This window comes from Streptomyces sp. NPDC029014 (assembly GCF_055564695.1).
The window spans coordinates 57296-109528 of sequence record NZ_JBVHVT010000001.1 but is presented as its reverse complement, the minus strand read 5'-3'; the positions used below and the strand labels follow the sequence as shown (position 1 = coordinate 109528).

At 68.4% G+C, this 52233-nt stretch carries 64 protein-coding genes, 7 tRNA genes and 1 pseudogene (1 of these 72 running past the window's edge); 3 read left to right on the top strand and 69 right to left on the bottom strand.

Annotated features, from left to right (window positions below; genetic code table 11):
• The 52 genes from ACZ4VL_RS00585 to ACZ4VL_RS00330 all read right to left on the bottom strand — a co-directional run.
• On the bottom strand, positions 1-218 hold the 5' portion of the coding sequence (locus ACZ4VL_RS00585; RefSeq protein ID WP_468193794.1) for a phiSA1p31-related protein. Its footprint begins 496 nt before the window's first position; the window shows 218 of its 714 coding nt (coding positions 1-218); its start codon is at positions 216-218; its stop codon lies beyond the left edge, outside the window.
• Positions 215-487 carry a hypothetical protein gene (locus ACZ4VL_RS00580; protein WP_468193792.1) on the bottom strand — a complete coding sequence of 91 codons (273 nt, stop codon included), beginning with the start codon at positions 485-487 and terminating at the stop codon, positions 215-217. Before ACZ4VL_RS00580 ends, ACZ4VL_RS00585 begins: the two co-directional genes overlap by 4 nt.
• Positions 488-572: 85 nt before the next feature.
• Positions 573-1286, bottom strand: coding sequence for a recombination directionality factor (locus ACZ4VL_RS00575; RefSeq protein ID WP_468193789.1), 714 nt, complete (start codon positions 1284-1286; stop codon positions 573-575).
• Between the two features lie 105 nt (positions 1287-1391).
• A complete protein-coding gene (locus ACZ4VL_RS00570; protein WP_468193786.1) occupies positions 1392-1619 on the bottom strand; it encodes a hypothetical protein in 228 nt (75 codons plus the stop codon).
• Complete coding sequence (locus ACZ4VL_RS00565) at positions 1616-2197, bottom strand: hypothetical protein (RefSeq protein WP_468193783.1); 582 nt, start codon at positions 2195-2197, stop codon at positions 1616-1618. Before ACZ4VL_RS00565 ends, ACZ4VL_RS00570 begins: the two co-directional genes overlap by 4 nt.
• Entirely contained in the window at positions 2190-2618 is a 429-nt protein-coding gene (locus ACZ4VL_RS00560) for a hypothetical protein (RefSeq protein WP_468193780.1), read from the bottom strand. Before ACZ4VL_RS00560 ends, ACZ4VL_RS00565 begins: the two co-directional genes overlap by 8 nt.
• A complete protein-coding gene (locus ACZ4VL_RS00555) occupies positions 2615-2842 on the bottom strand; it encodes a hypothetical protein (protein WP_468193777.1) in 228 nt (75 codons plus the stop codon). Before ACZ4VL_RS00555 ends, ACZ4VL_RS00560 begins: the two co-directional genes overlap by 4 nt.
• Positions 2842-3147 (bottom strand): hypothetical protein, encoded by a 306-nt coding sequence (locus tag ACZ4VL_RS00550; RefSeq protein WP_468193775.1) that lies wholly within the window; start codon positions 3145-3147, stop codon positions 2842-2844. Before ACZ4VL_RS00550 ends, ACZ4VL_RS00555 begins: the two co-directional genes overlap by 1 nt.
• Positions 3147-3305 carry a hypothetical protein gene (locus tag ACZ4VL_RS00545; protein WP_468193772.1) on the bottom strand — a complete coding sequence of 53 codons (159 nt, stop codon included), beginning with the start codon at positions 3303-3305 and terminating at the stop codon, positions 3147-3149. The genes ACZ4VL_RS00550 and ACZ4VL_RS00545 overlap by 1 nt, the downstream gene beginning before the upstream one ends.
• On the bottom strand, positions 3305-3511 hold the full coding sequence (locus ACZ4VL_RS00540) for a hypothetical protein (protein WP_468193770.1): 207 nt from the start codon (positions 3509-3511) through the stop codon (positions 3305-3307). Before ACZ4VL_RS00540 ends, ACZ4VL_RS00545 begins: the two co-directional genes overlap by 1 nt.
• Positions 3508-3687, bottom strand: coding sequence for a hypothetical protein (locus tag ACZ4VL_RS00535; RefSeq protein ID WP_468193768.1), 180 nt, complete (start codon positions 3685-3687; stop codon positions 3508-3510). Before ACZ4VL_RS00535 ends, ACZ4VL_RS00540 begins: the two co-directional genes overlap by 4 nt.
• On the bottom strand, positions 3687-3902 hold the full coding sequence (locus ACZ4VL_RS00530; RefSeq protein ID WP_468193766.1) for a hypothetical protein: 216 nt from the start codon (positions 3900-3902) through the stop codon (positions 3687-3689). Before ACZ4VL_RS00530 ends, ACZ4VL_RS00535 begins: the two co-directional genes overlap by 1 nt.
• Positions 3899-4039 carry a hypothetical protein gene (locus ACZ4VL_RS00525; protein ID WP_468193764.1) on the bottom strand — a complete coding sequence of 47 codons (141 nt, stop codon included), beginning with the start codon at positions 4037-4039 and terminating at the stop codon, positions 3899-3901. Before ACZ4VL_RS00525 ends, ACZ4VL_RS00530 begins: the two co-directional genes overlap by 4 nt.
• On the bottom strand, positions 4036-4260 hold the full coding sequence (locus ACZ4VL_RS00520; RefSeq protein ID WP_468193762.1) for a hypothetical protein: 225 nt from the start codon (positions 4258-4260) through the stop codon (positions 4036-4038). Before ACZ4VL_RS00520 ends, ACZ4VL_RS00525 begins: the two co-directional genes overlap by 4 nt.
• Positions 4261-4351: 91 nt before the next feature.
• A complete protein-coding gene (locus tag ACZ4VL_RS00515; RefSeq protein WP_468193760.1) occupies positions 4352-4531 on the bottom strand; it encodes a hypothetical protein in 180 nt (59 codons plus the stop codon).
• The gene (locus ACZ4VL_RS00510) at positions 4531-4743 is read right to left on the bottom strand and encodes a hypothetical protein (RefSeq protein ID WP_468193758.1); all 213 of its coding nucleotides are present in this window, start codon (positions 4741-4743) and stop codon (positions 4531-4533) included. Before ACZ4VL_RS00510 ends, ACZ4VL_RS00515 begins: the two co-directional genes overlap by 1 nt.
• 151 nt (positions 4744-4894) lie before the next feature.
• Positions 4895-5140 carry a hypothetical protein gene (locus ACZ4VL_RS00505; RefSeq protein ID WP_468193756.1) on the bottom strand — a complete coding sequence of 82 codons (246 nt, stop codon included), beginning with the start codon at positions 5138-5140 and terminating at the stop codon, positions 4895-4897.
• Positions 5137-5478, bottom strand: a complete 342-nt coding sequence (locus tag ACZ4VL_RS00500; RefSeq protein WP_468193754.1) for a DUF7574 domain-containing protein — start codon at positions 5476-5478, stop codon at positions 5137-5139. The genes ACZ4VL_RS00505 and ACZ4VL_RS00500 overlap by 4 nt, the downstream gene beginning before the upstream one ends.
• 70 nt (positions 5479-5548) lie before the next feature.
• Positions 5549-5791: a hypothetical protein gene (locus ACZ4VL_RS00495; protein ID WP_468193751.1), complete on the bottom strand. Its 243-nt coding sequence runs from the start codon at positions 5789-5791 to the stop codon at positions 5549-5551.
• Positions 5788-6075: a hypothetical protein gene (locus tag ACZ4VL_RS00490; RefSeq protein WP_468193748.1), complete on the bottom strand. Its 288-nt coding sequence runs from the start codon at positions 6073-6075 to the stop codon at positions 5788-5790. Before ACZ4VL_RS00490 ends, ACZ4VL_RS00495 begins: the two co-directional genes overlap by 4 nt.
• Positions 6072-6767: a hypothetical protein gene (locus tag ACZ4VL_RS00485; RefSeq protein WP_468193746.1), complete on the bottom strand. Its 696-nt coding sequence runs from the start codon at positions 6765-6767 to the stop codon at positions 6072-6074. The genes ACZ4VL_RS00490 and ACZ4VL_RS00485 overlap by 4 nt, the downstream gene beginning before the upstream one ends.
• Positions 6764-7570 (bottom strand): PD-(D/E)XK nuclease family protein, encoded by an 807-nt coding sequence (locus tag ACZ4VL_RS00480; RefSeq protein WP_468193743.1) that lies wholly within the window; start codon positions 7568-7570, stop codon positions 6764-6766. The genes ACZ4VL_RS00485 and ACZ4VL_RS00480 overlap by 4 nt, the downstream gene beginning before the upstream one ends.
• Positions 7571-7807: 237 nt before the next feature.
• Positions 7808-8554 (bottom strand): hypothetical protein, encoded by a 747-nt coding sequence (locus tag ACZ4VL_RS00475; RefSeq protein WP_468193741.1) that lies wholly within the window; start codon positions 8552-8554, stop codon positions 7808-7810.
• A gap of 77 nt (positions 8555-8631) precedes the next feature.
• A complete protein-coding gene (locus tag ACZ4VL_RS00470) occupies positions 8632-9099 on the bottom strand; it encodes a hypothetical protein (RefSeq protein ID WP_468193738.1) in 468 nt (155 codons plus the stop codon).
• A gap of 390 nt (positions 9100-9489) precedes the next feature.
• Positions 9490-9738 carry a hypothetical protein gene (locus tag ACZ4VL_RS00465; RefSeq protein ID WP_468193735.1) on the bottom strand — a complete coding sequence of 83 codons (249 nt, stop codon included), beginning with the start codon at positions 9736-9738 and terminating at the stop codon, positions 9490-9492.
• Between the two features lie 9 nt (positions 9739-9747).
• Entirely contained in the window at positions 9748-10341 is a 594-nt protein-coding gene (locus ACZ4VL_RS00460; RefSeq protein ID WP_468193733.1) for a deoxynucleotide monophosphate kinase family protein, read from the bottom strand.
• 80 nt (positions 10342-10421) lie between these two features.
• Positions 10422-12383 (bottom strand): SGNH/GDSL hydrolase family protein, encoded by a 1962-nt coding sequence (locus ACZ4VL_RS00455; protein WP_468193730.1) that lies wholly within the window; start codon positions 12381-12383, stop codon positions 10422-10424.
• Entirely contained in the window at positions 12383-12721 is a 339-nt protein-coding gene (locus ACZ4VL_RS00450) for a hypothetical protein (protein WP_468193728.1), read from the bottom strand. Before ACZ4VL_RS00450 ends, ACZ4VL_RS00455 begins: the two co-directional genes overlap by 1 nt.
• Positions 12721-13548: a peptidoglycan-binding protein LysM gene (locus ACZ4VL_RS00445; RefSeq protein ID WP_468193726.1), complete on the bottom strand. Its 828-nt coding sequence runs from the start codon at positions 13546-13548 to the stop codon at positions 12721-12723. The genes ACZ4VL_RS00450 and ACZ4VL_RS00445 overlap by 1 nt, the downstream gene beginning before the upstream one ends.
• 127 nt (positions 13549-13675) lie before the next feature.
• Positions 13676-14272, bottom strand: a complete 597-nt coding sequence (locus tag ACZ4VL_RS00440) for a hypothetical protein (protein WP_468193724.1) — start codon at positions 14270-14272, stop codon at positions 13676-13678.
• Positions 14273-14336: 64 nt separating this feature from the next.
• Complete coding sequence (locus tag ACZ4VL_RS00435; RefSeq protein WP_468193722.1) at positions 14337-14582, bottom strand: hypothetical protein; 246 nt, start codon at positions 14580-14582, stop codon at positions 14337-14339.
• A complete protein-coding gene (locus tag ACZ4VL_RS00430) occupies positions 14579-15688 on the bottom strand; it encodes a DUF5047 domain-containing protein (protein WP_468193720.1) in 1110 nt (369 codons plus the stop codon). The genes ACZ4VL_RS00435 and ACZ4VL_RS00430 overlap by 4 nt, the downstream gene beginning before the upstream one ends.
• On the bottom strand, positions 15685-17901 hold the full coding sequence (locus ACZ4VL_RS00425; RefSeq protein WP_468193718.1) for a hypothetical protein: 2217 nt from the start codon (positions 17899-17901) through the stop codon (positions 15685-15687). Before ACZ4VL_RS00425 ends, ACZ4VL_RS00430 begins: the two co-directional genes overlap by 4 nt.
• Positions 17898-18035 (bottom strand): hypothetical protein, encoded by a 138-nt coding sequence (locus tag ACZ4VL_RS00420; protein ID WP_468193715.1) that lies wholly within the window; start codon positions 18033-18035, stop codon positions 17898-17900. Before ACZ4VL_RS00420 ends, ACZ4VL_RS00425 begins: the two co-directional genes overlap by 4 nt.
• Entirely contained in the window at positions 18035-23062 is a 5028-nt protein-coding gene (locus tag ACZ4VL_RS00415) for a peptidoglycan DD-metalloendopeptidase family protein (RefSeq protein WP_468193712.1), read from the bottom strand. Before ACZ4VL_RS00415 ends, ACZ4VL_RS00420 begins: the two co-directional genes overlap by 1 nt.
• Before the next feature lie 401 nt (positions 23063-23463).
• Positions 23464-23781: a hypothetical protein gene (locus tag ACZ4VL_RS00410; protein ID WP_468193710.1), complete on the bottom strand. Its 318-nt coding sequence runs from the start codon at positions 23779-23781 to the stop codon at positions 23464-23466.
• Between the two features lie 110 nt (positions 23782-23891).
• Positions 23892-24476, bottom strand: coding sequence for a phage tail tube protein (locus ACZ4VL_RS00405; RefSeq protein WP_468193708.1), 585 nt, complete (start codon positions 24474-24476; stop codon positions 23892-23894).
• Between the two features lie 63 nt (positions 24477-24539).
• The gene (locus tag ACZ4VL_RS00400) at positions 24540-24908 is read right to left on the bottom strand and encodes a hypothetical protein (protein ID WP_468193706.1); all 369 of its coding nucleotides are present in this window, start codon (positions 24906-24908) and stop codon (positions 24540-24542) included.
• On the bottom strand, positions 24898-25257 hold the full coding sequence (locus ACZ4VL_RS00395; RefSeq protein WP_468193705.1) for a hypothetical protein: 360 nt from the start codon (positions 25255-25257) through the stop codon (positions 24898-24900). Before ACZ4VL_RS00395 ends, ACZ4VL_RS00400 begins: the two co-directional genes overlap by 11 nt.
• Complete coding sequence (locus ACZ4VL_RS00390) at positions 25254-25607, bottom strand: hypothetical protein (RefSeq protein WP_468193703.1); 354 nt, start codon at positions 25605-25607, stop codon at positions 25254-25256. Before ACZ4VL_RS00390 ends, ACZ4VL_RS00395 begins: the two co-directional genes overlap by 4 nt.
• Positions 25604-25981, bottom strand: a complete 378-nt coding sequence (locus ACZ4VL_RS00385) for a hypothetical protein (RefSeq protein WP_468193701.1) — start codon at positions 25979-25981, stop codon at positions 25604-25606. The genes ACZ4VL_RS00390 and ACZ4VL_RS00385 overlap by 4 nt, the downstream gene beginning before the upstream one ends.
• Positions 25982-26221: 240 nt before the next feature.
• Positions 26222-27250 (bottom strand): major capsid protein, encoded by a 1029-nt coding sequence (locus ACZ4VL_RS00380; protein ID WP_468193698.1) that lies wholly within the window; start codon positions 27248-27250, stop codon positions 26222-26224.
• 12 nt (positions 27251-27262) lie between these two features.
• Positions 27263-27661, bottom strand: a complete 399-nt coding sequence (locus ACZ4VL_RS00375; protein WP_468193695.1) for a head decoration protein — start codon at positions 27659-27661, stop codon at positions 27263-27265.
• A gap of 24 nt (positions 27662-27685) precedes the next feature.
• The gene (locus ACZ4VL_RS00370; protein ID WP_468193693.1) at positions 27686-28312 is read right to left on the bottom strand and encodes a hypothetical protein; all 627 of its coding nucleotides are present in this window, start codon (positions 28310-28312) and stop codon (positions 27686-27688) included.
• 41 nt (positions 28313-28353) lie between these two features.
• Positions 28354-29163 (bottom strand): hypothetical protein, encoded by an 810-nt coding sequence (locus ACZ4VL_RS00365; protein WP_468193691.1) that lies wholly within the window; start codon positions 29161-29163, stop codon positions 28354-28356.
• Positions 29144-30652 carry a phage portal protein gene (locus ACZ4VL_RS00360; protein WP_468193688.1) on the bottom strand — a complete coding sequence of 503 codons (1509 nt, stop codon included), beginning with the start codon at positions 30650-30652 and terminating at the stop codon, positions 29144-29146. Before ACZ4VL_RS00360 ends, ACZ4VL_RS00365 begins: the two co-directional genes overlap by 20 nt.
• 11 nt (positions 30653-30663) lie before the next feature.
• Positions 30664-32301, bottom strand: a complete 1638-nt coding sequence (locus tag ACZ4VL_RS00355) for a terminase (RefSeq protein ID WP_468193685.1) — start codon at positions 32299-32301, stop codon at positions 30664-30666.
• A gap of 80 nt (positions 32302-32381) precedes the next feature.
• Positions 32382-32843, bottom strand: a complete 462-nt coding sequence (locus ACZ4VL_RS00350; protein ID WP_468193683.1) for a phage terminase small subunit — start codon at positions 32841-32843, stop codon at positions 32382-32384.
• 157 nt (positions 32844-33000) lie between these two features.
• Positions 33001-33606, bottom strand: a complete 606-nt coding sequence (locus ACZ4VL_RS00345; protein WP_468193681.1) for a DNA primase — start codon at positions 33604-33606, stop codon at positions 33001-33003.
• A 336-nt stretch (positions 33607-33942) separates the two neighbouring features.
• Entirely contained in the window at positions 33943-34194 is a 252-nt protein-coding gene (locus tag ACZ4VL_RS00340) for a hypothetical protein (protein WP_468193678.1), read from the bottom strand.
• 14 nt (positions 34195-34208) lie between these two features.
• Positions 34209-34913: a spherulation-specific family 4 protein gene (locus tag ACZ4VL_RS00335; protein WP_468194214.1), complete on the bottom strand. Its 705-nt coding sequence runs from the start codon at positions 34911-34913 to the stop codon at positions 34209-34211.
• 11 nt (positions 34914-34924) lie between these two features.
• Positions 34925-35233, bottom strand: coding sequence for an HNH endonuclease (locus ACZ4VL_RS00330; protein WP_468193676.1), 309 nt, complete (start codon positions 35231-35233; stop codon positions 34925-34927).
• Positions 35234-35314: 81 nt separating this feature from the next.
• On the opposite strand from ACZ4VL_RS00330, the gene ACZ4VL_RS00325 reads away from it, so the two are divergent.
• The gene (locus tag ACZ4VL_RS00325) at positions 35315-35557 is read left to right on the top strand and encodes a hypothetical protein (RefSeq protein WP_468193674.1); all 243 of its coding nucleotides are present in this window, start codon (positions 35315-35317) and stop codon (positions 35555-35557) included.
• Position 35558: 1 nt separating this feature from the next.
• Here ACZ4VL_RS00325 and ACZ4VL_RS00320 read toward each other — a convergent pair.
• The 12 genes and pseudogenes from ACZ4VL_RS00320 to ACZ4VL_RS00265 form a co-directional block, all read right to left on the bottom strand.
• Positions 35559-35630 (bottom strand) — tRNA-Pro (locus ACZ4VL_RS00320).
• A gap of 91 nt (positions 35631-35721) precedes the next feature.
• A tRNA-Trp gene (locus tag ACZ4VL_RS00315) sits at positions 35722-35792 on the bottom strand.
• A 113-nt stretch (positions 35793-35905) separates the two neighbouring features.
• Positions 35906-35976, bottom strand: a tRNA-Thr gene (locus ACZ4VL_RS00310).
• 135 nt (positions 35977-36111) lie between these two features.
• A tRNA-Asp gene (locus ACZ4VL_RS00305) sits at positions 36112-36184 on the bottom strand.
• A gap of 144 nt (positions 36185-36328) precedes the next feature.
• Positions 36329-36401: transfer RNA gene (locus ACZ4VL_RS00300), tRNA-Arg, on the bottom strand.
• A 75-nt stretch (positions 36402-36476) separates the two neighbouring features.
• Positions 36477-36548: transfer RNA gene (locus tag ACZ4VL_RS00295), tRNA-Leu, on the bottom strand.
• An 88-nt stretch (positions 36549-36636) separates the two neighbouring features.
• A tRNA-OTHER gene (locus ACZ4VL_RS00290) sits at positions 36637-36748 on the bottom strand.
• A gap of 556 nt (positions 36749-37304) precedes the next feature.
• Positions 37305-38864 carry a recombinase family protein gene (locus ACZ4VL_RS00285; RefSeq protein ID WP_468193671.1) on the bottom strand — a complete coding sequence of 520 codons (1560 nt, stop codon included), beginning with the start codon at positions 38862-38864 and terminating at the stop codon, positions 37305-37307.
• Positions 38865-38917: 53 nt separating this feature from the next.
• A pseudogene (locus ACZ4VL_RS00280) lies at positions 38918-39655 on the bottom strand (AMP-binding protein); the annotation flags it as partial.
• Positions 39656-39694: 39 nt separating this feature from the next.
• Positions 39695-40387 (bottom strand): RraA family protein, encoded by a 693-nt coding sequence (locus ACZ4VL_RS00275; RefSeq protein ID WP_468193668.1) that lies wholly within the window; start codon positions 40385-40387, stop codon positions 39695-39697.
• Between the two features lie 111 nt (positions 40388-40498).
• Positions 40499-40747: a hypothetical protein gene (locus tag ACZ4VL_RS00270; RefSeq protein ID WP_468193665.1), complete on the bottom strand. Its 249-nt coding sequence runs from the start codon at positions 40745-40747 to the stop codon at positions 40499-40501.
• A gap of 55 nt (positions 40748-40802) precedes the next feature.
• Positions 40803-42017, bottom strand: a complete 1215-nt coding sequence (locus tag ACZ4VL_RS00265; RefSeq protein WP_468193663.1) for a cytochrome P450 family protein — start codon at positions 42015-42017, stop codon at positions 40803-40805.
• A 280-nt stretch (positions 42018-42297) separates the two neighbouring features.
• On the opposite strand from ACZ4VL_RS00265, the gene ACZ4VL_RS00260 reads away from it, so the two are divergent.
• Positions 42298-42798: a hypothetical protein gene (locus tag ACZ4VL_RS00260; protein ID WP_468193661.1), complete on the top strand. Its 501-nt coding sequence runs from the start codon at positions 42298-42300 to the stop codon at positions 42796-42798.
• Between the two features lie 111 nt (positions 42799-42909).
• Here the strand turns inward: ACZ4VL_RS00260 and ACZ4VL_RS00255 are convergent, their stop codons facing one another.
• A complete protein-coding gene (locus ACZ4VL_RS00255; protein ID WP_468193660.1) occupies positions 42910-44553 on the bottom strand; it encodes a phospholipase D-like domain-containing protein in 1644 nt (547 codons plus the stop codon).
• A 322-nt stretch (positions 44554-44875) separates the two neighbouring features.
• Here ACZ4VL_RS00255 and ACZ4VL_RS00250 point away from each other — a divergent pair, with 322 nt between their 5' ends.
• On the top strand, positions 44876-45526 hold the full coding sequence (locus tag ACZ4VL_RS00250; protein ID WP_468193659.1) for an RDD family protein: 651 nt from the start codon (positions 44876-44878) through the stop codon (positions 45524-45526).
• A 70-nt stretch (positions 45527-45596) separates the two neighbouring features.
• Here the strand turns inward: ACZ4VL_RS00250 and ACZ4VL_RS00245 are convergent, their stop codons facing one another.
• The 4 genes from ACZ4VL_RS00245 to ACZ4VL_RS00230 all read right to left on the bottom strand — a co-directional run bounded on the left by ACZ4VL_RS00245 (position 45597) and on the right by ACZ4VL_RS00230 (position 52068).
• Positions 45597-48290 carry a DUF6493 family protein gene (locus ACZ4VL_RS00245; RefSeq protein ID WP_468193658.1) on the bottom strand — a complete coding sequence of 898 codons (2694 nt, stop codon included), beginning with the start codon at positions 48288-48290 and terminating at the stop codon, positions 45597-45599.
• A complete protein-coding gene (locus tag ACZ4VL_RS00240; RefSeq protein WP_468193656.1) occupies positions 48287-49726 on the bottom strand; it encodes an SWIM zinc finger family protein in 1440 nt (479 codons plus the stop codon). Before ACZ4VL_RS00240 ends, ACZ4VL_RS00245 begins: the two co-directional genes overlap by 4 nt.
• 437 nt (positions 49727-50163) lie before the next feature.
• On the bottom strand, positions 50164-51123 hold the full coding sequence (locus ACZ4VL_RS00235; RefSeq protein WP_468193654.1) for an MASE1 domain-containing protein: 960 nt from the start codon (positions 51121-51123) through the stop codon (positions 50164-50166).
• A 93-nt stretch (positions 51124-51216) separates the two neighbouring features.
• Positions 51217-52068, bottom strand: a complete 852-nt coding sequence (locus ACZ4VL_RS00230; RefSeq protein WP_468193651.1) for a PP2C family protein-serine/threonine phosphatase — start codon at positions 52066-52068, stop codon at positions 51217-51219.
• Between the last annotated feature and the right edge of the window lie 165 nt (positions 52069-52233).

Here is a 52233-nt window from a genome sequence, read left to right as displayed (position 1 = left end):
ATCGGGCCGCGGATGCCGGTCAGCGGGTTGCGGACCACGTCGCCAATGGCGAACCTGGGCTCGGCAATCAGGACGTTCGCAGGCGCGTCCGTCTGGCGCCCGCTGGGCAGGCTGATCACGTAATGTTCTCGCCCGAACGGACTCGTGTAGGGCCCGTACACCACCTCAGCGCGCCCCCGGATGTTGTGCCGAACCGCGTCGCCAACCTTGAACGTCACTTGCTCTCCTCCGCGATGCCGATGACGACGACGTGTTCCGCACTGACGGTCTGCTCCGCGAGCGTCGAGCGTGCGATGAAGCCGGAGTCCCGACCGGTCGGCTTCACCTTCAGCATCGGGACGATGCGCCCGCTCTGCCGGCCGCTCTTCAGCTCCTTAACGATCGCCTCGGAGTTCCTCACCCGGTTGCCCTGGCGCGTCGGGTAGGCGATCAGAACGCCGGGGCGGATCTCCGCGCCGGTGAAGTCGGTCAGTCTGGCCTTGCCCATTTCTCTCCTCTGGTGTGCGTAGAATCGTGGATACGCCCGCTCCTCCCGACCGCAATTCGGGAGGAGCGGGCGCAGCTGTGTTCCGTCAGGCGGCGTCGGCGAGCGGGGCGGCAGCCTCCGCCAGGCCGAGCACCTTGATCACCGGCTTGTTGTACGAGACGTCCCGGCCGGCCTTCGTCGTGTAGCTGACGTTCTCGATGGAGAGCGTCGCGCGGACCGGCCGGCCCTCGTAGGCGTCGACGTCGGCGAGCACGTTGTGCAGCACCTTGACGAGCTCCCACGAGCCGGAGTTGAAGCGGAAGAGGCCGAGGTCCGGTGCCTCCGCAAGCTTGAACACCACGTCAATGCTGGGCTTCGGCCCGCGGCCGGACTTGGCCTTGTCCTTGCGATCCTGCAAAAGCGGCGGACAGCCGCACGGTACGCCCTTGTCCTCCTCCGGCGACAGGAATTCCACGCCGTCGCAGTGGTGGACGAGGCCCGTCATGCCGAACAGCTTCATGCTCGCGTCGATCTTCTCGGACGACTCGATGATGATTTCGACCGACGCGGAGTCCGTGAGGACTTCGAGGCTGTCTTCCTTGTCGGTGTCCCACTCCTCCGGCTCACCGCCCATGAGCCGCGCAATCTTGTCGGCGACGACCGGGTCCCCCGTCGTGACCCGCCAGTGGTTCAGCGCCTCCGGCTGCTTGCCGACAAGCCGGCCGGAGCGGAAGCGGCCGACGAAGTCATCGGAAAAGGACCGCTCCTTCGGCTTACTGTCCGGATCGGTCTCCCAGATGCGGCGAATGTTGTCTGCCAAGGTGTGTGCCTCCAGCGTGAGTTCTATGCGTGAGCCAATCCGTCTCCCTTGCTCACACTTTGGTTATGGGGTGGGCACGGTCGGATGTTCAGTGCGGACCCCCACCTACTTCCCGCCCCCGTACAGGTGGTCGGCCAGCCATACAACCCCGGCCACAGCAGCCACCTGTCCGGCGCGGGTGTGCAAGCTGCGCTTTCGTGCGCCCAAGACGTAGCGCAGGTGCGATGAGAGGGGCGCATCGTCGTGGCCCGAGCGGATGGCCACCCACTCCGCGACGGCGAAGTACGTGACCCATCCGCCCCATACGAGGGCCCACCGGCTGCGCGGGGTCATGCGCTGTGCCTGCGCCGGGGTACATCGGGCCCGGCCGCCAGGATCCACACCGTCGAGCCGTCGTCCTCCGTACCGGCGCACTCCAGTCGCGGGGGTCCGTAAGTGCACTCACGGACAGCCGCGTACTCCCGCTCAGCGCGGGGGACGAACGGCCTCCGCTCCCGCTGCGCGGCCTCCAACTCCTGAAGCGACTCGTACACGGGCCGGAGGTGGCTCTCCATGAGATCCCGTGCTGTTTCGAGATCCACCATCGTCTTGCTTCGGACGCGATGCACCTCCGCCGCGAACTCACGATGCCGACGCAGTTCCGCGGACAGGTCGGCAATCTCGCGCGCCTTCCGCTCCAGCGCCTCCGCGCCGTGGTTGAACTCGTCGACGGCACGCCGGCGGGCGGAGAGCCAGGCGGTGCGGTAGCGCCGCACCTGCTTCAGGAGCCCGAGGTTTGCGGCTACGAAGCCGTTGCAGAGGTGACGCAGCCGCGCCGCCTCGTCCTCCGCGTCGACGAGGTCCGTCGCCAGGGCCCGCGCACTCTCGTGGTAGTACGCCTCGATGCGCTCGTCGCGCGTGCGCTCAGACACCGCTCTCCGCCTCTCTGACGGCCTGCGCAATAACGGCCGACCACATGTGTGCCTTACGTGCTACGGCGCGCTCAAACGGGCCGTGGTACGCCTCGAAGGCCTCGCTCGACGACGGCGCAGACGCGAGCAGTAGGCGGAGCTGAAGCGCCCGCGCGTAACGCCGGTAGGTGCGCAGCTTCTCCCGGGCCTGCGCCAGGTCCCAATACGTGCGCTCCTCGTGAATTAGCCGGTAGCCGCCGCCCTCACACCGGTTGCAGTCCACGGCGCGCCCGTGCCACGGAGTCTCGCGAAAATCCTCCCGGTCGAGGCGGCGTCGGCATCGGCCGCACAGGAGCGTGTTCTTCCCATGCGGGTGCCGACGCTCGAAGTCGTCGCGAATGGCGTCCGCCAGGGTGTAGCGGCGGGGGTTGGCGACGGTCATCGCTTCCCACCTCCCGCGAAGTTCGCCAGCATCGTGGCCAGCCACATACCGGCAATCTGCTCCGCTATGGCGTCGGACCAACCACGCTTCCTTAGGTCCGCTTTCATACCGTCCGCGGCGTCGTAAACAGGCGCGAGCATGCCCGTCACGTCGAGCATGGCCACGGCGATCTGCCGCTTCATTTCCTCCGGCGTGGGCGGTGTCGAGGGTGTCGGACCGTACATCACTGCTCCTTCCCGTGGTCGCCGGCGTAGTCGTCCCGCACCGACTCACTGGCCCGGCGGATCCTGCTGCGCGTCTCCAGTGCCTCCACCGCCCGCTGGCACCCACGGACGATGGCCGACAACTCGTCGGGGAAGTCGTGAAGGCAGACGCGGGCGCATTCCACCTGAAAGGACCCGATGAGCCACGGCTCCCGGATCTCCACGCGGACGAGCCCGGCCCAACTGGGTAGCTCCATGCGGACGCGGTAGAAGAGCGGGGCAGGCAGCTCCGGCGCACCAGCCGCTACGAGGTCGGACACGGACATCAGTCCACCTCCGTCAAGCCGACGAGGATCTCATCCGCGGCGTCCCAGTCAGCCATGTCGCCGAAGTCCCGTACGAGCCGCAGCGCGCGGTGAATCACTGCAAGCTCCGCGCGGGTCACTTCGATCTCGACGGTGGTCGCCGTCATAATCCGTGCCATTAGGTCTCCTCCAGCGCTTCAGTCGTCCACGTCACGCGTTCACGTCGCCGGATGATCCGGCGGAACCACGGCCCCTTGTCCCCCTCGTCGGCGTACCGGTGCGGGATGATGCGGCTACCGCCGATCACCCCGTTGGGACGCCCGGCCCTGTTGCGGCGGCTGTGCCAACGCCGGCGGCCGGTGTGCGGTACGGGACGACCCGTCACTCCGGCTCCTCTCCCAGGAACCGCGCCACGCTCAGCACGTCGTGCACTCCGTAGCCGTCGGGCCATGTGCGCGACTTGATGAACTCGTAGGCGGCGGCGAGACGGTCGAGGCGGCTGAGCGCAGCCTCGTCGTCCTGGGCGGTCGGCGAGAGGCTGGCAGGGTCGGTGCGGGCCATCAGATCACCTCCGGGTCGATGAGGTCCGCGGCCGTCTCGAACGCCGTGTGTACGGGACCGACCTCGCCGGGGTTGTAGTCGTACTCCCGAACCCGCACCGCAAGCTCGTGAGCGTGCTGCGTGAGGAACCGCTCCGCGAAGAGCGACGCGTCCACCCCGTCGAGGCGCGCGTAATTCTGGAGCCACTCCGTCAAACGTGCCTGCGTGCTGCTCATCGGTACTCCCTCCACTCTTCCTTGACCCGCGCGACCATGGCCTTTGCATCGGCCTCGTTGTACTTGTACGTCCCGCCGCGCTGCTTCGTCAGCAGATGCGCAAGCCGGCGGACGAGCAGCTCCTCCGCGGTGATCACGCGACGTCCCGACCGGCGTCATAACCCTGCTCGTAGAGGTAGTCACCCATCTCGTCGTCGAGCTGAGACAGCAGCATGCGGGCGTCGTCCTCGTGCATGGCAACGGTCGAGATCGTCTCGCCCCGTGCGTTCCTCGTTTCCAGGTCGACGTCGAGCCCGCGCCGACGCACGGTGATCGTCGCTCCTGTGGCTGTGTGGATGGTGCGTCCTCCGTTGATCACGAACGCTCTCCTCTGCTGTGTGGGTACACGCCGAAAGCCCCCGGCGCCGAAGCAACCGGGGGCTGTGGTGATGCGTGAATGCCTAATGCATCTAGATCGGGTTGTCTGGAAGTTCCAGGCGCTCCCACGTCACGGGGTCGCCGTGCTGATCAACCTCGTTCAGCTCCAGGCGGGCCGGGGCGCTTCCGTTCCCACTGTCCAGATAGAAGCCGTCGTCCGCGGCAGCCTGGATCGCTGCTTCGATGGCGCGGGCGTGCTCTTCGAGGGTCATCAGGCCTCGTCCTCCTTCAGGCGGTTCAGAAGCGCCGCCGCTAGCTCCGCGGTCTCCAGGCTGATGTACCGCGTCACGCCCCACGCCTGCCGGGCGCCGTTGCGGCGGGTCAGATGGAAGGCGTCACCGTCGGGGACGACGACGTACTTCGCACGGTCGTTCCGCGCGGTCCGTTCGGCCTCCAGGGCTCCGGCGTACTCGTCGAAGGTCATCGCATCACCAAACCCATGATCACGTAACCAGCGACGAAGCCGACGAGCGCGATAATCAGCAGGTCGAGCATGCTCACTCCTCAGTGCGGTGTCGGGCACTGACCGCGCATGCAGCCGTGCGTCCAGCAGTAGTCGGGGCTGCGCTCGTCGCTCATCGCTTCCTCGTCGACGGGGCCTTGGCGGCCGGCTTCGGGGCGGGCGGTTTGGGCGCCGACTTCGTCGACTTCGGGCGGTCGATGTCGAGCTCGTAACAGCTCGACTGCGCAGGCTCGTCGGCGCCGCACGCCGTCAGCAGAAGCAGCGCCAGGACCACGAAGGCCGACGCGAAGAGAACGTAGGAACGCGGGATCACACCGCACACCGCCTCCCACTTGCCGGCTTTCTCCTGGAGGCTCATGCCGCGACCGCCTTCGCCGTCATGCGCCGCTGAACCTCACGAATAATCCGCTCCAGCGCGTCACGGCTGCCGTGCTGCGTGGTGTACCGCCCTCGCAGCCACGCCCGGGACTTACGGGCGAAGTCAGCAGCGTCGACGATCGGGTCGAGGCTCTCGACGGTGTAGTCCTCGAAGGGCGACGGGCAGGAGCAGCCGGAGTCCGTCGCCCAGAAGAGCGCCCCGTCTGCGTCGCGGCTCCAGGCCACCAGCTTGGTGAAGTCGTAGCTGTCGAGCGTCTCTACCTCGCCCAGCGTCGTGAGCCCGTACGCCTCCGGGCTGTAGTAAATGTTCGCGTCCATGCCCTCTCCTCTGCGCATGCGTGGGAGCGGGGCGCCCTCGTCGGACGCCCCGCTGTGTAAGTGGTTTGCGCTATCGCAGCCGGCGGAACTTGCCGACCATCAGCGCCAGGACGTCGACGCCCAGACAGAGCAGCACGGCAGTGCCGTAGCCGATCGGCGCGACAGGTGCAGCGATCGTGTGGACGGCGCCGACGACGAGCATGACGACCCAAGCCTCCAGGGGAAGGAGCGCGGCGGCGCCCACGAGCTGCGCTACGGCTTGCTGCTCCCGGCGCTTCTGCGCCTCGTCGGCGGTCTCGATTCGGACAGTCACTCGCTCTCCCCCAGCAGGAAGCGGGCGAACAGCTCGACGGCCTGAACCTTCATGGTCAGCGTGGCGCCGTCCTGATACCCGCGGGCATTGGTACTCATGGACTCAACGTGCTCCCGTGCCAATTTCAGGGCGTCGGCGCGGGACATGGCCGGCTGAGCAGCGGCCGCCCGCTCCGCGTTGTAGCGGACCAGCAGATCGACGGCCCGGTCGGTGGCACCCTCGGCGCCGCGGAGCTGCACTTCAGCGCTCACCAAAGCCTCGGTCACCTCCTCTTCCGCGTTCACTCGCCCTCTCCCTTCAGCCGCGCTATCTCCCGCGCCTGGCTCACGATGACCGACTTCAGCTCGTCGACGAGGGAGCCGACGGGCGCAGTCGCCGCGATCTTCGCGAACACGTCGGCGGTGACGAGGTCACTCGACTCCCAATCGCTCTTCTCCGCGGCCGTAGTGTGGATCACCATGCGGGCGGGCTCCCGACGCAGTGCGGCTCGTGCCGCACGCGCCTCCGCGACGAGCGCCGCGTTCTTCTCCCGCTCCTCCCGCAGTTCGCGGCGAAGAGGCTGGACCGTCTTCGCGTCCAGCTTCTCGAAGCTCTCCTTCCAGACGTCGCGCTGATCGCGGGCCTGGCGGAGAAGATCGGCCTGTGCGTGGAACTCCGCCCGCAAACCGTCCCGCTCTTCGGTGATGCACTTCGCACCCTGCACTACCCGCTGCATGTGGTCGACGTCCCATCGGTGCCCGGGGCCGGCGTCGATGTCGATGCCCAATGCATGGGCAACGTCAGCGATGACCTGGCGGGCATCTCCGCCACGCCCGTTCTCCGCTCGAATCAGCCGCGTGTGTTCCTCGTCTGCGGCGTCGAGCATGGCCTTAACGGCACCCGCCGGGATCATCCGGCTGTGGTGCGAGCGGCGCACGCTCTCCGGCGTGTATCCGCCAGTTGTAATCCAGTCCAGCGGCCCGTCCGTGTGCCTCACGCCGCCCTCCGCTGTGTACCGGTGACGAACTCTCCGCCGCTCGCAACCGGCGGCCGACCAATTACGTGCTTCTTCGCGTCCGACTCCCAATCGAACGTCTTCCGCAGTGCCTTGAAGTGCTCGAAGACCTGCGGCCCCGACTCAACCTTGACGAGCTGCCATCCCTCCGAGCGGACGTGCAGCACCGCGGAGCCGTCCCACGTCGGCATCGGCACGGACTCCCCGGTCTCGGCGAGGATGATCCGGTCAGCGTGCCGGTAGGCGGAGAGCTGGAGCGCGACCGACTCGTAAACGGCCTTGCTCGTCTTCCAGTCCAGCCCGATGATCTCGCCGTCGATCTCCGCCACGGCGTCGAAGGAGCCGGCATAGCCGTAGGTGTCGCTCCAGACCGTCTCTTCGAGGTAGAGAAACCGGGGCTGGACGACGTCGAGGAACTCCGAGAACCAGCGCAGGAACGGCTTCAGGTCCGCGTGCACGTGGCGGGAGTTGACCGTCTCCCCGCGCGCCAGACGCTCGAAGAGGTCGTGGGCGTCCGACCCGAGATCCGCGGCGGCTGCGCTCTTTCGTCGGTGCGCGTTTTTCAGATAGTCGATCGCTCCCGCGGGGTCCCGCTGCACGAGCTGACTGACAATGTCCCAGTTCTCGACTGCGGCCTTAGCAGACTCCAGGGCCGCCCAGAACGTCAGGTAGTCCTTCGGAAGCTGCCCAACGACCGACGTCACCCCGGGCACCTTCACCCGCGCGTCGTCCGGGTCGATGTAGAAGCGGGACGACCCCCGCCTCAGAGTCCGTACTCCTGCCATGTGCACTCCCTCTGCTGTGTGCTTACAGAGGGGTTATGGGGTGGGCGCGTCAGGATGTTCAGGTCGTCGACAAGATCCTTCCTCGCCGTCCGCCCGAGACAGACTGAGGGCCAAAGTGGCGAATCTGACCCCTTATTTCAACTCTCTTTACACGCGTATAGAGAAAGTTGAAATAAGGGGTCAGATTCGCCACTTTGGCCCAGGGAGATGGACGAGCCGGCCGACGTCGAGCGGCAGTTAGGCCGCTGACCTGCGGCGACTGTGCCGACGAAGCTTGGTCAGCACCTTCTGCGCCGACTCCAGTTCAGCGTCCAAAGTGGCACGCTGGCCGTCGGTCATCTCGTCGATGGTCGCCGCGGACAGCTGACTCAGGATCGACGCCACGCCCTTGGCCAAGCGGATGTGGTCGGCTACGAAGGCGCCCATCGGTCGCGCCTTAGGCTGCTCCGGTGCTTCCTGCCGCTTCTCCGGCTCATGCTCGGCTTCCGGGGCCGCGGAGGAAGCAACGGACGCTGCCGCCTCTTTACGCGCAACAGCGATCACCGCCGTTCGTGATGCCTGCTGTTCGCGCCACCGCTCCGCCGGGCCCAACTCTTTCAGGCCCAATGCGTTGAGCACCGCCGGAGGAAGCTGCTGACGGATCATGTTGCCGATGTGGTACCGCACAGCCGCCTGGATCGCCGCCTGACTGTCCGGCGGAATGTTCGCCTGCGCGTACACCTCCGCCGCAAGCTTGCGGTACTCACCACTTCGGCCGGACCAGTCGTCTGTACGCCTGCGCAGCTCGATCATGACCTGCGCCACGTTCTTCAGCAAGATCGTCTGCTCGCCCTGGATCTCCTCGTGCCGGCGCAGCGACGCGGCGCCCCGGGCAATCAGGCTCTTGGTGGACTCCCTCCGCAGATTGAGCGTCGGAGCGCTATCCGTCCTGTCTACGGCCGCGCCTCGGCTCCGGGGGACGGGGTCCTTCGACGGCGAGGGCATGATGCGTAAGCTCCTTACGGCGGGGAGTTCCAGAGTAGCGGCAGCTTAGGGTTCCCTGTCTAGGGTGCCCGTGAAGACTACGTAAAAGGTTTCTGACAGACACCGCAGATGATCGGGCCGAGGTCGGCCGTCGACTGAGCCGCCCAAATCTTCCGCGCCGGCGCGCAGCCGCCGCATTGGAAGCTAGGTCGAGCAGCACGCTTGGCTGCCGGCTTTGGCGGTTCGAGGTGAGGGAGGACCGTCGGGAGAATCCGCGTCAGCGTCTCGATATCGCGAGTGAACCGCTCCAGTGACTCAGAGCTCATCCGCGGGTCCGGGTATCCCTTGACCTTGTCCCGCTCGCGATCATCCGGCCACTCCAAACCCACCTCCAGCGCCGCCTTTACATAGGCGTCATTGTGGTAGTAGCCCCGCGTCGCGGTGTCTCGCACGCCACGCTGCCAGCACAGCACGTGCGCAGCTTCGTGGAGCAGCGTCGTCACGGCGCACTCAGCGCTCGCGGAGAGTGTCTCGGTGCTGACGACGAGGCCCTTCAGCGTGCCCACGTCAGTCAGGCTCCACCGGTCCGGCCCGTGGTCAGCGGGGGGAGGAGTGGTCACTACAGCAATCTGCGCGTGGGGGAGTTCGCTATGCGTGTCTCGGATGTGAGACCACGCGGCCGTCAGGGCTTCCACCAGTGCGCCGGGTGAGGTCGGCATGATCGCCAGGGTACGCCCGGAAGGTGCAGTTCACTCCCGTCCGTAAGTGCACTCACGGATGAGCCCGCGCGCGGACGCCGCCCGGTATGCCCTCCCGCCTGCGGTTTCAACCCACGATGTGTCGCACGTCACAGGGTCATGCGTAGGTTCGGTCATGCCCATAGCCCACTCATGGTCATGCCCGGAAACGCAAAAAGCCCCCGCCCTCCCACAAGGGGAGGACGGGGGCTTCGGGAGTTACTGCTCAGTTACTGGACTTACCTTCCGCCTCGTCGACTCACCGACGAGGATCGGGAGCATGACGGCGCCGACTACGGCCGCCTGCTCCACGTAGCCGCTGACGTCGAGGCCGAGCCACGCACCGACGGCGAGGATGACGGACGCGAGTGCTGCACGCAGCCGGACCGGCTCCTGCGCGGCGAAGAGCTGGAGGGCGACATACGCGCGGAGGATGGCGTCATTGATGCGTTCGGTGATCTTGGACATGGGGTCCTTTCAGGAGAGCGATCGTGCGTAGTGGCGGCGCGACTCGTCGGTGTGGATGACGTCCCACACCTCCTTCACGCGCGCCTTGAGGTCGTCGAGGGACCCCTCATTGCGGACGACGAAGCCTGCGTCGGTCTCCGTTAGGGCTCCCTCCGACTCGTGGTCCAGGTGAGGAATCCCGGGCCGGTCGATGTAGATCAGACGGAAGCTGGCGCGCGCGAGACTTCGGGCCTCGTTGGGATACCGCACATCGGTGATCACACACGGTCGGCCCGTCGTCCGGGTCACCTCGTCGACGCGGGCCAGGGCGGCGCGGAGCCAGAAGTCCTCGTCGATGGCGCGCATGGAGGCGCCCAGCTCCTGAAGGATGCGGCGGACCTCCGGCTCCTCCTTGGCCACCTCCCAGCCATCCCGCGACACTGTTTCTGTAAGCCGTTCGACGTCGGGGCTGAACGTTGACGTCCAGACGATCGGGTCCAGCCGCAGCGCCGCGTCCTTCAGCGGGTCCGCGAAAGCGACGCGGTTGTACCCGCGGTTCTCCACGAGCCATTGGCCCGCGGTGTCCTTGCCGGACCTGGCCCGGCCGATCAGTCCGATATGCATGTGTCCCTCTCCCCTGCGATGGGTCGTGCAGGGGTTATGGGGTGGACGGTCCGTGATGTTCAGCCGGACGACGTGATCGTTTACAGCGGCAGGAGCGGCGCCAGGGCGCGCACCATCCACCGGGCGAGCTGCTCGTGCCCGGCGTCAGTGGGGTGGACTCCGTCGACGCCGATGACCGTCGAGGCGTTCGCCGACGTCACAAAGGGGTTCTGCGTGCTGATGATGGTGCCTGCCCCGTTCCGCGTCTCCCCCGTGACGAGGGAGATATAGGGGAGCCCGGCCGTCGCGGCCTCTGTCCGGAGCGTCGTGTCCGTGCTCGTGATGCTCCCCGCCGGCGTGGCGGTCGGGGAGATCGGGCCTACCACGATGATCTGCGTCGACGGGAGCCCCGTCTTCGCCGCGGAGTACAGGGAGGCTGCGGCCGCCTGGATCGCCGACTGTGAACCAGAGTTGTCGTTGTACCCACCCTTGATAATCAGCACGTCGGGCGAGTAGGCCACCACGTCGGCCGCCAGGCGGTCACCGAAGACAGCGCTCGTACCGGCAGTGATGTACCCCGTACCGCCTCGTCCCTGCTCCCAGACGTCCGTCACGCCCATCATTCGCGCGGCGCGGTAAAGCCATGTGCCGACGCCCTGGCCGGCGTTCTGCGAGCTGCCGTCGGTGATGGAGTCACCTAGTGCCATCAGTCGTCCGCGGGCCGTCACAGGGCGCCACAGCGAGTAGGACGACCCGATGTAGATACCGCCAAACGGGACGTTGTACAGGTCGAGTCGCAGACGACGAGTCGCCGACGAGCCGAATGCAAACTTGATCATGTGACCGGAACCGGTCGTTGTCCCGCCCATGAGCTGCGGGGTGTTGGTCAGCGGCCGGCCGTCAATGCTCAGCTTGTAGAACGAGGCCGTTGCCGACATGAACTTGAAGCGCATCTCGACGTCTGGCGCATCCGTCACGAACTCAAACGCCCAGCTGTTCTGCGGCGTCGAGTAGCTGTGCGGATACCGCGACGTTGGCAGGGCGTAGGAGGTATCGGGCGCGCTGGCACCGATGGCGAAGTCGGTCGCCCCCAGGAAGAGGAAGTCACCCCGGACGTCAGAGCCGCTCAGCGTCACCAGCGGCGGCGCGTACTTGACGGCGCCGGAGATACTGCTCGTCGTCGTCTGCGTCGTCTGGATCGTCGGCGCCGTGCCGGAGTACAGCGGGTCGGAGAGCGCCAGGTCCGCGATTCCTCCGCGCCGAATCGTCTGGCGCTGACGGCCGGCGATCCACGCCTCGTTGACGGCGATCCGGTCCGTGGCCGACGCCAGGGCGGCGCCGGTGGCGTAGGCGCTGTTCGCCCTCGTTACCTCCGCCGCGATAGCGCCGTCGGTATACGTGTGTCCGGCGGATATCGCAGCCGTCTGCGCGGCAGCTGCGGAGCCGGCCGAGTCTGCGCCGACGTCGGAGGCTGTCAGAGCCACCGCACCCGTGTGGCCGTTCACCGACGTGATCAGCGGTACGCCGTCGAGCGGGTGCCCGGTGGGCCAGGTCGTCGTCTTCGGGCCGTAGATCGTCCACGAGGCAGTGTCGATGTAGAAATCGCCGTCCGCGCCGGTACCAACCGACGGGGCGCCGGATCCGGAGAGGATGGTCCGGCCGTCCGTCCCGTCCGTACCGTTAGCTCCGGGAGGCCCGACGACCGGGTAATACGTACCCATCGACGGATCGGCCGGCGCGATGTCGGCCAAGTTGACCGTCGGCGTTCCCTGCGGAAGCGGGATGGAGTAGGTCCGTGCCGATACGTCCTTGAACCGTTCCGTCACGCCGTAGAGCCAGCCCGTCGGCTGACTGTTCGGATTGTCCGTCGCGATCAAGATGACGGAGAACATCCCGCTCGTGTCGAGCGTCACCGTTACGGAGCCGGCCGCAATGGTGTCTGCGCCGGAGAGAGTGAGTAGGGCCGGAGCCGTGAACGTGACCGTCCCGACGAGCGGCGTACCGTCGGGGCGGACGTAGCGCCCGTTCAGCGTGACGGTGGCGATGCCCGGAGGCATGGGCATTAGGTTTCTCCTCTCGGAGGCGGCTGACGGCCAATGAGCAGGTGCTCCGCGTCGTGGCCGGCCTGCCACTCGCGCACCCGGGTCACGTCCTCGCGAATAGCGGCGACGTCCTCGCGAACTGCGGAGATGTCGCCGCGGACGTCGACACGGACGTCTTCAATGCGCTGATGTACGGCGCACTTGAACTCCTCCAGCGCCTCGCGGGTGGCCGTGCCCTCTGCCGCCACCGCGCCGCGGGTCCGCCGGAGGAGGTTCAGCACGGCGGGGAGGGCGCCGAGCCCGGCGGCGACGACTACCGCCACCGCCGAGATCACGGCCACCAGGACGTCAGGCCCCATCAGTCGGTGACCCCGAATCCGTACTTCGCGCCGAGCTTTGTCAGCGACGTCCGGCCCGGGATTCCGTCAGCGTCCGCCCCGGAGTAGCCCAGCCGGCGCTGCCAACCTGCGTAAGCCGTTCGCGTGAGGCTTCCGAAGGAACCGTCCTTCGCGTACGTCGAGGAGAGCAGCCCCTCGGCCTGGAGCGCGGCCTCCACCGGCCGGACGTCGTTGGGGTGCGTCGTCCCGCCCTGCGGAAGACCAGGGTCACGCCGGGCCGCAGCGATCAGGCGGGAGAGGCTGACGGTCGGCTTCGACGGCTGCGGGGCCGGCGTCGAATCACCGCCTGCGGCGAGCAGCGCCGCGCGGTCGATTGCGCCCGGGTCCCAGTGGTCGTTGCCCGGGATGTTGCAGTGGCCGTAGTGGCCACCCTGCGATGTCCACGTCGACGTCGAGCGGCTCGACGCAGCCGTGTACGAGTCCGCGAGTGCGCCCGCAGGCCAGGCGTCAGGGACACCCCACGAGCGGATAGCGCGCATGAGGGCCGCGAAGTTCTTTCCCGGCCGCCAGTAGCCCGTAAAAGGCTTGCTCGCTCGGGCCAGGACTTCAATCTGTACGCAGACCCGCCCAGTCCTGTTCGTCCGCAGCGTCCCCGCGTTCCGCAGTGCCCGCGCGCTCTGGTTCAGCGGGCCGTACTGCGCCAGGCGGTCGGTCGTCGGGTCGTAGAGGATGTGCGGCTCGGAGCTGACGTCTATCAGGTACTGGCCGACCGATGCGAAGCTCGCGTCCCCTGCCCCACTCTCCGTGGTGTGCCAGACGACCCGCGGAGGAGCGTCGGGCGTATCCATCGCGCCGCCGATGCTGCCGTCTCCGAGTCGCTCAGCCTCAGCTATCCAAATCTCACCCATTACGTGTCCTCTCCAGGCATGAAAAAGACCCCGACGAGGCGGGGTCCGAAGTGGTCTATGAAGTTTGTTACGAGAGTGTGTAGCGCACGCCGTCAAGGGCAATCCATCTGGCCACGGCCCCGACCGGGGCGCTGCCCGTCGGCGGCAGTACGGCCGTCAGGTTTCCATTCGGCTGCACCGTCAGCCACCCGAAAAGATCGGCCGCCCATTCGGTTGCGACGATGAATGTCCGCTCCTGTGCCGGGCGGATTGCCGTCGGGAGGCTTGTGAGGCGAAATGCCGTTGCGTTGGTCATCGACGCGAAGCTTGTTTTCTGAACCTTGCCGCGGAGTTCCACGGAGCCATTGATAATCCGGTAAGCCGGCGCAGTGGTGGTGTACCCCGTGTATCCCGTGTCGAAAGCCAGTGGCACCCAATCGCCCGGAAGCATCGTCACCCACGACGTTCCGTCATAGAGTTCCTTGCGTTTTTCGGCTACCAGATAGCATTCCATTCCCGCCGTCGGTGACGGAACGGTTGCCGCTCGCTCGTTGGCGTCGGCGAAACGCATGTTTAGCTTCGGAACGGCGGCGTTTACTAGGTTGCCGACTGCCGTTTCAATGTTGGGCGGGTCGCTGAGCAGCGGGTACGGGACGTTCTGATTCAGCCCGTCGACTCCAGGCATGCAGGATTCTCCCCTGATAGGTAGCGAGTGCGCCTATTGGGCGCTGAATAGCAACGGCCGGACGTCAGGGGGCCGTAGCGCCGACGACGAGCCAATTCCCGTCCGCATTCACGGCGACCATGACGTGGTCTCCGACGCTTGGCGTGTAGTGCCGGAGGCGCCGGACGGACGGAACGGCGCCGGCGGCTGTGGTGATGGTCACCGTCCCGTCCCCGTTGACGGCTGCGACCGTGGCCATGCACCACGAGGCGCTGAGCTGCACTACAGCAGCCTCTGCGGCCCGCTGGACAGCCTCCGCTAGGCGCGTCATTCCGTGTCCTCCTTGCCGCCCCGCAGGGTGATCGTCGAGCTGCCCGCGGCCGTCAGTGGGATCGTCAGGGCCTGGACGAGGAAGAGATTTCGTCGGTCCGCGTAGCGCACTCTGACGACGTCCCCCGGCTCCAGCGCAGGGTTAGGGGACGCGGAAATTGATGACTGAATGTTCGGTGCCGTGGCGTCGAAAAGCATTGACTGTGCTGCGGCAGTGCACCCGGCCACCGTCGTCAGCAGGGCGGAGGAATAGAATTTCGTCACCTTGCCGAATGGGCCGCCCCAACGAGTCGGGCTCGACGGGTCATCGTCATAAACGGTCGCACTCACCGGCGTTGTGTTTGCCGATGTGTTTTCTCCAGAGACCTGCACAGCGTTGTAAACGGCCGATCGTGACATGGTCCGGGCGGCCGACATGAGCGTCCCGCCCTCACCCTCCGCGATTTCCCATACAACCGGTGACGTTAGGACGTTGGGCGAGTCGGCGATCACGTATCTGTTCGTTGCGTCACAAAAAATCTCCGCGTTCATCGCCCGAGCTATTTGTACTACCGCATCCCATCGGTCTGCCTGCGAATTCCACGTAGCAACCGGGCATACGGGGTTTCGACTGTCCGCCGTTGCGTTCACGATCACGGCCGACGGATCGGTTTCGTGAATCAGGTAGGTGATTGCGTCGACGCACGTCGAGTATCCGTACGTCGACGTCGGCACCGCGAAGCGGTCGTCCTGAATGGCAACTTCCGCGGACTTTCCTGTGAGAGTGATAGGTCCGCGGTGCACGTCGGCCGACGGCTCGTCAATTCGGAAAGTCCCGAGAGGGATCCACTCTGTGCCAGCCGCGAACGGGATTCCCCGGTATACGCGTAGCTCCTGCCCGTACACGGCGAGCGGATCCGTCGGGCTCCATGGGAGGAGCGACAGATCCGCCACCGTCAGGGCGAGGGAGCGCCGTACCTTCGACCCGCGGTCCAGGGTCACGGCGCCGTCTGAGATCGGGATGTCCGACCGGGTAAGCGCGCCGTCGTAGTACGCGTCTACCCGGACCGCCATGCGGTGAGAGACGGTGAGCGCCTGGCGGAACGCCGGCGTGGTCGTCTGCATCATGCGCTCCCGGTGAGGACGCTGAGCCAGTCAGAGTGACCGGTGAGGACGTCGAGCCAGTCAGTCGCCTCAGCCTCCAGCGACGCCCAAGTTCGTGTCGCCGATCCGACGAGGCCCCCGACGGGACGGTCCACTTCCGTCAGCGGCAGGGCCCAAGTACGGTCCTGGTAGCGCGCCCACCGGACGATGTGCGTCTCTGTGACATCGCCGACCTGGACGTAAACGTCTTGCTCGCCCCACGTCGAGGGCCACTGGATCATTAGGGAGTCGCCCGTCTCCAGCAGCCACCACAGGCGGGTTATCTCGTCCCGCGTGGCCGTTACGACGGTCATCGTCCCTGTGCGGCTCGTGCGGACGTCAGAGATCACGATGGGCGTTGCGCGCCCGGTAATTTGGTGCACCCCTTGCCGTGCGGCGCGGGTCCAGTCAGGGACCGTGTCGACGGTGAGCGTCAGGGACCGTACGGGCTGCGTGGGATCCTTGATGACAATGTCTGTCGCGGCTGGCTCGGGCAGGCTGATAGGCCTGGACGTCGTCCGGAGGTAGTCGCTTCCGGTGTAGACCCGGAGGTGATACCGAACCGGCACGCCCAACGGGGCCTCGTAGTCCGACGCGATGGCGACGTCACCAGTGATGGGGACCGCCACCATGTCGCCGGACTCAGCGCGGACTGGAGTCATCGCGCCGTCGTCCCGCACTCGCCACAGGCCGTAGTGCGTGTGGCCTCCAGTCGTCAGGCCCTGAAGGGTGATCGCCGCGCCGTAGACGTCTGGGATCACGTCGGCGAAGAGACCCAAGCCGCCCACGCCCACCATGACTTCGTCAACGAAGTAGTCGATGAGCGTCGGCGCCAGGATCCGGATCGCAACCCTGAGGAAGACTGCGCCGTCTGGCGCGACGTCGGAGCCCATGAGTGCGTACCAGCCGCCGGTACCGCTGGTCACCCATCGGAATACGCCGCTGCCGACCTCGGCCATGGCGGCGTCGTACCAAGTGAAGATGACGTCAAAATCGACGGTGTGGGCCACGAAGTCGTGCCAGAGGTACGCCGTGCACTTGTACGTCGTCCGCGGCGTGACTGGCACCGTGCCCGCCATCTGCACAGTGGAGAGAGGGGCGCCCGGAGTAGGCAGGATCGCCATCGACGCCCCACCGGCGAAGACGGTCCCTGTCTGGCGCTGGATGGTGCACCCGGAGGCCGCCGTCCAGGCGGATACGTCCACCTCCATAGACTGTGCGCCGTAGCCCAGGAGATTTCCGGCGATCAGCGGCGCGGGCATGAGGCCCACGTAGTCATAGAGCCACGTCTGTGCGGCGGCCGTGGCCTGCGGGCGGACTGCGATGCGCGCTGCTGCTGCGCCGACGGGCGCGGTCCCGATGACCGTCAGGCGGTTCCATGAGCCGGCGGTGACTGCTGGCCACGTCGTGGCGGAGCCGGAAAGGAAGGCGTCCGCGGCGTCGTACCAGCGGATTTCGAGGATCACGTCAGTCGTGACCGTCGGCTTCACGTAGGCCAGACCGACGTATTCAATCCCGGTCGTGATCGTCGTTCCGCCCGCGCTATTCGCGCGCGTGTTGCCAGCCGCGACGGACGTCAGGCGGAGGCTGTACCAGCCTTCCCAGGAATCGGTACTGACCCGGTCAACAGTGCAGTTGGTGAGCGCGGCCCATCCTGTGGTGTCTGTCTCGGCTGAGGCTTGGTTGTAGCCGAGCAGGTTCCCCGCCCATGTCTGCGGGAGCCCCAGGGTGATCACGTCCGCCGCAACCACGGCGCCGGCGGAGAGACCAGTCACCGTGATCGTCACGGCCGCGTACGTCGCTCCAGCCGGTGCCTTAGCCGTCACCTGAGGGGGCGGCGTGTTCCAGGCAGTCGAGTTGGCCAGGGACGTTGCAGCGCCCGCGGACGTCGAGATCGGGGAGCCCCCGGACGACGCGGCGTACCAAGAGATCGACACGGCCGACGTTCGGCCCGAGGCAGCGACCACGTTCGCGAAGAACGCGTAGGCCTGATACTCCTGGCCAGCCACGACGGCAACCCTCGTCGCCGTCGTCGCCGTCACCGTGCCGGCGGCCGTCGCCGTCAGGCCGAGGGACTTTGCCCCCTGATAGAAACGGCTGGACTGCGAAAGCGTTGTATTCGCGCCCGCAGTCCAGCCGCTCGTGTTCGTTTCGACACTGCTCGTATTCGCAGGCAGCAGGTTCGTACCGACACTCATCCGCCGTCCCCGCCCTGCTCGCCGCGGAGCGGTTCAGTGGTGGACGGGGGCGGCTCTACCTGAGGGGCCGTGTAGATCGGCATCTCCGACTCCTCGTCGACGGGAGTCGGCTCGTCGGTCGGTTCATCTGGCATCAGAGCCGCCTTCCTGTGATGAGTGCGTCAGCGGCGAGGGCGTCGCGCTGCTCGATTCGGACGTCAACGATGTCTGTGATTTCGCGGTCTCCGACGTAGACGTGCACGTCGGCGTACAGCTGCGTCGGGGACGTCGACGGGGTGAGTCCGCGCAGACTCGCCGCCTGGCGAACCATGGCCCGGGAGTCGGACGCGCTGTAGACCTGCGTCGGGGCGAGGAAGCGGACTAGCTCCGGCCCCTGCTCGCCGACCCATGCCAACTCCCCGATCCCGGGGAACCCGCCGTTCGCGTAGCCACCGGGGCGGTCGTAGGCGCGCGGGAGGGAGCCGTACCGCGACATCGCGTACCGCATCGACGAGTAGATGTTCGCAATGGGGTCCACGCTGACGCCGTACATGTACGGGCCGATACCACGCATGGCGCCCGCATAGGCCTCGAACGTCGGTTTGATGACCTGCATCAGGCCGACACTGGGCGTGCCCGACCTCGCGTTGACGTCCCAGAGGTTGACGGCGCGGGGGTCACCGCCCGACTCCTGGTTCATCCGTCGGAGGGTCGTGTCCGCCATGCTGGTCGGCTGTCCGACGAGGCTCAGCGCTCGGAGGACCGCGGGGCGCCAACGAGCAACGCCAGAGCCGCCGTTACCCCCGCCCCCACCTCCGGAGAGGTAGGTCATTGGATCAACCGGCGTCCCGTTCATCCTCGCTTCGAGGTGCAGGTGCGGGCCGGTGACGTTGCCCGTCGCGCCGACTCGTCCGATCGTCTGTCCCTGGCGGACCGTGTCGCCGACCTTCGTCAGAATCTCCGACAGGTGGGCGTACAGCGACGTCAGACCCCCACCATGGTTGATCATGATGTGGTTGCCGTACGGGCCTCCGCCCGTCGCCATCGTGACCCGACCACCGGCGACGGCGCGGACGAGGGTGCCGACTGCCGCGGGGAAGTCGAGGCCAGTGTGCCGACCGGACGACCACATGCCGCCGGCTTGCCCGAATGGGGTGCCGGGGCGAGCATCGACGGGGGCGGACCAAAGGCCTCCATCGCTACCGCCGAAGCTGAACCATTCGAGCGCCTTTTCCTTCAGGCCTTCGAGCATTTTCAGCGGCATCTTCCCGAGGGCCTGCGCCCACCGGTTCGAAGCCAGGTCGCGGACCTTGTCGCGCACTCCGCCAGTCAGCTCGTCGAAGAGCGCACCGGGGTCGCTCAGTGCGTCCCATCCGCCCTTCAGGACGGCGCCGACGCGCGACGCCTTGCCCTTTATCCAGTCGACGATTCCGCCGTCTGCATAGGCAGGCATGCCGGCCGAGATAGCGCGCTGCACGCCGGATATACCGCCGCTACGCGCTGCTGCATTCCAGGCGTTGATCCGGTCGGCACCGACGGCCCGCGTCCATTCCGGCCGCATGATTGCCTCGCCACCGCCAACGGCGATAAGCCGATCATCTCGTCCCGGGGAATAGCCGGACATGATGCCGCCGGTGTGGAATCCCTTGAATTCCTCCAGCTTCCCAACACCGGTGATGCCGGCAACCGCGTTCCAGACGGGAAGGATTCCCTTGTTGTACACGATCTTGGCTACGAATTCGACGGGACCCTTTGTGATTTCCTTAATCTGGTCCCAAGCTCGTCGAATGCTGTCCTTCGTCGTCGAGAACCCGTCGGCGAGGGAGTCGAGCAGTGAGCGAAGTCGATCAACCTGGGGCTTGACGCCCTCCCGGTACAGCCACGCCGCCTTATCTCCGATCCATGAGAAGATCGGAGAAATGAAGTTGTCCCAGAGCCAGCGAACGGCCTTGCCGAGGAATGCAATCTGCTCCGCGAACCCCTGGAAGGCTGGTTTCACTCCGGCATTCCAGAGCCAAATAGCCTTGTCGCCTATCCACTGGAAGACGTCGCGGAAGACTGCCTCCCAGAGCCACAGGCCGACCGCTCCGAGCGCCTTGAACAGCAGGTAGAGCGGCGTCAGGACGGACACGGCTACGATCTGAAAAAGGATCTTCGCCGCTTCCCAGATGAAGGAAAACGCTGGTCCGATGGCGTGTTCCCAGAGCCAGAGGGCGCCTTCGCCGACGGCTTTCAGGATGATCCAGAGCGCCTCGAATACCGGCTTCAGAACCTTCGCCCACAGGAATTCTGTCGCTATCTTGATACCGGCCCAGGCAGTGTCTACTGCCGTCCGGAACCAGCCGACGTTGTTGTACGCCCAGACGACGGCAGCAGCGAGGAGCGCTATGACAATGACAACGGCGCGAATGATCGGAACGATACCTGTCGCTCCCAGAGCCACCGCGAATCCCGACGTCGCAATCGTCGCCAGCACCATGACGGTCTCATAAATCCCCATCGCCACCGCAAAAGCGGCCATACCAAGGGATATTGCCTTGGAGGCGAAGTAGATCCCCCACAGGGCGATAACAAACTCCGGCGCATTCTGTGAGATCCACGATATGGAGCTAATCACGGGAGACAGCACCGTCATCATGGCCTGCGATACCGGCGAAAGGGCCTGCGCGACGTCAAGGGCCGCACGGAGGATATCGCCGAGGAACGATGCCAGCCCTGGCGATGTATCCTTGACGTATTTCAGGAATCGCTCGAAATCGGGAGAGCCCTTCAGGCTCGTCCCCCACGTCGCAAATCGGCCCGTGATTCGGTCAGAGGCGGCAACGATACCGTCCATGTGCGGCAGGAAAGCATCAATGACGCCCGCCATACCCTTGACGACGTTTCCGAACGCCGTACCAAGTCCGATGATTGCCGGCTCTGCGCTCTCGCGAATGTCGGCCTTGAATTCCTGCCAGAACGGCGTCTTGAGCTGCGCCGATGCTTTATCCATCAGCGTCCCGACCGCGGATGCGGCAGAGAGCACAAGCGGTGTCAGTCCGGGAAGCGAGTTCTTGGCTCCGTTAACTCCGCGGGTGAATAGCGGCAGAACCTCGGGCTGTAGCTGCGTGTGCCAGTCGCGGAACGCTACCTTCAAACCGTTCGGGCCGGCGATGGAGTCGAAAAGTTCTCGTCCCGCCGGCGTCATCTTCGCCAGAGCGGCGGCGTACTCATCCGCCTTCGACGTCGACTGCGACAGGGCTCCGAGACCCGAAAGACGGGCCGACTCGACGCCCCGTTCCGCAGCCTCGACGGCCTCAGCGGCAGACACCTGCGCGCTCGCCGCGTTCTCTGCGGCGTCAACAACACGCTGCTGAGCGTCAGCTACGGCCTGCGCCGATTCGATCTGCGTCCGAGCTGCTGCGCGCTGAGCTTCTGCGACCGCCTTACTCTGGTCAGCCACGTGCCGCTGTGCATCCTGCATCCGCTCTGTGGCGGACCGGACCGCATCGGATCCGTCGACTCCCGCGGCCCTGGCCTTTGCGGCGTCGGCCTGGAGGTCGGCGTACTGCTGCCTCTGCTGCTTAGCGGCCAATACGGCTTGCTCGTACCGGAGTTCGACTTCCTCGCGCTCCATCTCGGAGACGGCGAGACCACGCTCACGCATGTTCTGGAGGTCGATCTCCGCCCGTTGGACGCGGAGGGTCGCTTCTCGCTCGTCGAGGGCGCCGTCAGCCAGCCGGTCGTTGAGATCACGGAGCTGACGTGCTGCGTCGGCACGCGCGTCGGTGAGATCCTCCTCCGCCCGGCGGGCGGCGCGCTTCGCATCGGCGAGCGACTGCTCAGCGCGGACCACCGCTTCCGCGGCCTGGCGCCTATCGTCCGCGGCCCGCTGCGCTGCCTGTGCGACGGCGCGTTCTGCGTCGGCTACCTGGCGGTTGGCCTGCGAGATGCTGCGGGCGGCGTTGCGGTGGGCGGCCGACAGGGCGTCCTGTGCTCCGGCCATTTGCAGCGCGCGCTGCGCGGACTGCGCGGCGGACCGGCCGCCGGCTTCAGAGGCCTTCGCCGCCTCGTCGTCAGCAGCTTTCTTCGCCGTCAGAGCCTCGGTCACACCCTTGATTGCGGGTACTGCGACGAGAGCAAGGGAGCCAACACCGGCCGCCGCAGCCGTCGCCATTGCGGCAATGCCGCCGAGCCCTGCGAGAAGCGGAGGCGCGGCAGGTATCGCCATCAGCACCGCCATGTTCACGGCCAGGTGCATCAGCGCGCCGGTCGCCTGCGACGTGTCGGCAAACGCCTGGATCCTGAAGACCTTCGTGTCGTCGGCCATCGCCTGAAGCGCTGCAAGCTGTGCGGCAGCAGCGGCTGTGTCCGCCCGGACGTCGATGTCCGCGGCCGTCGCAGAGAGGACAGCTAGGCGCTCCTGTACGGCACTGATCTGCGCGAGTGCCGTTGCAGCGTCCACGTCGATGCCAACCCGCTGATCCGCCAGGGTGTCGAGCTGCGCCCGGAGCGATTGGATTTCGGCACGGGCCGGCGACGTGTCGACGTCTACGTTGATCTCTGGGAGCGAGGCACGCGCCTGCTCGACGACCGCCCGGAGTCGGGCGCCGAACGCCCCGTCGGTCTCCAAACGCACTCGGCCCGGCGTCGCGCTGATCTCCGCGATTGCCTCACGGATTTCGGCAAGGGCCGCACGAGCGACGGCAGTGTCGGCCCGGACAGTCACATTCGGGTGCGCTGCTCCCAGCCGGCGGAGCTGCTCCTCCAGGGCCTCCACCCGCGCGGCTGCGTCCTCCGCGCTGATGTCAATGCCGATCCTCTTGCCGCTGAGTTGCTCCAGCTTGGCCCGGACACGGGCAAGCTGTGCGTCGACACCCGTATCCGACAGGCGGACGTCGAGCTTCGGCATCGCCTTAAACGCGATCTCCAGCTTCCGCCGGATGCTGCGCGCGAATGCACCGCCCGCGTCGTCGCCCTGCCTTCCTGCGATCCGAATCGCGGCAGCACCGCCACGCTGAATTGCCTGCGGGATTGCGATGACGATGCGATTCGCCATCTCATCCCCCATCCGCTCCCCAGCCTCTCGGCCTACGCGGTCGGCAATGGGAAGGATGAGGGTCTTCAGGCGCTCATGGAAATTGGGAACAATCGGCACGACGTCAACGGCTACGCTACCGACTACGTCCAGGTCTCCCGCCATTACGCCTCCCTACGGCTGGTCTCTCAGCCGCGGGTCAATCGCGCGGCGCATTTCGTCGGTCATCCGCGGCGCACTGGCCGTTTTCGGTGGGATCCCCGGACGGGGCATGGGGGCGAACTCGCCAGGCTTTCCGCCGGCTGCGGCAACGGCTACGAGGCGGCTCATTACCAACTCGTCTCGGATCGTCGCCAAGAGCATTTCCACGGTGCTCCACGGCGCCAAGTCGGGGCGAGATTCGCCGGAAGCCTGCTCCAACTCCGCTGGGTCGATGGCGTTGCGGATGGCCGTCTTTGTGGCCGACTCCGGGGGCAGGTGCTCGATAAGCACCCGAAGGCGCCGGACTGAGAGGTGCCCTCGGTAGACGTCGAGGAGGTCAATCCCCCTCCACGCCAAATCTGCCTCTATCGCTTCCGAGTGCTCGTCGAGGACGCGGAGCGTCCAGAGGGCTTTCCCATTGGCTCACCAGCCGACTCCATTGCGGCGGAAGTGAATTCGTTGATTTCCTCGAACGTGCCGTCGAGGTCGATGAACGTCTGGACGTCGTCCTCGTGCAGCACGCCGGCCGCCCACGTGTCGTAGTCGCCCTGACGGAGGGCACGGAGGTACGACGGGCGCCACTGCGTGACAGGCTTAATGCGCAGGTCAACGCCACAGAGCTGCGCGACGCCGTACGCGCCGGCTGCCTCGTTCTCCTGGGCCTTAGCGGGGGAAGTAGTCATATGCGCGGGTCTCCAAAAATCAGGAAGTCGAGGTGCGCGCGGGTCTGAAATGAAGCGGGGCCCGGACCCGCGCAGATACGGGCCCCGCTGGTTTATGGACGACGTCCGGCTTAGTCGAAGAATCCCGATACGTCGATGCCGCCGTACTTGATCGACCGCTTCACGGCCGCTGTGTTGCTGGCGCCCTTGTAGAACTTGAACGTCATCTGCACGGGCATAACGTCAGCCGTCTGTGGCTGCTCGTCGCCGCGCTCAACGACCTTACCGTTAGGCATGTAAAGCCGCATCCGCTTGCCGTTGTCGATCGTGTCGAAAATGAACGCGTAACGGAGGTCGGATGGCTGGTCCGGCATGCTGTACGTCGCAATGTCCGTCGTCGGCTCCAGGGAGGCAACCGGGACGTTGTCGTACAGTGCGCGAACGAGCGGGTTCAGCCCCTCCAGGAACGTGACCTGGACAGACTTCGTCGACTTGGTCATCAGCGTACGAATCGGCTCCAGAGAGCCGGCCGCCTCAATGTCCTTCGTCTCCTCTTCCAGCTTGAAGAGGCCACCCTCAGTGGTCACCCATCCGAGATTCGTCCACCCCGTGGCAGGGTCGGTGAATCCGGTTGGCGACGCGGTGTCCTTAGCCGCCAGGTAGACGAGGTAGTCAGTTGCGCCGAAAGTCAAATCGGCATTGCGGGTATCCGCCATGAGCCCTCCAGGGCATGCGAGAGACCCGAATGCCGACGGCAATCCGGGTCGAAGTTCAGGGGGTTATGCGGCGTACAGGCTCACGGTGTACGTGGCTCCGCGCCGATGAATGGCCGGGTTGGCCCATGGCTGGCGGGACGGGCCGGCGTCGCAACGGACGTCACGGACCACGGCCCCGCCCACCGCGCCCCGGAGAAAGAGGAGTGCGTCCCGGACGGCGAGGCTCAGCGTCCGCGCCTCGTCCGCGGTCTCTGCGAACACATCGACGGCGATCCGGGGATGCGCGGTGAAGCGCTCATCCGCCCCGCCGATTCGCTCGACGCGGACGACGGGGAGCCGCTCCTCCAGGTCGGGCGGTGTCTCCGCGCCGGCCGTAACGCCGAGCGTTGCTTCGATCCACGGGGCGATGACAGATTCGACGTCAGCCACCATGCGCCGCCTTCACGGCGTCGACGGCACGCTGAAGCACCGCGTACCGCGGAACACGTCCGTCGCCGTGCTCGACGCGCCAGGCGTGGGGCGCGACATTCATGACGCGGGCGCCCGATCGGCGTCGAGGCTTGCCGCGAAACGGGACGTTCTTGAAGATCGGAACCACAGTGAAGCTCGCCGCATACAGCCCCGGGTGCCGGTCCTCCATAGGATCACCGACGGGGGCCGTCGACTGTGCGGTCTCCATGATCTTCACGGCAACGGCCTTGCACGGCGCATGCAGCCACCGCTGCCGGAGCATGGATCCGATGCCGGAGTACCGGCCGGTGTAGCGGGATCGGTACGTCATCCGGTCACCTCCTCTACAGATGCCTCGACCCGGGCAAGGGACGTCAGGGGGAAGATCAACGGGCGGCCGATCACCTCGTATGTCTCGGCACCTCGGGTGATTCGATCACCGGCCCGGACGTCAGTGCCAAGGGGAGCGACGTACACCCGCCTCGTCTCCACCGTCGTCGAGGCGTCGTGCGTTTCCGACGACGAGCCGACCGTGACGCCGTACGGACTGATCACCGCACTGTGCGGGACGTCGATGTACGTCCGCGGGCCTGGCACATAGCTGCCAGTCGAGTCCCGGACTGGAGCGCCGGCGCGCTCAATGGTCCAGGTCTCCGACATTAGGGCCCGAATCAGGCTCACGTCGGCCGCCAGACAGTAGCTGGGGCCACGTCAGGCGGCGCGATGTCCAGCATCCCCACGCCCGACGCAATGCCGACCGAACGGCGCAGCCGGCGCCGTTCGTCCTCCGAGAGGACCACACCGGTCTGCGTATCGGCGTAGCTCACGAGCATGCCGCCCGCCTGCTCCGACCGGACTCCGCCGGGGTTGGTCAGAACGCGAGCAGCGACCGCCAGGGCGACGCTCTTCACGCCGGGCTGCGGTGGATCCGTCAGTCGGGCGCCGACCTCTCCGCGGAAGGCGTCGAGGGTCAGATCATGCGCCAGGTCGGCAGACTCCTGCGGGAGCGGCGTGCGCAGGAGGGCCGTCAGCTCACTCGTCGTGAACAGGAGCATCCGCAGCCACCTTCCTTCGACCGGTCCGCCGCGGAGCTGCCCGTTTCACTGGAGCGGGCTCCGGCTCCGTGTGTGCACTTACGGACGGCGGGTCCGCCCACGCTGCCGGGTTGGTGATTCGCGACTCAGCCCACGCAGGGACCTCGTCATCGGGGCCGTAAACGAAGCTGCGGCCCGACTCGTCCACCACGTGAACGATGCTTGCTAGACGTGCCATGCGTGAATGCCTCGCGTTTCTGATCAGGACGACAGGACGTCGGCCACGAAGGTGAGGTCCGGAGCCGCCACGACCGGGAGCGCGATGGCCGTCGCGCGGGTCCACAGCGTCTGGGGATCCTCCGACTTGTACGCACCAACCGCAACGCCGGCGCCGTCACCCTGGAGGCCGTACCGCGGGTCGTTCGCCTCCACCGGGACGCCCCACAGGGTCTTGCCAGCGGCATCACCCTGCTCGGGAAGAAAGAGGATCTTGTCCTCCGGCGTGACGCGGGTGGCGGTGCCATCGACGCTGACCTTCGCGTCGTAGATCACTGGCGGTGGAATGTCGAAGTCACCAAGGATGGTGGTCAGGTCGTCCTTCGTGAGCACAGTCGGCGCCGAGGACGCACCTCGGTAGGCGAGTTCGCGAAGCTGCTTGTTTCGCCGCAGGTAGTTGTAGATCTTGCGCGACATCAGCGTGTACGCCGGGAGCACGCCGTTCGTCGTGTTGTACACGTCGAGCCATGCCTGAAGGTCGTCGTACGCGTTGGCGTTTTCGGTGTCCGACCAAACCGTAGCGGCCGTCACGGAGTGACTCGCAGAGCGCTGGAAGTCCACGCTCGCCTGGATACGGTTCTCCGCGATCGTCACCGACCCGTTGAACAGCGCGTCACCTCGGGCCAGTTCGAGGCGGGCCGCGATGGCGGACACCAGGCGGACAGAGTCAGCCTCCATCGCGTCGCGGATCTCCTCGCCCTGCGCGTCAATGCCGCGCATCTGAATCTGTTCGTACTCCGATACGGGCATCTTTCGCGAGATCGGAGGGAGTTCACCCGTCACCCGCGCGCCGCCCGGCCGGTAGCCGATGTCCGACTCAGCGTCGAAGGCCCTGAAGACGGCCGCCTCCACGAGGCCACCGCCACCGCGGGTGAAGCGGTACGACAGATCGTTGATCGTCGTGTTCGGGAGCCAGCGGTTCAGGGAGAACTGATTCTCCTCCCGGTCCCGCAGGGCCGCCCGCGCGTAGCCGGTCAGCTCCGCCGGCGTCGCGTACTCTGCAATGAGCTGCATGTGTTACCTCTCTCAGACGAAGACGACGCGACCGGCGACGTCCGCCTTGCCCGCGGAGTCGATGGTGACGGGGAGCTTCGCCTCACGGATGAAGCAGTGCAGGAGCATGCTGCCGACGACCGTGGTCGAGGCGACGCCGCGCGGCGATACAACGTTCTGGTCCGTGAAGAGGAAGCCCACGCACACTTCCCGGCCGTCGCTCGCGGCGTTGTCGTACGGGCCGTACTTGCCGGACGCAGTCACCCTGCCGAGCGGGATACCGCTCTTAATGAAGCCCTGCGGGTAGTGGGTGCCGCTCGTGAACTTCGAGACGTCGAGCGTGATCGACACGGGGGCGTCGGTGCCGTGGGCGGACCCCAGCCAATCCCGACGGTCCTGGCCGAAGCTCGTGCTCCGAATGCTGAGGTCCATAGAGGATCCCTCCAGGTAGGTGGATTACTTGCCGTGCTTCGCGCGGTATCGCTCCGCGCCGGACGCGACCGTCGACGAGCCGCCGACATCGCCCCCGCGGGGACCGCCAGCACGCGGCGGAGGCGGGGTGCCCTGAGGTGCAGCGGGGAAGAGTGCAAGCAGCGCATCCGCGTCCGCCTCCAGCTCCTCCCTCGTGGCGCCCTGAAGACGCGCGGCCTGCGCCGTCGTCAGGCCCCTGTCTGCGGCCACCTGCATGCGCAGGGACGCAGCCGTCGCCGTCGCAGCCTCAGCGCGTGCCGTCTCCGCAGCCGCAAGAGCCTCGTCGCGCTCCTTCTGGAGGCGCTCCGTCTCGGAGAGATCTGCGGCCTTGCGGGTCTTCAGCTCGTCATCAGCAGCGCGCAGACGCTCCAGCTCAGCAGCGTCGGGGCCAGCCTTCGCTGTGGACTCCCACTTACGGGCGTGGTGCTTCCAGTAAGCCGCCTGGTGGCTTGGCTCCATGTCCGCGACGGGGGTCCCGTCGGGGTACCCGTGCTCATTGACCTGCGGACCGCCCCCACCGCCACCGCCGGCGGTCGGATCGTTGTTGAAGAGCGTCCAAGGCTCCGCAGCAAAGGTGACGAGATTGCGGCGTGCGAGAGTGCGTCGAGGCATGCGGGATTCCCCTGTCGGGAGTCGTCGGCCCGTGGCGGGCGTCAGGTCGGAAGGTGGATGTCGTCGGGACCGGTGAAGCGCTGGCCCCGGTAGCCGAGCACGGGACCAATCTCGCCGTGCTCGTTGGCAATGATGATCTTTCGGTAGTCGAGCGCCCGACCCCCGCGGTCGAAGTCGCCTAGGGCCGCCTCGACGGCGGAGTGAATCGCTTCTAGCCGCTCCTCGTCGATGACCTGGCCCGGATCCTCGCCGGCTGTGACGAGCTTGACGAGGCAATCACAGCCCGGGTGGATCGGCGCCAGGTCCCGCTTTCGGTAGCGCTGCGTCGAGGCGATCATGCAGAGAGCGCAGTCGTATTCGCCCTGTAGCTCGCGCACGGTGTATTCGAAACCCGGCATCTCCTCGCCGACCTCCCGCACGGTGTGCGTTCGGGCGAGCTGGAGATCCGTCTTTGCGATCGTCTCCAGCCGGTGAGCGCCCAGCCTCAGCGCCTCGTCGAGGGGCTCGTCCTCGGACAGTGCCGTCCAGACGTCGACGAAGGGTCGGCGGTAAACCTCGTCAGGGTCCACGCCGCGGAGTGCACGGCCGGTGACCCGGTCGTAGTCCAGGTCCGTGCGGATCGTCTCGTCGGCGACGTCGCGGTAGAGGCGCTCCAGGTACGTCGTAGTGAGCGACGCAATCTGACGCTGACCGGCGAGCATGATGGGGAGGGCGGTCCGCTGGAAGCGGCTCACGTCTTCCCCACGCCACGACCCGAGGTCGGTCCAGGCTCGATTGACGCGCCCGAGGGTGCTCGTCCACACGCCGCGGACAGCCGTCCCGTACTGGCGGTCAAGCTGCGTCAGCGCCACGGCCGATCACCGTCCGAGTGTCGCGCTGCTCGCGCGCATCGCGGGCCGCCTGGAGAGACGCGGGCTGCGGGTCCTGCGCTGGCGTCGCGTTCAGTGCGTCTGCCGCGCGGTCCACCTCCATGCGCGCAATCTCTGCCGGGGTGTAGCCCATGTCCTCCATGCGCTGACGCCACGGAACACCAGCACTTGCCTTTTTAACTGCTGCGTCGGCGAGCTCGCCGATGGTGCGCGACTCGGGGTCGCGCCAGACCGTTTCGGCGTCGTACGCCGTCGCGCGCTGCTCGTCGCCGAGGATGCGGAAGGCAAGGCGCATGACGGCCTCCCAGCTCTCGCCGAAATTCCGTTGCCGGTCGCGTACTTTGGAAACCAGACCGGTTTCCGCCTGCGTCAAAGCGCTACCGCTGACGTTGACTACGGCGCCGATCATGTAATGCGGTGGTGTACGGCTGATAGCGGCGAGATCCTGCGTCGCAGCTTCAACGGCCCGGACATACGGCATGAGATCGGTCGCCGCGAACTCTCCGAATTTCACGTCGGGGTCGGCAGTGGTCCACAGCTTCCGAATATCGAGCTGGAAGGGCTGAATCTTCGCCCCAGTGATCGGGTCCTCATCGACTTCCAGTCCGGCAGCATACCTTTGACGGAAGCTGCCGTACTTCATGGCTGCGATAAGGTTGATCAACGACAGGTTGATCCGGTTCTGAATCGTGAGTACGTCTTCGTGCTCCGCGAAGCCTTCGGGACGTCGGTTCCGCCTATTGATGAAGGGAACAAGAGGCACGAGTCCCAGCTCATTAGCGCGGCGCCCGTCAGCCTCACTCGGGGTGGCAAGCGCATCCCATCCACGAAGTACGGCGGCCCGGCCTGCGAATGCCGGCGCTTCCGACTTCGTGGTGAACTCGAAGATTTCAGCAGGTGTCCAGAGTGTCGCGCGGGTCTGCCCGGTCCAGTCATCGCGCCACATCTTCAGGCCCGCGGCTAGCGCGCGCCGATTACCCTGCGCATGCTCCACAGCCACCTGTCGCGGCGTCTCGTGAGTTAGCACCGGCCGGCCGTCGTCGCCCTTTTCGACGAGGACGAAAGCTCGTCGCTGCGAGAGGGCGCCGTAGTGGACGAGATCGGAGTCCGCGTCCATGCTGTTCTCTTGCCAAATCCGGTTGGCGTCCTCGTCAGCCGTCTTGGCCGACTTACCTCCACGGCCCTTACCGAAGCGAAATCCGTCGACTCCGAGACGCTCCGCCGGAGAGTCGATGACGAGGCTCGTCCAGTTCGTACGCGCGTCGCGCATCCACTCCGCAACTTCCCTGGGGTCAACCCCGGGGACGTGCGGAAGCGGCGGCTTTCCTTCGGCGTAGCGACAGAGGGTGTCCAGACCGGGAGTTACCTCCCCGTCGATACCGCGGACGTCGTCCCGCTCGTCGAGAATCTTCTTTCCGAGACGCTGAAGCCACCATCCGGGAGACTCCGGCTTGCTTGCATCGACAGGCACGGGGCCCCCTCTCAGAATGCGACGAGGCGGCTGGACCGCTTCTTTCGCTTGGTAATTCCGGCGGCCACGGCGTCGGCGCGGCATTCGTAGGCCAGGACGGCGCTCATTGCGGCGTCGATCTTCTTGGGCGACTTCGCGTGTTCCTTACCGATGCCGAGGTGATTGCGCCCCATCGGCCGGCGACGGGCGTTCCTTACGTGGCGGGTCAGCGTGGCGCCGAGACGGAGGAGCGCAGACGGCTCGTCGACGTCGAGCGATTCGGCGTGCGACAGACCCTTGTCCTCCACGGCCTCCATGAAGCGGTCGAGCGCGCTCTCCATGGCCGTGGGCCGGTTCGTCCACCACTCCAGCGGACGTGCCTGCGTGGCCCGCACCTGGAGCTGTTCGCCGTGGTCCGCGGTCCAGCGGTCTACGTAGTCCTGCCAGTGCGGCGGGTCGGCGTACATGCCGCAGACCTCGTACCGCTCGAAAGCGCGAGTCACAGCGTTGTCGACACTCTCACGGTCCACCTGCCAGCCGTCGCCCTCGGGTCCCTCCGGTTTCTCCCAGCAGCCCAAGAGCATGAGGTGCCCGTCAGAAACTCGGCATGCCGTCAAGGCCGTTGCGTCGTCTCGGATGGATCCGTCAAAGCCGAGCGTGACAAGGTCGCCAGCGGCTATTTCTTCCGCGCGCCGGCAGAGAGCCCACGCGTCGGGGTCCATCCAGGCGTCAGAAGCGACGGTGCGGGAGTTGAGAAAATACCGCCGTCCGTCAGCAGAGTCGTTGCGGAGGTCGTAGAAGTCATCGACGAGGGATTCAAGGTCCATCCACTCCATGGCGTCGCCATAGGCGTCGACGAGGGCGCCCCTGAGTTCGTTCTCGTCCTTGAGGTTCTTGCACTCACCCCAACGGTGGTCGTACATGAGGCGGGCGCGCCCGCGCTTCTTACGGCCGTCGCGGATTGCTTCCGCTTCCTCGTACGTCCGCTCAGCGACGGAGTCCTGACCCGGGGCGAACATCGTCGTCGTTTCCAGGTACCACGTCTGTGCGCCACGCTTCCTCTTGCGAAGATTGCGGGTCACCGTGGCGTACATGCGCCGGAGTTCGGGAGTGTTGTAGAGGTGGGTCTCATCGAAGCAGACCCACGTCTCTTTGCCGCCGTCCTTCGACGAGGACGAGGCGGTTGACGGCATGATCTCTCCGCCGTCAGGGAGGATGATTCGGGTCAGCCCAACGTCGACGTTGGGGACCTGCGACAGGGGCGACGCCTCGTCGGTCAGATTGAAATGGATGGTGTCGAAGACGTTGCCGGTCTGGCCTTCCTCCGTCGCCATGATGCGGAGATACGGCACCTTGACCGGGCGACCCATGGGCTCGCCGGGCTCGTAGACGTACTCAAAGCCAAGTCCCCAGGGATCCCGGCAGACCTCTCCGCCCTCTGCCCAGCCGTCGAAGCGGGCGGGGCCGAACGCTTCGAAGAGCCCTATTCGGGCGCCGAGACCGGACTTGTCGCAGCCTTTCGGGCGGCTGAAGAACGCCGAGTCGTAGAGGAGTCGGCCCTCGTCGTCATCGACCGCGTAGCAGTCGACGACAAAGCCTGTGTATTCGTCTCCATGCCGTACCGGCTCCCCCTGGACGTCGCCAGGGCCGTGCACAACGAAGAATTCCATCCATGCGACCGCAAGCCACCCGAGAGAGCGGGAGCGGTCGTGACCGGGGGCGCGCACAATAGCGCGCGGCACACGGTCCCCTAGCTAGTCAGGCGCGCCCGGCGCGAGTTGATATCGCTGACGTTGTCGGGGCGCTGTACGGGCGCCTGACGGGCGTTCGCGGGGTCGTCTACCTTGAGCTTCAGGCGCGCCCTGTCCTCCGGCGTAGCGCCGAATTTGGCGGCGCGGAGGCGGACTTCAGAGGCAAATTCCCATCGCCCCCTTGCCCACATCGTGTGATGCATCAGAGCCGTGTCGATGAGGAAGAGCCAGTCTGTCGCCACGAAGGTCTGCGCCTGCGCCGACGTCCGCCAGGAGTCCCACCACAGTTGAGTCATCGGGTGCCACTCAATGGGGGCGCCGTCCTCGTCCTCTCCGAGCACGCCCGCGGGCAGCTCCGGGCCGCGGAGCTCGTCGTCCGGGGTGATCACCGTCTCCGGCTCCGCGGCGTTGCGCCGGCGGCGCTTCGTCGGGTCCTTGGGGGCTGGTCCGCGGCCGGCCATCAGCCACCGTCCGTCAGTGCCCTGGCAGGGGCCGGCGCTCCCAGCCAGCAGTAGACGCAGGCGTCGGGACGCTGCCACGCCGCAACAGGGTGCGCGTGCGAGCAAGACTCCATGAGTAACCTCCCGGGTCGGACGGCAGCGCCGCCCATGTCGGGGGCTACCGCGTCAGCTTGGAAACCACCGCGGAGAGGTCCGCGAGGATCGACGGGCAAGAGCCGTGCCGGCGCCCCGTCATTGCGATGTAGCGGCCGGTCCCGTAGATCTCCACGGCCGTACCGTCGGGGCGTCGGATGCGGCGTCCCTGTCGGACGTTCGCGCGGCCCCAGATGTGCAAGCCGTCGCCGGACGGGGAGACCTCTACGTAGGTGGCCCCCGCGTCGCGAACGATGGCAGCAGCCCACGGCGCCAGCCGGCCCGTGAGCGGGTTCAAGCAGTGGTCCAGGTCAGTGCAGACGATGGTGTCCTCGTCGGAGAGGACGAAGCCCAGACCGACGCCGGTCGTCGAAGCGGCGGCGTCATAGTACGTGGTCCACGTCCGCGGGTCCGTCGATGAAGCCGCCGTGCCGGCGACCGTCAGGGGAACCTTCGTTGCGGAGCGTCGAATCCACCTGTCGCGGGTCCGAAGCTCGTGGGGCGTGGCATCCGCCTTAGCGGCCCGGTAGGCCTTCGAGCGGCAGCGCGTGTCGCAGAAACGTGCATGTTGACGCGCCATCAGCGGTAGCGGCTGAGTGCAGAACTCGCACGTCCGGGGCGTCGTCTTCATGGTGTCCATTCTAGCGGCCGCGAACGCTTTCTGTCTGCTGACCTGCGATGATTGTTCAATCTGTGTGACCGGATCGCCGTACGCCCGCCTCCCGGTTCGTGGGTCAAACCAGTCCAACCAGCCAACGAACGGCGCTCCAGCGGGCGCCTGGAGAGCCCTTGACGGCATCCCCCAGACCCGTACAGACAGCGAGAACCAGCACCTTGACGGTCTTGACATGATCCAATGAGGGTGTACCCCCTGGTATCGATCACGTCTTTATGTCCGTTTTGCACCGTTTCATGGTGATTCAAAATGCCCGGCTATGTCCGTTTTGGAAGACGCTCAAATCGGTAACTATGTCCGATTCTGGGCCGGTTCGTGAGCCGCAAAGCCGATCTTGAAGACGTCAGAATTCTTTGCGTCAGACCCCTTGACATCCACCCTAGATGGCACTAGCATGAGCGTCACCGTCGCCATGCGGCTCACGCCGTCGCCAGCGTCTACCTTAGGCGCCCGAGCCAGCGTCCCGACGTCCGTGCCGTTCACCCTCACACGCATGGCCACCACACCAGTGCCTGGCTCGTGGTCGTCCTCCAGGATCTCCACGTGCGCACCCACGCTCATCGTGGCCACACATGCGTCGGGCGTGCCGGGTAACGCGTCAGTGCAGCCACCAGGCGTGGCCAGTAGTCAGGCAGCGTCGACCATGGGTTGCCGCTCGCGAACGTGGCAGACGTCGCGTAGACGTGGTGGCACCCGCGTCTACGCGCCAGCCCTACAGCCTCTACTGCCTCGTCTGCCGTGGCCTCGTAGACCAGGTGGGCTGTGCGCTCCGGTTGGAGGGCAGTGAGCCAGTCAGGCAGGGACAGGGTGCGGTAGTCCGCCATGGAGCCCTCGAAGGTCACCACGACGTCGGCCAGGTCCACGACCGCAGGAGCGGGCACCGTACCGCAGTTCAGCACCACGTATGTGATTCCAGCCTCCCGCAGGTGCAGCACCGTGCGAGCGACGTCCTGGACGCTGGACGAGCCGGAGGCCACGCGGTCGATGAACGCGCCCGTGATCCCACGGGCCACCCACTCTTCCGCCTGCCCCTTTACGGTGAAGTCCAGCACGGCGCCGTAATTGTGGTCGATATACCCGCACAGCACGGCGCCGCTCCCGACCGCCTTTGCAGCGGCCGTGAGGACGGTGTCTTCCGGGCTGCCAGGGCCAGAGTCCTGGTTCACGACCACCCACGAGACAGGCTGGTCGTCAGCCGAGAGACCGGCCCACGCACGGGAGTTCGTCCCAGGGTGCGCGTACAGCGGGATCCCCGCTCGCATCGTAGCCGCCATTAGTCGTCCTCCAGCGCGGGATGTGTCGCCGTCGGCCGGCGGGTCTGTACGCGGGTCCTGGCGGCTGCTGTACCGCCCTCCGTGGCGCTCTTGTGCCTGTGGTGCCACGGGCAAAGCAACTGCAAGTTGTCGTCCCGGTGGTCGTCTCCAGGAACGATGTGGTCGACGTCCGTCCCCGGCAGCTCGCACCGTCGGCCATCGCTGTAGCGGGCCGTGCAGACGCCGCCGTCGCGGCGGATGATCCGGCGCCGGATCCGCGGCCAGTCCGCCGGGAGGCGCTGCCTGCGGTCGCTTCCGTCCCATGCCATCCGGTCACCTCCCACGGGCACACGAAAGCCCCGTCGCCGGAAGGGCAGACGGGGCAACAAGTGGTGTCATACGCTCAGCGCATGCTGAGGAAGCTCCTAAAGAAGTTCGCCATCCCGCCGATCCACGAGGCGGCTGGGGACGCGTGGAAACGCGGAGACACGGTGTTCATCCGCAAGCACTACCCGCGGCCCGGGGGCCAGGATGCCGACCTTGCTAAGGCGATCCAGGACGTCACGGCGATCGGGTGGACGCTCCAGAGCACCCAGTTCGAGGGCGACGGGCTCCAGCGGCATGCGAACCTCGTCTTCACGCGCCCTCAGTAAGTCGGGACGGCAGGGATCGAACCTGCGGCCACCCGGTCCCAAACCGGGTGCGCTACCTCTGCGCCACGTCCCGCTGATCGGCGCTCCGTCGAGCGCCGTCACGGTCCTCACGGATACCGCATCCTCTGCCAGCCCCACCGGCGTGGGGTGCCGTAGGAGGATCGCCCGAGCGGAGGGAATCGAACCCCCGTACGCGGTTTTGGAGACCGCTGCTCTACCACTGAGCTACGCCCGATCGTCCGGACCGTGAGGCCCGGGTGTTGGCCGTCGCGCCACAGTGCCAGCACCGAAGCCACGGCCTCTGTCCGCAGGGACGTGCGCAAGCGCATCTGGTATGCGGTCCAGCCGAGCCCCCGGCAGGAATCGAACCTGCGCACGCGCTTTACGAGAGCGCTGCTCTTCCACTGAGCTACGAGGGCGGGCCACCCCGGACGGGACCGACCGTCAGGGGTGCGCGTCGAATATCAGCCGGCCCGTGACCGGTCCACCTCGTCGCCAGGGTGGGGGACGCAGCGTCGTACCCTCGTCGGTCCAAGGGCCGTGCACTGCGCCGGCGCTCCCGACCGGATTCGAACCGGCGGCCCTCCGCTCGACAGGCGGACGCTCTAACCACTGAGCCACGGAAGCAGTGTGCTGTCCCTGACGTCGAGGAGCAGCACGACGGCCACGCCGGTGAGCCGCAGGGTGGCTGACGACTCCTGCGGGTCCGGCGGAAGTTCTGACTGCCCCGTGCGTCAGGGACCGGCAGTCACGGCGTCCGTCTCGCCGTCGTGATCTCGGGAGGTCTCGAACCCCCGTCCTCCGCATCCGTAGTACGGCGCTCTGTCCGCTGAGCTACGAGATCAAGGCACAGTATTTGTGGCGTGTATTTCTGGGCCGGTCTCCCGGTCACGCCGCCCGCGCTGCGCCACGCGTCCCGCGGCTGGGCCGGGACTCGAACCCGGTCACTTCCCGCGTTTGGGCGGGCGCACATCCCTTGTGCTTCACAGCCTGCCGCCCGGCTCCCGGTCTGCCCCGGGGCACCGCGCCGCCCTACCTAGCGGCTCAGTGGTCCCGGAGGGCGGGTGAGCCGTCGTGCGTGGACGTGGCGGGATTCGAACCCGCGGCGGCCCTCCCATTGCCTGTCTGCCGGCCGGAGAATCGTCTAGGCAGTGTCACCCTTAGGCCTGGTTACTGCTCGGGCACACGTCCATTGACGAAGCGGGCAGGGGACGTACCCCGCTTCGTCGCGTTCCTCCCACCGCCCGTCCCCTGGACGTCAGCGGGAAGTCTTGGGACCGCCGGCGCCGCTCGACCGCGCATCTACCCGGAGGAGAGTGCGGGGAGCGCAGGAGCGGCGCCGGCCGTCGAGGGAGCGGGCCGCCCGCCATTCGCGACGGCCGCGGATCTTCCCTCTACTAGTGTTATGGGGTGGGTGTTATGGTCCGCGGCGCACCATCGTCGGCCGGCTCGTCCGCCCTCCGCGCCAGTCTGGCCAAAACTGCAAACTAACCCCTCTTTTCTACTTCTCTTAACACGCGTTAAGAGAAAAATGAAACAGGGGGTTAGTTTGGCAATTCTGGCCCAACTTGAGCGACTACGGCTACCGGCTGTAATCATCTGCACCCGATCGTAACAGTCTGTGACTGTTACGCCGGGGGCGGGGACGGGTGGCGACGACGAGGCCTCGCAGGAGCGCGCCACCGACACATCGCTGGGCGCGCCGAGTTGTGGTCCGACGCGCTCAGCTTCGTTATCTACTTGTTACCTAGATCGACTCCACGGCCGCCCACCGGATTTCGACGCGACTGAAACCGTCGAACCGGGACTGGTCGCGCGTCGTCTTGGCCTTCGTAACCGTGATCCCGTCAATGGCAAGACGCAACAGGTCCCGCTTCATGCCGTCGTCGGCCGCCATCCACGCCTCCGCGGCTTGCTCCGGCTCTAGCAGGAAGCTGATATCGACGGTGACACCGCCGGCAGCTTTGAGCGTCTCGCGTGCGGCCTCCATGTCACGGTTGACGTCCTCCCAAGCCGGCTCGAAGAAGCGTGCTGCGGGGCCTTCGTACAGCCCCTTGCGCCGGTCACGAAGAAGACGCTCCATTTGCGCCTCAGCGGCTTTCAGCGCGGCCCTGGCCTCTTCGACCTCGGCTGTCTCTTCGGGCCGCGTGAGAGCGCCCCAGCGCTCCGCCACGACGACGAGGAGGGGATCCTCCGCGTCGGCGTTCGTCAGGCGATCCAACCACCGTTGCACTACGTAGCCTTCGACGGCCGGGGCGAAAGCCGACACGGGGGCCGGGCAGACCGATCCGCCCTGTGTCGACATGCAGGTGTACGAGCGGCTCATTCTCGGCGCAGCCCGATTGCACGCGGCGCAGCGAATTAGGTCCGTGAGGAGGTGTCGACGCTTGCCGCGGGCCTCGCCGGTTGTCGTGGGATCGGGCTTCGAGTGGCCGGCAAGCGCACGTGTCGCCTTTGCTCGCGCGGCGTCTGACACAAGGACCACGCCGACTCGAACTCGTTGCCCCTTGTGATTGGTGTAGATCGTGCCGGGCCCGTTGGTGAGCTTCACCACTTGCCATCCGCCGTATGCCGGGTTGTGCAGCATTCGGTGAATGGTGTTGAAGTTCCACCGGGCGCCGCCCATGGGCCCACGGATACCGTCCGCTTCAAGGCCCTTGGCGATCTCGCGGAGGCTATTTCCCTCCGCAGCCTCTCGGAAAATCCGCTTTGCGGCGGCTGCCTTTGATCCCTTTCCGGGCTGCTCCGGGTTTGCGGGACGCGTGTCCTCGACGAGTTTTCTACTTTCATTCGCTACGAGGCCATAGGGAACGCGCCCAGAAACCCACTCGCCGTTATCGCGCTGCACGGATTTGGTGTCGGAGACGCGCTGCGAGATCCGTTCCGCTTCCTCGCGCGCGTCTTCCGCCTTCCACATGATCATGCGGCGGTGATTGGGGTCGGACGAGTCTAGGCCGTCCTCCCCGAAGATGATGCGCCCCCCGTTGGTGTTCTCCAGCACGGAAAGGACGGCGAGAGCGCCCCTACGGCTGAAGCGGTCGAGCTTGTAGCACCAAAGGGTTTTGATTTCGCCGGCCGCGAGTGCCTGAAGCGATTTGTCGTAGTCGGGCCGCCTGACGTCCTTCGACGCACTGATCTTGTCGCACCAGACCTTGCGCGTCGTCAGCCCGTTCCACTCGCCCCACTGACGCCCCCGCGACTCCTGCATGGCCGGAGACAGGTCCCCGCGGCGTCCAGCGATCTTGACGGACTTGCGGGCGTAGATGTCCATTAGCTGCTCTGGAGGCAGCTCCTCCCCATCGCTCACACACGTCAGTATGCGGCGCCCGGAGGAGATTGCATAGGTGTTCACGTATCCAAGCAGTGGTAGAACGGGACCGGGATGCAGACCCGGTCCTGCTCGGTGTAGTGGCACGACTCGCCCACGAAGTAGCCGTTGTTGAGGATGTTGTGGTGCGACAGGGTCGCGCCCTTGGGGAAGCCCGTGGTCCCCGACGTGTACTGGATGTTGACCGGGTCGTCCGGACTCAGGGCCGCCCCCGCACGGGCCAGGTCGGCCGGGTCACCGCGGCGGCCCCGCTCCAGCAGCGCGTCCCAGTCGGATCCGTCCAGCAGGACGGTGAACTCCAACTCGGGGCAGCCCGGCCGGACTTCATCGATCATGGCGGCGTAGTCGGAGGTCTTGAAGCGGTCCGCGGCGACCAGCATCCGCATCCCGGACTGCCGCAGTACGTACTCCAACTCGTGGGCGCGGTAGGCCGGGTTGACGGTGACGAGGACCGCGCCGAGCTTGGCGGTGGCGTACTGCACCAGCGTCCACTCGGCGCGGTTGGGCGCCCAGATACCGACCCGGTCGCCCTTGACGATGCCGAGGTCGAGCAGGCCGAGGGCGAGGGCGTCGACGTCGGCGGCGAACTCCGCATAGGTCCAGCGGCGCCCGGTGGCGGCCTCGACGAGCGCGTCCCGGTCGGGGAAGCGGCGTACGGTCCGGTCCAGGTTCTCCCCGATCGTGTCGCCCAGCAACGGCACTTCACAGACCCCGGACGCATAGCTCGACGCAGCGGACACACGTTCCTCCTCGATCGGTGGGCGGTGCATCCTAGCCGCTCCCGCACCCGGCGCACGCTGCTCTTCGCCCTACTCCTCGATGGCGCCGCCGATCCTCCGCAGGTGCCGGCGGAAGGTGTACGAGGGGTCGGCGTCCCGCAGGACCAGGTAGTCGGCGAAGGCCGTCTGCCGGCGCAGGGTGTCGCCCGAACGGATCCTGCGGGCCTGCTCCCGCTCGGTGTCCCGGATCCGCCCGGCCGCGGCCAGCACCTCCTCGACGCGGTCGGCGGCGACGAACAGCACCCCGTCCGCGTCGCCGAAGACGATGTCCCCGGCGGTGACCAGGTGCGCCCCGAAGCGGGCGCTGGTGAGCGCCTCCGGCTCGCGCTCGTCCAGCCGTACGGGGCCGGCCGGAAGGGTTCCGTAGCTGAAGACGGGGAGGCCGATCTCGGCCAGCTCCGGTGTGTCGCGGTGCAGCCCCCACACCGCCAGGCCCGTCAGGCCGGCCCCGTCGGCCTCCAGCACGGCCAGGTCGCCGACGCAGGCCTCGTCGGTGCGACCGCCGTTGTCGATGACCAGGACGTCGCCGGGCCGGGCGCTGCCGAAGGCCTCCAGGAACACGTCGACGCTGCCGTAGTGGCGCACCGGCAGCGCGGGGCCGGCGATCCGGTGCCCGGTGACGACCGCGCCGATGCCGGGCGGTGCGACGCGCAGCGGCAGGCCGGTGCGCACGCACGCGTCGGCGACGAGCGGGGTGGACAGGTCGGCGAAGTCCTTCAGCATCGACTCCCCTTCTCTTCCGGGTCCTGGCGGTCGGGGCGGCGGAACGGGCCGCCCCGCCCCATGGTGCCGCCTCGGGGGGCCGCGGTGCGGGAGGGCCGGACGGCCGGCCCCTCAGGGGATGTCGGTGTCCGAGGGCTCCGCCTCGTAGGCGTGCGGGTCATCGGTCACCCATGCGATCAGCGGGGAGTCGCCGAGGACGATGTCGTCGGGATCGGGTACGCCGGCCCGGCGCAGGAACTCGATGAGGTCGGCGTCGCTGCGGGCCAGGCCCAGGACCGAGTCCTGGCCCTCGGCCCGCAGGGAGACGCGGCGGCCGCCCGCGGGCGCGATCCGGTGGACGACGATCGGCGCATGGTGCATGCGCCCAGCCTCCGCCGGGCCGCGCGGGCCCGCATCCGGACGCGGGCCGGCCGGTCTACCGGCGGCTGGTGACCGGCAGGGCCCGCAGGAAGTGGAAGCGGAACGTGGCGGCCCACGGGAGCGCGTCGAGCGGGCGGGCCGGGCGGAGGTCCGGGAGCCGGTCGAGCAGGGTGCCCAGTGCGGCGCCGATCTGGAGCCGGGCCAGCGGGGCTCCCAGGCAGTAGTGCAGGCCGTGGCCGAGGGCGAGGTGGGCCTTGTCCTCGCGGGTGATGTCGAAGCGGTCGGGGTCCGGGTAGCGGGCCGGGTCCCGGTGCGCGGAGGCGAGGCAGAACAGCACGGTGTCGCCGGCCGGGATCGGGACGCCGCCGATCTCCACGGGTTCGGTGGGGAAGCGGCGGATCGCCGTCTGGTTGGGAGAGGTGTGGCGCAGCAGCTCCTCGACGGCACCGGGGAGCAGGGCGGGGTCCGCGCGGAGGGCGTTCAGCTGTTCGGGGTGGGTCGTCAGGGCGAGCGCGCCCGCGCTGATGACGTGCTGGACGTTCTCGCTGCCGGCCATCAGGATCAGGAAGGCGAGGGAGACCAGTTCGTCCTCGGTGAGGCGGTCGCCCTCGTCGCGGGCGGCGATCAGGTCGGAGAGCAGGTCCTCGCCGGGCTGCGCGCGCCGCTCGGCCACGAGGCCGACGAGGAAGCCGTGGACGGCCCCGACCGCGGTGACGAGGTCCTCGCGCGAGCGCGGGGCGAGCATCGTGGCGATCCAGCCGGCGAACCGCTCCTGGTCGGGGCCGGGTATGCGGAGCAGCGCGCCGATGACCCGCAGGGGCAGCGGGTGGGCGAGCTCCGCGACCAGGTCGGCCTCGCCGTCGGCGGCGATCCGGTCCGCGAGCCGCGCCACCAGGTCGTCGACGCTGTCCTGGACGCCGGCCCGCAGGCGTTCGGCGTGGCGCGGGGTGAAGGCCTGGGACACCAGGCGGCGCAGGCGCAGGTGGTCCTCGGGGTCGACGTTCAGCAGGTTGCGGTCGAGGGCGGGCGGCAGGGAGAAGCCGCTGAACCCGGTCGTGGAGTGCCGCTTGTTGACCGAAAGCCGCGGGTCGGAGAGCCCGCTGCGCACCTCGGCCTCGCCGGTGACGAACCAGACGGGGGATCCGTCGGGCAGCGCGATGCGGTGCACGGGTCCGGCGGCGCGCAACCGCGCGTACAGTGCGTGCGGGTCGGCGGCGAACGACTCGTCGAAGGGGCAGGGGAGGGGGGCGGATGCAGCCTGCTGGGTCATGTGGTCCTCATGCGTATCGGTCGAATTCCCCCATGATGCCGCTGACTTGCAGCCGTGCGGGGGCGGCGGGGGGCCGGGACGAAGGGGCCGATCCGGCCAAAGTCTTGGCATGCTCCTGACATTTCAAGGTCGTCGTGGGACCTTCCGTGGCGTACGTCGCACCAGCTCTCTCCCCCGGCCGGTACGCGGACACCGCCTCCGCCCGCCGGGTGCACGCCGGCGAGGCCCCACCCAGGCCCCGCTTCACACCCCACAGGACGTGGCGAAGAGGAGCGACAGCATGAAGACCTCGACATGGCCGGGCATGACCGCCCTGGCGGCCGCACTGCTCGTCTGCAGCGCCGTTCCGGCGAGCGCCCTCGGCCCCTCGGCCGACCAACGGCTCGACGGAACCATCGTGGTCGCGGGCAACACCTGCAGCTGGACCAACGCGCACACCAGCGCCAACCCCCCGAGCACCCTGACCGTCGACCGCACGACCATCAACACCCCGGGCGGCAACCTGAGCTGCGCGGGCGGCATCACCGCCGCCCTCAACAACAACCCCGTCTTCACCTTCGACGACGCCGCGGGCACCGCGAAGACGGACGCCATCGACATCACCGGCCGGCAGAGCTTCATCTCCTGCCGCTACAAGGCCTCGAACCTCACCTGGAACCGGGACGGGGCCACCCGCAAGTACGTCAACCAGGCCTTCACCGCGACCAAGGTCTCGGGCAGCTTCCTGTGCCCCGGCTCCGTCACCACCGCGGCGGGCGACGCCTCCATGCTGTTCCACTGACCCACCCCGCCGCACCCGGCACGGCCCGCCCCCGGCCCGACTCGGCCGGGGGCGGGCCCACGTGCGCGGGCCGGGCCACTCGCGCGGGCGCTCACGCCCGCGGGCGGCGGATCAGGCCTGGCAGATGCCGCGCTCGTGGTCGACCGTGGCGGTCTCACGGGAGAACTGCCACTGCGGGGCGAGCAGTTCGTCGTTCAGCTGGCCGGCCGCGGCCGGGCTCTCCACGATGTAGCCGAAGTCCTGCAGCCACGCAGGGTAGAGGTTCTTCGAACCGATGTAGAAGGCCGAGCCGTCCACCGAGACCAGCTTATGGTGCTGCGCGTACGGGCGGCCGTCGGCCCACTTCGCGCTCTGCGCGCTGCGGAACGTGGCCAGTTGCAGATTCGAGCACATCGCGGCGCGGGCCTTGCCCTGGTCACCGGTCAGCAGCGCGAGGCGGTCCCGCAGCGTGTCGCTGATCTCGGACAGCGACTTGATCTGCGAGTAGCCGCCACTGCCCACGGCGCCGCGGTTCTCGGGGTCGCTGACGACGATGCGGACCTTGACGCCGGCGGCCATCTTCGCGGCGAGCGCGTCGTAGACCCGGATGTCGTAGCGGGGCAGCGGCGGGCAGGTCGCGTTCATGTCCTGCTGGGAGATCTCGATGTGCCGGTTCGCGCTGGAGATCAGCGTCCGCAGCGCGCTCTCCTCGGGGTTGACGGTGTCGTAGTCGCGGTCCGCGTTGGTGTTGTCGTGCAGGCCGACGACGCACTTGGTGTCGGGGGCGCTGGGCAGGGTGGGCCGGAAGGCGCTCACCGGGTCGTTGCGCTTGATGCCGACGCCGAGACCGCCGACGGCGATGGCCGGCACGCCGCCGCCCTGGCCCTGCGCGGGCGCGGGCGCGGGCGCCGGGTTGTCCTTGGCCAGTGCGGGCGTGCAGGCGGCACCGTTGGAGGAGGCGAACCAGACGCTGGCGATGTTGCTCTTGTTCTGGCAGGTCCAGGACCACAGCTCGTCCAGGTACCGGCTCGCCGAGGCGGCCGCCGGCCCGCGCAGCGCGAGGTCGACGTCGGCGACCGGGTGCGAGGTCTCCGTGTAGTCGTCCTTCCAGTTGTTGATGCCGCCGGTGATGACGGACTGGCCGTCCACCACGAGGATCTTGGAGTGGTTCCAGGAGAACGCCGTCTTCGAGGTGGTCATCGAGGCGACGTTGAGGTCCACGCGGGCGGCGTCGGGGCCGAGCTTGGCGACCAGTTCGTCGCGGTACTTCGACGGCACCACGTTCAGGTGGTAGACGGGGGCGGCGCCGACGAGGATGCGCACCTTGAGCTTGTTGCCGCGCCCGGCCGAGGACTTCAGGCCGGCGACGATGGCGTCCTGGAACGCACCATTGGGGAAGGGTGCGAGGGTCGATATGTCGACGGTCTGCGTCGCCTGGGAGATGTTCTCCGTCATCTTCGTCAGCAGGCGCTGCGTTCCGGGGCGCGTCGCGCACGTGTTGTCACCCCAGCAGCCGGGGGTCTGCAGCAGCCAGTCGGCACCGCCCGCCGAGGACGCGTCCAGGACGTTGCCGCCCGTCCGCTCCCACACCGACCCCTCCAGACCGGGGGACACCTGACGGAGCATCTGCTCGACCGCGTCGAGGTGCGGGGCCGAGGCACCGTCCGCTGCGGGCGCGGCCACCGCGGGCGACGCGGGGAACAGGGCGAGGACGCCCGCCGAGAGGGCGGCGCCGGCGGCAAGGGCGGAGGAACGCAAAAGGGAATGGCGGTGCAATGTGACTTCCTTGAACCTTGTACCGTGAACGAGGGATCGCCGTGCCGCAGACCGGGCCACCGGCAAGATCAACTCGCGGAAGTTACCACCGAGTCGCTTTTCCCGGGAATCGTGCGCATCGGATTCGGCCAGCCCCTTCGCCTCCGCGTGTACCTGACGGGGCAAATTGGCCGAGAATCGCCGATTGGACAACTGGTCGATTAAACGACAACGATGTTGGCCGCAACATCGCGGCTGCTCATGGGGGGCAAACCGGTCAAATGGCAGCGTTCCCTCACTCGGCCCGCATCGTCCCCATTTCCGACACCGGAGAGATTTCGCCATGAGCTTCGGCGACCCGAACAACCCGTACGGCCAGCAGCCCCCGCAGGGTCAGCCCGGTTACCCGCAGCAGGCTCCCCAGGGCGTGCCCCCGCAGTACGGCTACCCCCAGCAGCCCCCGCAGGGCGTCCCGCCCCAGTACGGCTACCCGCAGCAGCCGCCCGCGCCGTACCCGGGCCACCCCGCCCCCGGCATGCCGGGGATGCCGGGGATGCCGGGCATGGGGATGCCCGAGCTCGCCCACTGGGGCCTGCGGGTCGGCGCGTACCTGCTCGACATGCTGATCATCGCCGGCCCGATGTACGCCCTGGGCTTCATCGACCTCGGCACCTCCTCGGACCCGGCGAACGCCCAGCCCGGCGTCTTCTTCGCGGTCGGCGCGCTGTACGCGGTCGCCATGGCCTTCTACCAGCTGTACCGCGAGGGCTCCACCGGCCAGACCATCGGCAAGAAGGTCGTCGGCATCAGCCTCCGCCGCGAGTCCGACGGCAACACCCTCGGATTCGGCATGGCCTTCGTCCGCAAGCTGGCCCACTTCCTCGACGGCCTGCCCTGCTACATCGGCTGGCTGTGGCCGCTGTGGGACGACAAGAAGCAGACCTTCGCCGACAAGGTGTGCAGCACCGTCGTCATCCGCGTCCCCAAGGGCTGACACCTCCCCGCGCACTTCCGCCCGGCAGCGACCGCTCGCTGCCGGGCGGACGCGTGTACCGGGCGGGACGTCAGACGCCCGGTACGGCCGTACCGGCCGCCGCCAGCGCCGTACGCAGCCGCCGGGCCTGCGCGACCAGTTGGCTCGACCCGCTCCGCCCGGCGGTCTCCGCCAGTCCCTCGGGCTCCGGACCCACGGCGCCGCAGGCCTCGACACACTCCGCGGCCACGGCCAGCACCTCCCCCGCGCCCCGCACGCCGCCGTCCGTCAGCAGGGCCGGCAGCGCCCCGGCGAGCACCGCCCAGGTGGTCGCGTACGCCCCCGTGCCGGCGGCCGTCCGCACCGCGTCGGCGAGCCGGTTGGGCTTGACCGTGCCCAGGGCGAGCAGTTCGGCGAGGTCCCGCCCGAGCAGTCCGGTGTCGAGCTCCTGCCGCGCGGCCAGCACCAGCAGCGCGTCCACGGCCGCCAGCCGGTCCTCGGCGTGCCGGGCGCCGAGCCCGGTGGCCACCGCCAGGTGCAGCACGGGGCCCGCGGGCCCGCCCAGTTCGGCCAGCCGGGACAGCCTCTGCCCCGCACCGCGCTCCTCGACGGCGGCGCACGCGGTCAGCTCGGGCAGCAGCAGGACCGCCTGTGTCTCGCGGTCCTCGGGCAGGACCGAGAGCTGGGCGAGTTCCCAGCCGTCCCAGTGGTAGCAGCGGTCGGCGGAGCCGGAGAAGGCGCGGCCGAGCCGGTGGAAGGCCGGCGGGAACTCCGCCGCCAGCACCGGCCGTGCCGCGACGTCGACGACGATCCGCCGCACCCGGTCCCGCGTCTGTCCGACCCACCAGCTGTGCCGCCGGGACGAGGGCTCCGCGACGCGGCGGACCGTGCGCGGCGGCTCGCCCGCCCCGGTCAGCCAGGCCGCGAGGCGGTCACCCTCGGACGTGCCGAGCGCGGCCGCCGCCGGGGCGGCATCCGGGTCGCGCCGTACCCGCAGCAGCGCCTGCCCGAAGTCGACGGGGGCGGGGGCGGCGCCCAGGCGCCCGTACGCGGCGAGGCGTTCGACGAGGTCCGAGGGTTCCAGGGACCCCGTGTCCCAGGTCGGCGTGGCGAGCAGGAACGGCAGCGGGTCCGTCAGGATCCGGCCGGCCGCCTCGAACAGCCGGGCCGTGGTCACCTCGCCCATGGCGGTGTGGGCGCAGTCCTGCCCCGACCGGTCGTCGCGCAGGCCACGGCCCGCGCGCAGGTCGTGGGCGCGCACGTGTCCCAGCACGGTCGCGGCGACCAGCTCCAGGCCCCGGAGCCATTCGGGGTCCGCGTGGTACCCGCCGTCGCCGATCCACGGCCGGTCGGCGAGCGCGGGGCGCAGGGCCGTGGCGAGTTCCGCCCGGTCTCGGTGGGCATGGCGGACGAGGGCGTCGACGGCCGTCTCGAACTCCTCTGTGGTCGGCTGCCGGGACTTGACCAGGGCCGCGACGAGTTCGACGGTCTCGGCGAGCGAGAGGGGTGCCGAGGGGGCGGGGCGGCGAACCGGCGCCGGCGGCAGGGTCTCCGCGTACGGAGGCGCCGGGTCGGCGGCTTCGGCGACGGCGCCGAGCAGTTCGGCGGCCGTGCGCCGGTGGGCGGGGCTGAGCAGTTCGGCCTGGAAGGCGAGTTCGGTGCGCAGGTCGTCGTCCTCCGGGCGCAGATGGGCGGCGACGAGCTTCAGGGCGCGCTCCTGCAGGCCGGTGTCGGCGTGGCCGAAGGCGGCGGCGACGGCGGGCAGCAGGACGGAGCGGTCGTCCCGCTGCCGCCGCAGCGCCTTGCCGAGGAGCACCAGCTGGGCGCGGACGAGCTTCTTCTCCGGGCGGAAGAGGACGGCGGCCGACATCTCGGCGAGCCGCTCGGCGGGCAGTCGGCCCGCTTCGAAGAGGCCGGCGAGGACCTGTTGGGCGTGGCCGGCGAGCGGGGAGTGCGCGTCGGCGGCCAGGGCGATCCAGTCCGCGGTCCGCTCCTCCTGCTCGTCCTCGGTGGGTTCGAGGACGGCCAGCAGGTCGGTGAAGAAGGTGAGCCCTGCGGGGCGGCCGCCGCGCAGCAGGCGGGCGAGGCAGCCGTCGAGCAGGGTCCGCCGTTCGACGGTGCCCCGTGCGGCGAGCGCGGCGAGCTCCGCGGGCCAGCGGCCGGGGACCCCGGGGGCGCTGTACCAGCCGAGGGCCTCGGGGGTCTCGGCGGTCTCGAACAGCCGGGGCACCAGCTCGCGTACGTACGGCTCCTCGCGCAGCGCGATGCGGAGCGTGCGGGCGGAGCCCGCGTGGCCGCCGTAGGACATGTGGCGGACCCAGGCGTGCACGAACGGGTCGCCGGTGGGCGGCGGGCAGTCGTCGGGCGCCCGCAGCAGCAGCTCCCGGATCAGGCGGTACTGGCCCTCGACGGTGGCGGCGCGGGCGGCGAGGCGGTGGGCGAGGTCCCCGAGCCAGGCCGGCTCGCGGTCGGCGAGGACCTTGAGCAGTGCCCCGTTCCTGGAGCCGCCGGGTTCGCGCAGCTCTCGGGCGGCGATCCAGGAGGCGGCGGCCGCCGCGCCGGTGTGGCAGCCGGCGCCGGCGAGGAGAAGGCCGGGGCGTATCCGCTCGCTGTCGGCCCGGCGGTTCCAGTCCCAGCCGCGGATCTCGCGGCGCAGTGCGGTGAGTTCGGGTACGAGGGCGCGGCGGTCGGCGGGCGGCAGGTGCTTGATCAGGCCGGGGATGCGGTCGGTGCGGCCCGCGTGCACGGCGTCGAGGACGGCGCTGTGGAGGGTGTCGGTGTTCATCGGGTCTCTCCGGCGGCCGGAACGGTGGGGGCGGGGGTGGTGGCAGGGGCGGCGGCGGACGCGGTCTCGGCGCGCCGGGCCATGCGGACGGCCAGGGCGTGCTTGCACGGGCCGCGGCGGCCGCGGTAGTCGGCCCACCACTGGCAGGTGCAGCTGAGCACTCCGGTGGCGGCCTCGCGGACCTGGTAGCGGCGCTCCCCGGAGAGGACGGTGGCGGTGGCGTCGGCGTGCAGCAGGACCGAGCCCTCGGCGAGCAGCGCCCGGGCGGCGACCAGCCGGGGGTTGTGGCGTTCGGCGCGGTGGGCGTCGTACGGCAGCTCGCGGTGGAAGTAGGCGGCTTCGGCGACGTCGTAACCGACCCGGCCCGCGGTGCCGAGACGGGCGAGGGCGGCGCGGACGCGCACGGTGCTCAGTCCGCACTGTTCGGCGAGGTCGGCGGTGTCGATGCGGGGTTCCCAGGCGAGCAGGACGGAGACGAGCTCGGCGTCGGCGGCCGCCTCGTCGGTGGCGAGCGCCTCCAGGACACCGCCCTCGCCGGAGAAGCCGCGGGCGGGCTCCGGGGAGAGGGTGAGGGTCAGGCGCATGCCGGGCAGGGCGAGCTCCCACGCGGCGGCGGTGGACGCGCCGCCGTGGGCCGCGGGCCCGTACACGCGCAGGCCGGTCGCGTACCGCAGGACCCGCTGGAAGGCGGCGAGCCGCTCGGGGCCGGGCAGGCAGACGGCTCCGGGGACCGGCCGGGTGGTGGGCCGCAGCGTGGCGCCGACGGGAACGACCCACAGGGGTCCGCGGGAGGCACCGCCGGTGGCCCCCGCAGGGCTGCGCGGGAGGCTGCGCAGGAACCGTACGGCCTCGGCCGCGGACAGCTCGGCGCGCAGGTCGAACCCGGCGGACAGCACCTGGGATTCGGCGAAGCCGCGCAGCCAGCGGTCGGGCAGCGGGACCTTCTTCTCCAGGAGCGGCCCGTCCAGGGTGGTGACGGCCAGCTCGTCGGGGCCGACGCGCAGGTGCAGCGGATCGTCGCCGGCCATCCGCGAGAGGGCGTCGCGCAGCGGGTTGTTGACGTCGACGTTGGTGGTGCCGTGGCCGGTGTCCGCGCCGTCGAGGCCCTCGGGGAGCACGTCCAGCCGGGCGTACACCCCGCAGCAGCCGGAGAACGACTCGAACCGCAGCCGGTCGCCGTTCGCGGTGACGACGGGATCCAGGGAGGCCCGCAGGGTGCGCTGGTAGTAGCGGGCGGCGGCGACGTCGGCCACGGCGAGCAGTCCGCGCGCGGCGGCCTGGGGGGAGCTCAGGAACCCGGCGAAGAACTGCGGGTGGGCCTCGGGGCCGGCCGGGGTCAGCCCTCCGGAGGTCTCCAGTCCGAGGAGCCGCCCTCCCCGGTCGGAGGTGAGGGCGGAGGGGCGTGCGTAGGCGAGGGCCTGAGTGGATCGGCTCATGCACGCAAAGCTAGGTGCCGGCACTGACATTGATGCTGATACTCAGGTTCCGGTGGTCGTGGCTCGGGCACTGACTGACGCCCTGCTGGGTTGTCCTCCGGTTGTTCTGTCCGGCCGCCGGAGCCTGTTCTTACGGCTCCGGCCGGGCGGAACATGACCTGATAGCGCCTCTGTGTGTCAAGCGGCCGGAGCAAGGTGGGCCCGTTGGTCGCGTTTCATCACCCTCACCGCCGCCGCACGCCACTTCGGGGTGTGGCCGGCCACCATCTCCACCCTCGAACGAGGAATCCGCCGAGACGACGACCTTGCCCATGCCTACCGCGACTGGCTCACCGCTGCTTGACAGCCAATAGGAGCATCAACGGCGGCGGCCCGACGGGCCGTCATGCCGAGGACCGCGCCCGGGTCCTGACCCTGCCTCCTGGGGTCGGTCCTGGTCAGTCCTTGGGGCGGCGGGGCGTGAGCCGTTCGACGACCTCGGCGAGTTCCTCGCAGACCTGCTCGATCCTCAGGCGGATGTTGTTCTGCTCGGCGACCAGGGCGGACAGGAGCAGCACGGTCAGCGCCGCGGAGCCGTTGAGGGCCTGGAGGTTGACCATGATCTCGAAGAGGGTGTGCTCGGCGAACGGGCCGCTCTGGTCGGTCGCCGCGTGGATGGCGACGACGGACACCAGCAGGGCGCAGGGCGCTCCCCCCGCGTGCTGGAAGCGTACGGACGCCCAGATCAGCACGGGGAAGACGAGGAAGAGCATGGAGAGGTTGCTGTAGGCGGCGACGGCGGTGGCGGCGCCGCAGGCCGCCAGCAACAGCACGGCCTCGCCCGCGCGGTAGGGGTCCGCGGGCATCGACAGCCGCGGCAGGACCAGCAGCACCGGGGTCACGAGGAGGACGCCCATCGCGTCGCCGGCCCACCACGCCGACCACACGGACCAGAACTCGCCCCGGGGCAGGTCACCGGTGACGACGAGCATGCTCGTGCCGATGCTCGCGCTGACCAGCATGGGCAGCAGGCCGCCGAGGAAGACCAGGGCGAGCCCGTCCCGCAGTCGGTCGATCTCCAGCCGGAAGCCGACCCGGCGGAGCAACAGGTAGGCGCACACGGGCGCGAGGGTGTTGCCCACGAGGATGCCGGTGTCGACGGCGTCGAAGTCGCTGATGCTCTCGATGGACAGGTACGCGCCGAGCGTGATCCCCGGCCACACCCGCAGCCCCATCCAGAGCAGCGCGGCGACGGCGATGCCGGTGGGCGGCCACAGCGGGGTGACCGTCGCGCCCTCGACGGTCACGCTGAGCAGGAGGCCGAGCTGCCCGGTGCCCCAGTAGGCGACCGCGACGGCGAGGATCCGGAGGGTGTCGGCGAGCAGGCCGGGCAGCCGTCGCCGTTCCACGGTGGGCATCACAGCATCAGACAACAGGCGCCGCCGCGCCACGGGGCGTGACACGCCCGAGCGCCGGGACCGGAAGGGTTCACCGCCCCGCGACGCCCTGCACTAGCGCGTTGCGGGTGCGGGTCCTCCCGCGTTGTGGCTGATGACGAGGACCGCCGCGTCGTCGGCGTGGCCGGTGGAGTCGGCCACCTTCATCACCTCGGCGGCGAGTTCGCCGGGGTCCGCGCCCGCGCCCTCCCGGACGACCCTGAGCACCCGTTCGAGGCCCACGTCGATGGGGAAGGCGGGGCCTTCGACGACCCCGTCGGTGACCAGGACGATGGACCCCGCCCGGTCCAGCTTGCGGCGGGTGACGGCGTACCCGGCGCCGGGGAGCATGCCGAGCGGCAGGCCGCCCTCGTCCTCGACCATCCCGTACCGGCCGTCGTCCGTGGCCCACAGGGCGGGTACGTGGCCGGCCCGGGCGCTGTGCAGCTCCCACGTCTCGGGGTCGAAGCGGAGCAGTGTGCAGGTGGCGAAGAGCTCGCGCCCCATCGACAGGAGCACGTCGTTGGTCCGGGCGAGCACCTCGCCGGGGTCGTCGATGACGGCGGCGACGGCGCGCAGGCCGATGCGCACCTGGCCCATGAAGGCGGCGGCCTCCACGTCGTGGCCCTGGACGTCGCCGATGGAGAAGGCGAGGGCGCCCTCGGGCAGCCCGAACCCGTCGTACCAGTCACCGCCGATGTCCAGGCCGTGGCGGGCGGGCGAGTAGCGGGCGGCGGTGCGCAGCCCGGGCAGGGCGGGGAGGGCGGCGGGCAGCATCTCGCGCTGGAGCGCCTCCGCGAGTTCCACGCGGGGCTGCTGGTGCTCGGCGCCGGCGCGGGCCCGGGCGGCGAGCCGGCCGAGGGTGCTCAGCAGGTCGTCGGCGCTCTGAGTCCTCGGGGTGCGGCGCGGCGCACGGCGCGGGTTCACGGTCTGCTCCCGGGTGCATCCATGCGTCGCTCGTCCCTGCTCTCGGCCCTCGCGGCGTGCTGCGCCGAAGCCCCGTGCCGCGTTCATCATATTTGCAGAGGTCGGCGGGCCGCGACAGCGGTCGCGTCTCACCGGTCGGAACGGGCGTCCGCGGCCGGTCGGCCG

What these genes read in the sequence shown, in the direction of transcription:
- ACZ4VL_RS00580 (WP_468193792.1), bottom strand. Translation starts at nt 487, where the DNA reads ATGGGCAAGGCCAGACTGACCGACTTCACCGGCGCGGAGATCCGCCCC.
- ACZ4VL_RS00570 (WP_468193786.1), bottom strand. Translation starts at nt 1,619, where the DNA reads ATGACCCCGCGCAGCCGGTGGGCCCTCGTATGGGGCGGATGGGTCACG.
- ACZ4VL_RS00560 (WP_468193780.1), bottom strand. Translation starts at nt 2,618, where the DNA reads ATGACCGTCGCCAACCCCCGCCGCTACACCCTGGCGGACGCCATTCGC.
- ACZ4VL_RS00555 (WP_468193777.1), bottom strand. Translation starts at nt 2,842, where the DNA reads ATGTACGGTCCGACACCCTCGACACCGCCCACGCCGGAGGAAATGAAG.
- ACZ4VL_RS00550 (WP_468193775.1), bottom strand. Translation starts at nt 3,147, where the DNA reads ATGTCCGTGTCCGACCTCGTAGCGGCTGGTGCGCCGGAGCTGCCTGCC.
- ACZ4VL_RS00545 (WP_468193772.1), bottom strand. Translation starts at nt 3,305, where the DNA reads ATGGCACGGATTATGACGGCGACCACCGTCGAGATCGAAGTGACCCGC.
- ACZ4VL_RS00535 (WP_468193768.1), bottom strand. Translation starts at nt 3,687, where the DNA reads ATGGCCCGCACCGACCCTGCCAGCCTCTCGCCGACCGCCCAGGACGAC.
- ACZ4VL_RS00530 (WP_468193766.1), bottom strand. Translation starts at nt 3,902, where the DNA reads ATGAGCAGCACGCAGGCACGTTTGACGGAGTGGCTCCAGAATTACGCG.
- ACZ4VL_RS00515 (WP_468193760.1), bottom strand. Translation starts at nt 4,531, where the DNA reads ATGACCCTCGAAGAGCACGCCCGCGCCATCGAAGCAGCGATCCAGGCT.
- ACZ4VL_RS00510 (WP_468193758.1), bottom strand. Translation starts at nt 4,743, where the DNA reads ATGACCTTCGACGAGTACGCCGGAGCCCTGGAGGCCGAACGGACCGCG.
- ACZ4VL_RS00505 (WP_468193756.1), bottom strand. Translation starts at nt 5,140, where the DNA reads ATGAGCCTCCAGGAGAAAGCCGGCAAGTGGGAGGCGGTGTGCGGTGTG.
- ACZ4VL_RS00500 (WP_468193754.1), bottom strand. Translation starts at nt 5,478, where the DNA reads ATGGACGCGAACATTTACTACAGCCCGGAGGCGTACGGGCTCACGACG.
- ACZ4VL_RS00480 (WP_468193743.1), bottom strand. Translation starts at nt 7,570, where the DNA reads ATGGCAGGAGTACGGACTCTGAGGCGGGGGTCGTCCCGCTTCTACATC.
- ACZ4VL_RS00475 (WP_468193741.1), bottom strand. Translation starts at nt 8,554, where the DNA reads ATGCCCTCGCCGTCGAAGGACCCCGTCCCCCGGAGCCGAGGCGCGGCC.
- ACZ4VL_RS00465 (WP_468193735.1), bottom strand. Translation starts at nt 9,738, where the DNA reads ATGTCCAAGATCACCGAACGCATCAATGACGCCATCCTCCGCGCGTAT.
- ACZ4VL_RS00460 (WP_468193733.1), bottom strand. Translation starts at nt 10,341, where the DNA reads ATGCATATCGGACTGATCGGCCGGGCCAGGTCCGGCAAGGACACCGCG.
- ACZ4VL_RS00455 (WP_468193730.1), bottom strand. Translation starts at nt 12,383, where the DNA reads ATGCCCATGCCTCCGGGCATCGCCACCGTCACGCTGAACGGGCGCTAC.
- ACZ4VL_RS00450 (WP_468193728.1), bottom strand. Translation starts at nt 12,721, where the DNA reads ATGGGGCCTGACGTCCTGGTGGCCGTGATCTCGGCGGTGGCGGTAGTC.
- ACZ4VL_RS00445 (WP_468193726.1), bottom strand. Translation starts at nt 13,548, where the DNA reads ATGGATACGCCCGACGCTCCTCCGCGGGTCGTCTGGCACACCACGGAG.
- ACZ4VL_RS00440 (WP_468193724.1), bottom strand. Translation starts at nt 14,272, where the DNA reads ATGCCTGGAGTCGACGGGCTGAATCAGAACGTCCCGTACCCGCTGCTC.
- ACZ4VL_RS00435 (WP_468193722.1), bottom strand. Translation starts at nt 14,582, where the DNA reads ATGACGCGCCTAGCGGAGGCTGTCCAGCGGGCCGCAGAGGCTGCTGTA.
- ACZ4VL_RS00430 (WP_468193720.1), bottom strand. Translation starts at nt 15,688, where the DNA reads ATGATGCAGACGACCACGCCGGCGTTCCGCCAGGCGCTCACCGTCTCT.
- ACZ4VL_RS00425 (WP_468193718.1), bottom strand. Translation starts at nt 17,901, where the DNA reads ATGAGTGTCGGTACGAACCTGCTGCCTGCGAATACGAGCAGTGTCGAA.
- ACZ4VL_RS00420 (WP_468193715.1), bottom strand. Translation starts at nt 18,035, where the DNA reads ATGCCAGATGAACCGACCGACGAGCCGACTCCCGTCGACGAGGAGTCG.
- ACZ4VL_RS00415 (WP_468193712.1), bottom strand. Translation starts at nt 23,062, where the DNA reads ATGGCGGGAGACCTGGACGTAGTCGGTAGCGTAGCCGTTGACGTCGTG.
- ACZ4VL_RS00410 (WP_468193710.1), bottom strand. Translation starts at nt 23,781, where the DNA reads ATGACTACTTCCCCCGCTAAGGCCCAGGAGAACGAGGCAGCCGGCGCG.
- ACZ4VL_RS00405 (WP_468193708.1), bottom strand. Translation starts at nt 24,476, where the DNA reads ATGGCGGATACCCGCAATGCCGATTTGACTTTCGGCGCAACTGACTAC.
- ACZ4VL_RS00400 (WP_468193706.1), bottom strand. Translation starts at nt 24,908, where the DNA reads ATGGTGGCTGACGTCGAATCTGTCATCGCCCCGTGGATCGAAGCAACG.
- ACZ4VL_RS00395 (WP_468193705.1), bottom strand. Translation starts at nt 25,257, where the DNA reads ATGACGTACCGATCCCGCTACACCGGCCGGTACTCCGGCATCGGATCC.
- ACZ4VL_RS00385 (WP_468193701.1), bottom strand. Translation starts at nt 25,981, where the DNA reads ATGCTCCTGTTCACGACGAGTGAGCTGACGGCCCTCCTGCGCACGCCG.
- ACZ4VL_RS00380 (WP_468193698.1), bottom strand. Translation starts at nt 27,250, where the DNA reads ATGCAGCTCATTGCAGAGTACGCGACGCCGGCGGAGCTGACCGGCTAC.
- ACZ4VL_RS00375 (WP_468193695.1), bottom strand. Translation starts at nt 27,661, where the DNA reads ATGGACCTCAGCATTCGGAGCACGAGCTTCGGCCAGGACCGTCGGGAT.
- ACZ4VL_RS00370 (WP_468193693.1), bottom strand. Translation starts at nt 28,312, where the DNA reads ATGCCTCGACGCACTCTCGCACGCCGCAATCTCGTCACCTTTGCTGCG.
- ACZ4VL_RS00355 (WP_468193685.1), bottom strand. Translation starts at nt 32,301, where the DNA reads ATGGAATTCTTCGTTGTGCACGGCCCTGGCGACGTCCAGGGGGAGCCG.
- ACZ4VL_RS00350 (WP_468193683.1), bottom strand. Translation starts at nt 32,843, where the DNA reads ATGGCCGGCCGCGGACCAGCCCCCAAGGACCCGACGAAGCGCCGCCGG.
- ACZ4VL_RS00345 (WP_468193681.1), bottom strand. Translation starts at nt 33,606, where the DNA reads ATGAAGACGACGCCCCGGACGTGCGAGTTCTGCACTCAGCCGCTACCG.
- ACZ4VL_RS00335 (WP_468194214.1), bottom strand. Translation starts at nt 34,913, where the DNA reads ATGCGAGCGGGGATCCCGCTGTACGCGCACCCTGGGACGAACTCCCGT.
- ACZ4VL_RS00330 (WP_468193676.1), bottom strand. Translation starts at nt 35,233, where the DNA reads ATGGCATGGGACGGAAGCGACCGCAGGCAGCGCCTCCCGGCGGACTGG.
- ACZ4VL_RS00325 (WP_468193674.1), top strand. Translation starts at nt 35,315, where the DNA reads ATGCTGAGGAAGCTCCTAAAGAAGTTCGCCATCCCGCCGATCCACGAG.
- ACZ4VL_RS00275 (WP_468193668.1), bottom strand. Translation starts at nt 40,387, where the DNA reads ATGCTGAAGGACTTCGCCGACCTGTCCACCCCGCTCGTCGCCGACGCG.
- ACZ4VL_RS00270 (WP_468193665.1), bottom strand. Translation starts at nt 40,747, where the DNA reads ATGCACCATGCGCCGATCGTCGTCCACCGGATCGCGCCCGCGGGCGGC.
- ACZ4VL_RS00265 (WP_468193663.1), bottom strand. Translation starts at nt 42,017, where the DNA reads ATGACCCAGCAGGCTGCATCCGCCCCCCTCCCCTGCCCCTTCGACGAG.
- ACZ4VL_RS00260 (WP_468193661.1), top strand. Translation starts at nt 42,298, where the DNA reads ATGAAGACCTCGACATGGCCGGGCATGACCGCCCTGGCGGCCGCACTG.
- ACZ4VL_RS00250 (WP_468193659.1), top strand. Translation starts at nt 44,876, where the DNA reads ATGAGCTTCGGCGACCCGAACAACCCGTACGGCCAGCAGCCCCCGCAG.
- ACZ4VL_RS00245 (WP_468193658.1), bottom strand. Translation starts at nt 48,290, where the DNA reads ATGAACACCGACACCCTCCACAGCGCCGTCCTCGACGCCGTGCACGCG.
- ACZ4VL_RS00240 (WP_468193656.1), bottom strand. Translation starts at nt 49,726, where the DNA reads ATGAGCCGATCCACTCAGGCCCTCGCCTACGCACGCCCCTCCGCCCTC.
- ACZ4VL_RS00235 (WP_468193654.1), bottom strand. Translation starts at nt 51,123, where the DNA reads ATGCCCACCGTGGAACGGCGACGGCTGCCCGGCCTGCTCGCCGACACC.